The following is a 57,671-nucleotide window of genomic DNA, read 5'->3' as shown; positions in this document are numbered from 1 at the left end:
ATCAAATCGCTGATGCCCTACAAATGGTAAAACAAACAGGTTATGGTGTGGCTGCACCATCAATAGCTGATATGGTGTTAGACGAGCCAGAGATTATCCGCCAAGGTGCGAGGTTTGGCGTTAGATTAAAAGCAGTAGCGCCATCCATTCATATGATTAAAGTAGAAGTAGAGTCAGAATTCGCACCAATTATTGGAACAGAAAAACAAAGTGAAGAGTTAGTGCGATACTTAATGCAAGACTTCGAGGACGATCCATTATCAATTTGGCAATCTGATATATTTGGTCGATCATTAAGTTCTATTGTACGAGAAGGAATTCAAGCGAAATTATCACTTATGCCTGAAAACGCTAGATATAAACTAAAAGACACATTAGAACGTATTATTAACGAAGGTTCTGGTGGTTTAATAGCAATTATCCTCTAACGGCTTGAATTCCAAGTCGTTTTTTGGTTTATAAATAGGTGTCCACACCTAATATGTAAGCTTTAAGCACGGTTTTTAAAATATCTTTATTTAAGATCACATTTATGTAATAAGTACGGTAATTACTAGGTATAAAGAACAAAAAAATATAAATCTTGCTGTTTTTTGTTGAATTTAAGCAGAAAGTCGTTTATTATAAGCTTTGTCATCATTTAATTGATGATTGGAAGTATAAGTTGGATGATATTAGTGAACAAATGGAATATTGCCATTTTAGTTCGATGCTTCAACGTAAATGATTTTGGAAGGAGGTGAATATCATGAACAAAACAGATCTTATCAATTCAGTCGCTGAAAAAAGCGAACTATCCAAGAAAGATGCAACGAAAGCTGTAGATGCAGTTTTTGAATCTATCATGGATTCACTTAAAGATGGTGAGAAAGTACAATTGATCGGTTTCGGTAACTTTGAAGTGCGCGAACGTGCTGCTCGTAAAGGACGTAACCCTCAAACAGGTGCTGAGATTGAAATTGCTGCAAGTAAAGTTCCAGCTTTTAAAGCAGGTAAAGCCCTTAAAGATATTGTAAAATAATTTTTTACATATGGGCAGAAGTGAAGGGTGCATATTGCACCCTTTTTCTTTTACAATTTTCTACTTACATCTAATTGACTGTTTTAGGAGGTACCTTCATGCAAGATTTAAATAAAGGGGAATATTTTATTGTTAAGGCACTTGAAAATGGCGTTCAAGTAATTGGATTGACTAGAGGTACCGATACACGATTTCATCATGCTGAAAAATTAGATAAAGATGAAATTTTAGTTGTTCAATTTACCGAGCACACTTCAGCAATAAAAATAAAAGGTAAAGCAATTATTCAATCGAATGTTGGGGAAGTTAGAAATGATAAATAATTACTTCTACATACATAAAAAAAGCGGAATTATATATCTTATGTTATAATTATGTTTAGAATTTAAGGGTTTTTTTAAAGAAGGGTTTGGGTGAAAAGTATGTCGGGTTTGTCCATCAAACATATACAAGAGGAACTTGAGGATATCTTACAAGATTCATATTTGCAAAAGTATCTACAAAAACCCGAGATAGATACTGATAAACTCATGATATTGTATACGTTAATACAAAATACAAATTACACTGATATAAAGAAAAAAAATTATGTTATCACAACTATGTTAGTACAAATCGCACTAGATACACATGATTTGGTAACCGAAAATAGCATGGAAGAATCCGATACATATAAGAGAAACAGGCAACTAACGGTATTAGCTGGGGATTATTATAGCGGATTATATTATTATATGCTCTCAAAACTAGATGACATACCGATGATTCATACATTAGCTTCAGCAATTAAAGAGATTAATGAGTTAAAGATGATTATCTATTATGAAGTACATCAATCAATCTCAGATCTCATGGAGAATATAAAAAGTCTAGAATCAATTTTAATTATTCGTGTAGCAGAACATTTTAACAAGTCAGCAATAAATGATTTTGTTAAAAGTTGGTTATTCACAAGAAAGTTAATGCGAGAGAAGAATCTTTTTTTAACTGACCAAAGAACACCATTAGGTGATTTGTTAATACAGGGTCAAGATTTTGAACTCCCATATAATCAGGTGGGCCAAACAATTGAAGCACTTATCCATAAACATTTACTCGTCTCAAAAGAATTGGTACATTTTCTGCCAACACATTTTCAAATACTGAAAAATGATATTCATAATTTATATGCAGAGAATTACACGCCAAACAAAATAGCGATGGAAGAAGGGTAATACGTGGCAGAGCAATCAAAAGAAGAACGTGTACATCACGTTTTTGAAAAAATATATAAACGATACGATTTTATGAATTCTGTTATATCTTTTAACAGACATAAGTCATGGCGAAAAAATGTTATGAAGACCATGCAAGTAGAAACAGGAAACCAAGCATTAGATGTGTGCTGTGGTACTGGTGACTGGTCATTTGCTTTAGCTGACGCAACAGGGAAAAGCGGGAAAGTTATTGGATTAGATTTTAGTAAGAATATGTTATCTGTTGCAGAAGATAAATCTAATGAAAAAACGTATCCACAACTACAGTTTGTTGAGGGTAATGCAATGGCGCTTCCATTTGAATCAAACACTTTTGATTACGTGACAATTGGTTTTGGATTGCGGAATGTACCAGATTACAAAAAAACACTAGAGGAAATGACTCGAGTGGTAAAACCTGGTGGAAAGGTTGTTTGCCTAGAAACTTCACAACCGACAGCTCCAGTATTTCGGCAGTTTTACTACTTTTACTTTCGATTCATTATGCCATTAGTAGGTAAACTTCTAGCTAAAAGTCAAGATGAATATGCATGGTTGCACGAATCTGCTAAAGCATTTCCAGGTAAAAAAGAATTAAAAGCGTTATTTGAAGAAGTTGGACTAAAGTCTGTGAAAGTTAAAGGATATACTGGTGGTGTTGCAGCTATGCATCTAGGTGAAAAACCACCTGTAAATTAAATCATAAAGGTGAACAGAATGAAATTAGCAATGACCTATTCGTACTTAAAACCAGATCTTCAATTAATTGAAAAGGCATTGGAAGAAACGGTTAAAGCGGATCATCCCGTTTTAGGAGAAGCTTCTACGCAACTATTACATGCTGGTGGAAAACGGCTTAGACCAGTATTTGTTTTATTAGCCGGTCAGTTCGGAGTATATGATTTAGAAAAAATAAAAGCAGTTGCGGTATCAGTTGAAATGATTCATATGGCTTCTTTGGTCCATGACGATGTGATTGATGAGTCTGAACTTAGAAGAGGAAAACCAACTGTTAAGGCAAAATGGGACAACCGTATTGCAATGTACACGGGCGATTATATCTTTGCTCGTTCTTTAGAATACCTAACTATAATAAATAATGCTAAAGCACATCAAATATTATCTAAAACTATGGTGGAATTAACCCTTGGTGAAATGGAACAAATAAAAGGTAAATATAATTTGAATCAGAATGTACGCCAATATTTGAGAAGAGTGAAGCGAAAAACGGCATCATTAATTGCTGCAAGTTGTCAATTAGGTGCAATTGCTGGTGGGGTCCCAAAAGAGCATGAAGTTCTATTATATCGATATGGCTATTATATTGGCATGTCTTATCAAATTATAGATGATATTTTAGATTTTACAGCTTCGGCACAACAGTTAGGTAAACCTGCAGGTAGTGATCTCATGCAGGGTAATATAACGTTACCGGTTCTATATGCGATGAGAGATGAAGCATTTCATCAACAATTAAACGACGTATTTTCTGATCCGGTTACTATAAATGCGAAAATGCCAGCGCTTATCCAACAAATTAAAGATTCAAATGCCATTGAATCTTCATTTAGATTAAGTAACCTTTATTTAGAAAAAGCTTATCATGCATTAGATGCCTTACCCAATATAAAAGCAAAAGAAACGTTAAAAGATATTGCTACGTACATAGGAAATCGAAAAGCATAATTACCTATGAAAAGAGGCGACTTATGGCTAATACGTTTATTATGATAAAACCTGATGGTGTAAAAAGAGCTATAATTGGTGAGCTTATTTCTAGATTTGAGGAAAAAGGCTACCGTTTGATTGCTGCTAAAATGGTGACAATTACGAATGAACTTGCAGACCAACATTATCAAGAACACCGTAATAAAGAATATTATCCTGGTCTCAAAGAATACATAACTTCTGGTCCCGTATTTGCAATGGTTTGGGCTGGGGAAGATATTGTCGAACAATCTAGAATCTTAATAGGTGCAACTGATCCAGCACAAGCAAAAGTAGGAACGATTAGAGCTGATTTCGGCACAGATAAAAGAAGAAACGTGATTCACAGTTCAGATTCTTTGGAAAATGCAAGACGTGAAATCAATTTATTCTTTTCAGCTTTATAAAAGGATTCAAAGTAATTTCTTTACCCTCGTCTGGAACGAGTTTTTGTTATTTTAATTTATTATTATCTATCTAAGGGGATATATTAGATGACTGACTATCAAACGTTTATTGAGTCAATAAAGAAAAAAACGGGGATTGATTTAGCGTTGTATAAAGAGGTTCAAATGAAGAGAAGATTGACTTCATTGCGTGATAAAAAAGGATTTAGTGATTTTAGTTTATATTTTAAAGCTTTAATTTCAGATAAAGAACTAATGGAAGAATTCCTAGATAAAATGACAATTAATGTTTCAGAGTTCTATCGTAATTCAACAAGGTGGAATGTATTAGAAAACAAAATACTACCTGATTTGCTTAAAAAAAATAAGAAGTTAAAAATTTGGAGTGCAGCTTGTTCGACTGGTGATGAACCATATACACTTGCTATGATGTTAAGTCAACACGTTGACTTGGCAAATGTAAGTATTTTAGCAACTGATATTGATGATAAAATTTTAGAACGTGCTAAAAAGGGTATCTATACTGAACGCGCATTAAACGAAGTACCGCCTAAATTGAAGAGTCAATTTTTTAAAGAAGAGGGACCGCTTTATGTGATTGATGATAAAATCAAGAAATCTATTACATTTAAAAAGCATAATCTTTTATCAGATCCGTTTCCATCTAATTTTGATTTAATTGTTTGTCGCAATGTACTTATCTATTTTACAGAAGAGGCAAAAACGGCTATTTATAATAAATTCAATAATTCTTTAGTTGATAAAGGTGTATTCTTTGTTGGAAGCACGGAACAAATTTTTACACCTGAAAAATATGGATTCCAAGTTTTGGATACATTTTTCTATCAAAAGAACTAGTAGTTTATACAAGCTTAAATAATCTTATATCTGTCGTCCAATAAATCACATTCAGGCTAAAATATAATTGATTTGTATTGGACGATTCTAAACTTTTCGAAAAAAATGAATAATCTATTAATTACAACCACACATATAGCGCAAGATATGGTATAGTAATACAAAATTGTAATCACACGGGGGGATTTTGATGCGTTACTTAACAGCAGGCGAGTCACACGGAAAACAACTAACAACGATAGTAGAAGGCATACCAGCATTAATGCCATTGACATCAGAAAATATTAATGATTCTTTACTACGTCGTCAAAAAGGGCATGGACGAGGTAAACGGATGCAAATTGAAAAGGATTTAGTCGACATTGCAGGTGGCGTTCGACATGGCTATACGTTGGGTTCGCCAATCGCAATGGTTATTCGCAATGATGATTTTGCACATTGGGAAGATATCATGGGAGAAGACCCGATTGAAAATAATCAGGACATTAGAAGAAAAGTTACACGCCCACGTCCTGGACATGCTGATTTAAATGGTGCATTAAAATACGGTCATCGTGATATGCGTAATATATTAGAACGTTCTTCTGCTAGGGAAACTGCTGCAAGAGTTGCTGCAGGTGCTGTAGCTAAAACAATGCTCTCTCATTTAGGTATTGAAATAGTTGGATATGTAAAAGAGATTGCTGGAATTAAGGCTAAAGAAATAGAAACATTGTCAATCAAAGAGAAAATGGAAATTTCAGAAGCATCACCCGTTCGTTGTCTTGATGAAAATGCAGGACAAGAAATGATGGATGCTATTGATATAGCTAAAAAAGATGGCGATTCAATTGGTGGAGTTTGTGAAGTATATATTGAAGGTATGCCAGCTGGTATAGGTTCATACGTACATTATGATCGGAAATTAGACGGTAGAATTGCGGGAGCAGTTCAAAGTATTAACGCGTTTAAGGGTGTCGAATTTGGAATTGGATTTGAAGCTGCGAGAAAGAATGGTAGCGAAGTTCATGATGAAATCGCTTGGGATAAAGAACATGGATATTACAGAAAAACCAATCGTTTAGGCGGATTCGAAGGTGGAATGTCAACAGGCATGCCAATCGTAGTAAAAGGTGTTATGAAACCTATTCCAACTTTATACAAACCATTACAAAGTGTGGATATTGAAACGAAAGAAGTCTTTAATGCAAGTATAGAAAGATCAGACTCTTGTGCAGTACCAGCTGCTGCAGTTGTTATGGAACATGTTGTAGCTTTTGAAGTTGCAAAAGGTATACTTGAACAATTTCCACATGATCAGTTTCCTAAGTTACAAGATGCAATGAAAGCATATCGTGAAGAATTAAGGTGCTTTTAATGGAAACTATTACAGTAAAGACGAGTACCAATAAGTATGATGTTACTATAGGCGCCAAACTACGTTTTGAGACAAGTAAATTTATAACGAAGCCGTATAGCAGTATTTTTATTATTACGGATAGTAATGTGGAATCTTTATACTTACAAGACGTTTTAACGTCTTTACAAAAAGATCATGAAGTTAATTATACAATTGTTCCTGCAGGTGAGAGTTCCAAAAGTGTTCGTGTGTATTTTGATGTTATTACACAAGGACTCCAATATGGATTAGACCGACATGGATTAATAATCGCATTAGGAGGGGGCATGGTAGGTGATTTAGCCGGCTTTGTTTCTTCTACATTTATGCGAGGAATAGATTACATCCAAATGCCAACGACTATTTTAGCACATGATAGCAGTGTAGGTGGTAAGGTTGCAATTAACCACCCAGAAGGAAAGAACTTAATCGGTAATTTTCACCCACCACAAGCTGTTATTTACGATGTAGAGACATTACACACCCTTACACAAACTGAAATACGTTCAGGCTATGCAGAAATTGCTAAACATAGTTTGATTAATCCTGAACCTTTTTGGGATAATATCAGTTCTGTTAACTTAAAGGATGCATTGTCTGAGGAAGTGTTAATGGAGCATTTATTAAAAGGGATCGCTGTAAAAGCAGCAATTGTGGAACAAGATGAACGAGAGAGTAATATCCGACAATATTTAAATTTTGGACATACTCTAGGTCACGCTTTAGAGGCTGAATTAGGTTATGGTAAAATAACGCATGGTGAAGCAGTAGGAATTGGTATGTTATTTGCTATGCGAGTTAGTGCATATTATTATGATAATCATAATAAATTACCCTATCAAGAGTTATTGACTTGGCTTAGAGCAAATCATTATCCATTCGATTTACCGCGTTTACAAATAACTAAGTTAGTAGATCGCATGAAAAAGGATAAAAAGGCTAGAAATCATAATGTTCAAATGGTTCTACTTAAAGATTTAGGCAAACCAGCAATTGAACTCATTGATGACCATAATTTAGCGATATTACTAGAGAAATTTTTACGAGAGTTGGTGGGCTATTGATACGTGGTGTTCGAGGTGCGACAACTGTTGTACATAATGAAGCGGAAGAAATCTTAACGCATACAAAGCAATTAGTTAACGAAATGATTGATGCAAATCACATTAAGCCAGATACAGTTTCAAATGTTTTAGTATCTGTAACGTCAGACATTAATGCGACATTCCCAGCCAAGCCTATTAGAGAACTTAAAGGATGGATGTATGTACCGGTTATGTGTATGCAGGAAATAGATGTGCCAGGAAGTCTGGAAAAATGTATTCGAATTATGATGACAGTTAACACGGAACAATCACAAGAAGAAATACAACATATCTATCATCATGACGCGAAAAAACTTAGACCAGATCTATTGAATTAATGTTAGGAGCGAACTAGAATGAATGGAAAAAAAGTATTTGAAGAAATGACACCTTATAAGCCAGGCAAGCAAACAGCAGAAGTAATGAAAGAGTATGGTCTAACGAAAATTGTTAAACTTGCATCAAATGAAAACCCGTTCGGTTATTCTGAAAAGGTCAAAGAAGCAATTCCATCTTTAGCTACTGATTTTGAAATATATCCTGATGGTTATACAACAGAACTAAGAAAAGTGTTAGCGACAAATTTACAAGTGGATAAAGACCAACTTGTATTTGGCTGTGGGTCTGATGAAGTTGTTGATATCATTTGTCGAACTTACCTTGAAGAGGGTTCCAATACAATCATTGCTAATCCTACATTTCCGCAGTATAAACATAACGCATTAATTCAAGGTGCTACCGTCAAAGAAATACCATTGCTTAATGGATATCATGATCTACAAGGTATGTTAGATGCAATTGATAATCAAACAAAAATAGTTTGGTTATGTACACCAAATAACCCGACAGGTTGTTTAATTAACGAGGAATCTTTAACGCTATTTATGGATGAATGTCCCAGTGATGTCCTTGTCGTTGTTGATGAAGCTTATTACGAGTATGTTACTACTGAAAATGCCCCTGATTCTATCAAGGCATTAGATAAATATTCGAATTTAATTGTTTTACGTACCTTCTCTAAGGCATACGGACTTGCGGGTCTTCGTATCGGGTACGGTGTAGCCAATGAAAAAATTACAACACTATTAAATATAACAAGAGGTCCTTTTAATACAACAAGTGTCGCACAAGGAGCTGCAATTGTTGCATTAGAAGATACTGATTTTCTATCCTATTCATTAAAAGAAACAGCGAAGAACAAACAAACATTCATGAATTTCTTAGATGAACTGGAATTAGAATATTATGATTCAGAAACTAATTTTGTTTTTGTTAAATTACCAATTAGTGGTGATGCACTATTTGAACACTTATTGAGTAAAGGGTATATCATTCGTTCGGGAGAAGCATTAGGACATCCTAACGGTGTACGAATAACGATTGGAAAGAAAGAAGACATGGAACAACTACAAGAACTTATTCAAGCATTTTTAATATCAGTGTTAGAAGGTAAGCAATCGTGAAGAAAACCGTTTTAATTGCAGGCTTGGGTCTAATTGGTGGTTCCCTTGCTGTTAATATTAAAGATAATACGGACCATGATGTTATCGGTTATGACATTAATTCAAACACATTAGACTATTCTGTAATGAACGGGATAATTGATAAAGCTTATACTAATTTTTCTGAAGCATTAAAAATAGCTGACTATTGTATTTTAGCAGCGCCAGTTTCTAAGACGGTCGATTTAATTGAACAAATAAATGAAATACAAATTGAAAAACCTTTGCTTATTTCAGATGTTTCTTCTGTCAAATCACCAGTGGTTGCTGCAGCTAAGGGAATCCAATCAAAATATATTACCTTTATTGGTGGTCACCCAATGGCTGGATCACATAAAAAGGGGATTCAAGCTGCAAAGGGACATTTATTTGAAAACGCAATATATATTTTAACACCAGAGCAATCATGTCCAGCAGATCAAGTAAGTGCTTTGAAAACACTACTACAAGGGACAAGAAGTAGCTTTTTAATTTTGGAACCAAACGAACATGATGAAATGACAAGCGTGATCTCTCATTTTCCACATTTAATCGCTTCTTCGCTTGTACATCAAGCAAAAAAATGGCAAAAAAAGCATGTTAATATTCCTACATTAGCAGCTGGGGGCTTTCGTGATATTACACGTATTGCTTCTAGTAATCCTGCAATGTGGCAAGATATTTTTTTTCAAAACAAAAAAGTGATAGCGCATCTTTTAGAAGACTGGATCAAAGAAATGGATCAACTGAAAAACTTATTAGAGACAGATGATAAAGATACGATGTATCAATATTTAGAACAAGCAAGAGAATATCGAGATGGCTTAGAAGCAAAGAAAAAGGGAGCTATTCCTTCTTTTTATGATCTTTATATTGATATTTTTGATCAAACTGGTGCATTATTAAAAGTTGTATCTTTATTAGCAGAAAATAAAATAAGTATTAAAAACATAGAAATTTTAGAAATTAGAGAAGGTATTACTGGTGTACTTCGTTTGAGTTTTATTACACAAGGAGACCAAATTGAAAGTCATCGATTATTAGTGAAAAAAGGCTATGAAACGATGCTTCAAGAATAAGGAGGTCGGAAACAATATGCACAGTAAAAAATTATCTCCAATAACATCCAGATTACATGGTGATATTTATGTACCAGGTGATAAGTCGATTTCACATCGTGCAATTATATTTGGAGCACTTAGTTATGGTACAACGTCTATTACAAATTTTCTAGATGGCGAAGATTGCATGCGTTCCATTCATGCTTTTCAAGCTATGGGAGTAGCGATCAAGAAAGAAGGACAGGAAGTTACAATAGAAGGTGCAGGTGTAGAAGGGTTACATGAGCCACTTACACCAATAAATTTAGGTAATTCAGGTACAACAGCGCGTTTACTTATAGGGGTTCTAGCGGGATTACCTTTTCACGTCACATTATTTGGTGACGACTCTTTGTCGATACGGCCAATGGATCGTGTGACAGTACCGTTAAGAGAGATGGGTGCTCGTATTGATGGAAGAGAAAACGGTAAGTACTTACCATTAGCAATGCGTGGTGGAAATCTACATGCAATTAATTTTGAATCCCCAGTTAAAAGTGCGCAAGTTAAATCAGCTATATTGTTAGCGGGTTTATTAGCAAAAGGCTCTACAAAAGTTATTGAGAAAACAATAACACGAAACCATACGGAGAACATGTTACAGGCGTTTGGTGGGGAAATTACAGTGGAAAAAGAGAAAATGATGGTAACAGGTGAACAGAAATTAACGGGTACGACTATTCAAGTTCCAGGAGATATCTCTTCAGCTGCATTCTTTCTTGTTGCCGCAGTTATTGTTCCAAATAGTGAATTGACGATTCGAGACGTTGGTTTAAATCATACTCGAACTGGTATTATAAATGTACTGCAGCAAATGGGTGTTGCTATTGATGTAGTAGAAGAGCGTCATATTGGTGGGGAGACGATTGGTTCGATAACTGTTCGTTCTTCAGATGTAAATGGAACTGAAATTGGTGGAGATCTTATTCCTAGAATGATTGACGAAATTCCAATTGTAGCACTACTCGCGACACAAGCAAAAGGGACTACGATTATTCGTGACGCAGAAGAATTACGATATAAAGAAACAGATCGAATTGCCTCAGTTGTAGATACATTACAAGCATTAGGAGCTTCAGTTACAGCAACAGATGATGGAATGATAATAGAAGGACCAACGAAATTAACTGGTGGTTCAGTAGATTCATTTGGAGATCACAGAATTGGAATGATGATTGCAATCGCATCATTAATTACTACTGATCAAGTAACGCTAAATAATCCAGACTGTATAAACATATCTTATCCAACATTTTTTGAGCACTTGGATAAAAGCATAAAAAAATAATTAATATTTAACTAATCAGACACCCTCTGCGTATGCAACTATAAATTTTAAAAATGGGGGTGTTTTTTTGTTGGGCTGTGTTAAAGAAATCCATTGTTATTTGATAAAAGTAAATAGAATGCTCTTTATTAAATGACTCAACACTATCACTTAAAAAATAAGTGCTTATCTTTGGCTGTTTTGCGTGTGGATTATATTTGTTCTCTTACTTAACATTCTTTAAAAAGCTCTGCTTTCTAAACGATTGTTGTCAATGACAGAATAAACCTAGACTCTGTCTTAACGTGCTGTTACATCTCGCTCTGAAAACCCACTACGCTTTCCGCGGGCACGTCTTCAGCTAACTTCATAAAGCAAATGTTTTCGGTGGGCCGAGTAATCGCAGGCCAAAAAAACGCTTTACGAAGTGGATCTTCAGACCGTGCTGTTCCCGCTGGAGTCGTAGTGTATTTTAATCGCTAGTTAGAAATATGCATCAAGGGGATTAAACCAACAATAAAAATACAAATTTTGATCCAGCAGATTATTTATTAGAAACAGTCATAAACCGCTTATCAAGTAACTATGTACTTATCTTTTATCAGTCAGACGTTGCATTAACGTCTGATCTGAACAGAAAGCTACACTAAGCTGCAGGAAAACGCGAGACTCCTTGTGGGAAAGGAACAGTCTGAAGACCCCGCAGAGAGCGATTTTTGCTCACGAGGAGGCTGAAGCGTTCCCCACGGAAAGCGAGTGTTTTTCTGCAGCGTAAGACCATCTCTTTTCTTGGGAAGGCAGAAAGGGACCAATCTAAAGTTACGACGGAGTTTCTCTCAAGTGCGTCAGATGATTTCGAAAGAAGTTTGAAGTCAACTTCTAATTTGGTTTGCGAAAGTTGAGTTAACTACTATTACATAAATAACTGTGACTATTATTAATTAATTGCTGTTAAGGCATTATTTAGTTATTATGGAGCTATCCATATATATTTTATGACAGAGAGGATGGATATGAAAATGGAAGAGATACATCGTGCCATTACGTTAATGGAACAATATAAAACAGATGAGGCAATTAAGGTTTTAGAAGAATTCTTACCACAAGCAAATGAAGATGAAAAATATACAATTGCAGAGTTATATAAACAATGGGGCATGCTAGAAGAAGCAAAGATGATTTTGCTAGGTATTGTACAACAATACCCAGACGAAACAGATTTGAAGTTAATGTTAGCTGATATACATATTGACTTACAAGAAGATCAAGAAGCAATTGAATTGCTAACCAAATTTAATCCAAACGACGAAGAGTACTTAGCGGTTTTATTGCAATTAGCTGATCTTTACCAAACCCAAGGTCTATTTGAAGTTGCAGAGCAAAAGTTATTAGAGGCAAAGCAACTTGATCCCGCTGAAAGGTTAATTGATTTTGCTTTAGGGGAGCTTTCCTTTTCAAATGGAGAATACCTAAAAGCGATTCCTTATTATGAAAAAGTCTATGCGATGCAACAAGTAATGGCTGAAGTAGAAATTCCAGTAAGGCTTGCTGAATGTTATGCAGCAACTGGGGAATTTGAGAAAGCATTAGAATATTTCCAACTAGTAGAAACAGACGATGTTGATGTGTTATTCCGTTATGGTTTCATTGGGTATCGTGCAGATCGTTACGATATTGCAAAACAGGCGTGGGAACAAGTAATAGAATTAGATCCTGAGTATCAATCTGTCTATCAATATTTAGCAGAAGTATACGAAGCAGAAGGACTGTTACAAGAGGCTTATGAAACAGCTAAAAAAGGGCTTGATATGGATGAATTAAACAAGGATTTATATCTTATTGCAGGCTCTTTAGCACGTAAAGTGGGAGATCATGCTGCAGGTTATCAGTTAGCAAGAGAAGCAGTTAGTATTGATCCGGGCTTTAAAGAGGCTGTCCTGTTTCTGATTGAAAGTTATAAGCACGATCAAGACAATGAGGCAATAATTGATCTGTTAACGCATATTATGGAACAAGGGGAAGAAGAAGGGTATTATAAATGGGAACTTGCGAAAGCATATAAAGAAGAAGAATCCTTCTCTGAAGCACTAAAATTATATCAAGATGCATATAATATTTTTAAGGATGATGAGGATTTCCTTAAAGAATATGGTTACTTTTTAGTAGAAGAGGGGAGGAGAAACGAAGCCATCACAATATTAGAACGTTACTTAGATATGGAACCAAGTGATACAGAGTTAGAAGAATATATTACAAGGTTAAAAGACCAGGCTGAAGATTATTAATATAGCTGCTTTGCTTTGTGGTAAAAATACATTGACGATTATAATATTTCTTCATACATCTCGTGTTTTACTTTCCTATAGTCGGTTTAGGAGGGATTGGATTTGAATACATCTGTTTCAGTGCAAGATAAAAAAATATTTATTCGTTGGTTTTTGCAAAATTACCAATTAAAAAGAAGAGAAAGCGTCTGGATATTGAATTATTTAACAAACCATGATGCTTTATTAGCTCATGTACATTTTATTAGGGAAGCGCGCTATTGCCCTAGAGGAATTGTTATATCTACGCATTGCTCTAATGATGTGCCTTTTCGTTTCTACAAAAATCATATTGTTACAACCGATGCCGAAAAATCTTTTCATGATATAAGGCTGAATCGAAGTGATCCGATTTATGTGCAATTAAGTTTTGAAAATGCCCATCAAAATGCTAATTACGTAGCAGTCTTAGAGGATAACCCTTATTTATCAGAAGACTTTTTTATTACGAAAAGAGAAAAGGAAATTGCCAAAGAGGTACTAGAACATACCATTTATCAATCACAAAAAAAACAGTTGCAAGATAAAATTGATGAAGCATTGGATAGTCGGGATCAAATTGCTTTTACGATGTATATTGACCAATTAAATGGATTAATAAACCCTAGTAAGTAAGAGGTTTTCCGCTTGATAAGTCGCCATTTACGTGCTATGTTTAATTTTAATCAATAAATGTGTAAATTCAGGGAACTCCTTCCTTATTGGTTGGGGTTTCTTATTTGAGTGGAGAGGAATATATGATGGAATATCTAAGGTTTATACTAAAAGATAGAACGTTCCTGATCCTTTTATGGATGATTAACTTTTTTGGAACGATTTATGGTTATATGTGGTATGAGGGTCAATTATCGAACACGCCTGCTAAATTTTTGATTTTTGTTCCAGACAGTCCTACTGCTAGTTTATTTTTCACTATATTTTTAACGTTTTTTATTTTCGGTAGAAATATACCTTATATTGAAGCATTAGCTATCGTCACTTTATTTAAATATGGTATCTGGGCAGTTGTGATGAACCTTCTTATGTTACTAGTAAATGGTTCGCTCTCTTGGCAAGGGTATATGTTAATGGCTTCCCATGGTGCAATGGCTGTACAAGGACTTTTATATGCTCCACATTATAAAATAAAGATTCGTCACCTAATTGTGGCTGGACTTTGGACAATACATAATGATTTTATTGATTACGTTTATAATATGATGCCTCGATATAGCAGCTTAGATATGTATATGAATGAGATTGGTTATTTCACATTCTGGTTAAGTGTGTGCTCGATAGCACTTGCATATTATCTGACGGTTCGAAATAAAAATCAATTCTATCAATCTTAATCAACTGGTCTAAGCTCGTCCTTCTTCTCATACATTAAGTATTAAGTAAGGAAAGAATGAATGAGAGAAGGGGATCTCGAGTGAAGTACTGGAAATTTCGTAAACATGCTATTATCACCTGCTTGACAGTCCTTTTATGTATTGTTTTATATCAGTTATTCTCCGTAATAGACGCAGATGAAATAGAGGCTTCTTCTATTGCATATCAATATGAACGGTATATAACGGAAGAAAGATATCAAATGGCAAACAATTGGTTAAAAGAACATCAAGAAGTAATTCACCTTGCTGCTAATACCGATCGTGAAAAATCACAAGCCGTTATCGGTGAGTTAATTCATCAAAATCTTGAAATAGTAAATGATACATCAATAGGTCGTGTGGAAAAACTACACACTGCTATGTCACTTGTTATTGCATTAGATGCTCTAGAGAATAACCAACAACCAATTTGGAAAAAAACGAAGGATTCTTTACACTATAAAGTGGAATCGGTTCTTACAGAAGGAATCGTAACTGATAGTAAAAGAGAAGAAATTATAGCACAATGGGAAATAATTCAGCCAACCTTGTCTATCATGCTAGAAGAAGAAGACTATTATGAACTTGTTTCGTCTTATAATCAACTATATGATGTGCGTAACGAAACGAATATGGAACCCTTTCAAGTTGTATTTAGACAAGCTGAATTAATGGACATTGCGATTCCTGCTGAACAAGGCGCATATCTTTCCTTTTATTGGATTATTTTAATTGTGGGTGGCGTAATTATTTTAACATTGACATATGTTGCGTGGAGAAAATATAAAGGTCAGAAAAAGAAGAATCAAAGACAACGTAACAGTTGACTATTTGACCATTATTGACTAAAATTAATTTTAAGTCATTTAAGAAAATTTATGGAGGAATGGAAATGGGCTTGGGTTCTTACCTAATCTATATTGCGTTATTAATGATTATTCCTATATGGGCGCAATCGAAGGTGAAAAGTACGTACAAAAAATACACAAAAATTGCAACGTCATCTTATATGACAGGTGCACAAGTTGCTAGAAAAATATTAGATGATAATGGTTTGTATAATGTAACGATAGAAGAAACAAGAGGAACTTTATCGGATCATTATGATCCACGTAAAAAAGTTGTCCGCTTATCAAGCGATAATTTTCATGGCCATTCTATGGCAGCAGCCGCAATTGCAGCACACGAGGTTGGACATGCTATTCAAGATGCAGAAGCATACGCGTTCTTGCGATTTAGACACACTTTATTTCCAATCGCAAGTTTTGGGGATAAGACGTCGTTTATTCTAATCATCGCTGGCGCAATCTTAGGCTTAAGTAATTTAATCCTAATTGGTGTTATTTTTATGGCTTTCGCTGTACTGTTCCAATTAGTGACGTTACCGGTAGAGTTTAATGCATCTAGCAGAGCGATGACGCAACTTGTTTCAACTGGCGTCATTCGAAATAACGAAGAAAGACAAACGAAAAAAGTATTAAATGCAGCTGCATTAACTTATGTAGCAGCAGCAATGGTTGCTGTAGCTGAATTAATTCGCTTTATTTTAATGTTTGCTCTAGGTGACGATTAATTAATATAAACAAGCTGTCGTCTTAATTTAAGACGACAGCTTGTTTTTTAATCTGGATAGGGTTTTTTATTTTCATCTAGTGTGAAACCTTCTCCTGATACATCGTGTACCGCAGAGATAGCTACAAAAGCATGTGGATCAATCTGATGTATGATTGATTTTAATCGAACAATTTCATTCCTACCAACAACACAGTATAATATTTCTTTGTTCTCACCTGAGAAACGGCCTTTACCTTGCAGGACAGTTACGCCACGATCCATTTCCACTAATATTTTCTCTGATATTTGATGACTATAATTGGAGATAATCGTTGTACCTCTTGCCGAATAGGCACCTTCTTGCATAAAATCAATTACACGTGAAGCAAGATAAACGGCTACTAACGTGTACATTCCTTCAACCAGTTCCAAATAGAGAACAAGAGATGTTGCAATAACAACTGCATCAAAGATAAACATTGTCTTCCCCATACTCCAGCCTACATATTTATGAACAATACGAGCGATAATATCAACGCCGCCCGTAGTACCACCATAACGAAAAATAATACCAAGACCAACACCAATAAATACGCCAGCAAACAAAGCAACTAACGTCATGTCAGATTCTAAGTGTAGTTGATAAGGACTAATCTGAAAGATATATAAGAAAACAGATACTGCTAAAGTACCAATGATGGAATATAGAAACGTATTTCTGCCTAGAAACCGCCAACCTATAATAAATGCGGGTATGTTAAGGATAATATTTAAAATAGCTGGATCCCAATCCCATAAAAAATAAAAAAGTAATGTAATTCCTGTAAATCCACCTTCACCAAGGTTGTTTTGCATATTAAAGTGAACAATACCAAAGGAAAAAATAGCTGAACCAATTAATATAAAGAAAATATTTTTGAATTTTAAACCAAATAACGACAAAGTATTCAACCTCCTGTTAAAATCACCTTATTATTATAGTCAAATAGAAGTATATTCACAACTAATGTAGCAATTTAAAAATATTTTAGCATGTATAGAATAAAAAATTTGTCAAATGGACTTGTTTTCGCTAACATTAGAAGAGAAATTAAATAGGAAATGTTATACTTATTAGAAAAGAAGGAGTTTCCTAGATGTCAATTGAAGATAAACATAGCACATTGGAAATGCAAAAACGTGTTGATACATATATATCACAATTTAAAGAAGGTTATTTTAGTCCGTTAAGTATGTTAGCTCGTTTTACAGAAGAAATTGGTGAGTTAGCAAGAGAAGTGAATCATGTCTATGGGGAAAAAACGAAGAAAGATTCCGAAGATGCGAATACAATTGAAGACGAATTAGGTGATTTGTTGTTTGTTGCACTTTCTTTTGCAAATTCGTTAGATATTGATATGAGTCAAGCTTTTGATAAAGCAATGACAAAAATTGAGACAAGAGATAAAAATAGATGGACAAAAAAAGATGTGGAGAGTGGTCTAAATGAGTAAAGTTAAAATAGTAGTTGCAGGACCTCGTGGGCGAATGGGTAGTGAAGCCCTTCGCATGATTGAAAAACATGATGATTTGGAATTGGTAGCATGTTTGGATATGGAAAATGACGGGAAAAAAGTGAAAGACATTGCTGGGTTACCAAATTTGGATGCGAGAATGTATACGAATATTGATCAATGTTTTAGTGAGGCGCAGGCAGATGTTTTGATTGATCTTACCACACCAGAAGTTGGTTTTTTACATACGAAAACTGCTATTTCATACGGTGTACGTCCTGTTGTTGGAACGACAGGTTTTACAAGTGACCAATTAGAAGAATTGACTGATTTAGCTGAAGAAAAGGGGATTGGCGTAATTATTGCACCAAACTTTGCAATTGGCGCAGTATTAATGATGGAATTCTCAAAATGGGCGGCTAAATATTTTCCAGACGTTGAAATCATTGAAAAACACCATGATCAAAAACTTGATGCGCCTTCAGGAACTGCAGTGAAGACGGCTGAATTAATTAAGCAAGAACGTGAATCAAAACAACAAGGACATCCAAATGAAAAAGAAACAATACCTGGTGCTAGAGGTGCTAACATTGATGGTATGCATATTCATAGTGTACGATTACCTGGACTAGTAGCGCACCAAGAAGTTATTTTTGGTGGACCAGGTGAGAATTTAACGATAAAACACGATTCATTTCACCGGGAATCATTTATGTCTGGTATTAAATTATCGATTGATCATGTAATGAAGCTAGATGTGCTTGTTTATGGTTTAGAAAATTTATTAGAATAACATTCATAAATGAAATGGGAGTGTTTTAAAAATGAAAATTGCATTAGTAGCACATGATAAAAAGAAAGAATCAATAATCCAATTCTCAATGTCTTATCAGCACATATTGGCTAAACACGAACTATATGCGACAGGTACAACAGGTTTGAAAATAAGTGAGGCAACAGGTCTTTCAATCACACGTTTTCTGTCTGGACCTCTCGGTGGGGATCAGCAAATCGGTGCGAAGATAGCAACAGATGAAATGGATTTGATTATTTTTTTCAGAGATCCATTAACTGCACAACCACATGAACCTGATATTAGTGCGCTAATGCGTTTGTGTGATGTACATCAAATTCCTTTGGTTACTAATTTAGCTGGAGCAGAGATTGTTATACGTTCATTAGAAGCTGGTTTTTTTGAATGGAGAAATCTTAATAAAGAGGATAATTAGAGATGAATTTTAAAAAAATTGGAATAACATGTTACCCATCTGTAGGTGGGTCTGGCATTGTAGCAACCGAATTAGGTAAATTTTTAGCAAAAAAGGGACATGAAGTCCATTTCATAACATCTAGCATGCCATTTCGTTTAAACAGCGTTCATAAGAATATTTACTTTCATGAGGTAGAAGTGAATCATTATCCTGTTTTTCAATATCCACCGTATGATCTTGCTCTAGCCAATAAAATGGCAGAAGTAATTGATACAGAAGGATTAGACATATTACATGTTCATTATGCAATGCCCCACGCTATTTGTGCCCTATTGGCTAAGCAAATGGCGACACGTGACGTAAAGATTGTTACGACATTGCATGGCACAGATATTACTGTATTGGGTGTTGATAGAAGCCTAAAACGAATGATTACACACGGTATAGAGAATTCAGATGCTGTTACGGCTGTATCACATAGTCTAGTTAAACAAACACACGATATGTTAGAGGTAGATAAAAAAATTGAGGTTGTCTATAATTTTATCGATGAAAGTGACTATTATTATCAAGATCCGAGTGAGCTTCGTAAACATTATGGTATCAGGCCTGATGAGAAAGTAATACTACATATATCTAATTTTCGTAAAGTGAAAAGAATACAAGATGTTATCTATGCTTTTCGTGATATAAACGAGAAAATTCCATCTAAATTATTACTGATTGGTGATGGTCCAGAGTACGCTGAAATGTTTCATTTAGTAGAATCATTGCAATTACAAGAATACGTTATATTTCTAGGTAAGCAAAATAATATTGCTTCGATATTATCACTAGCAGACCTGAAATTGTTATTATCTGAAAAAGAGAGTTTTGGATTGGTTCTAATAGAAGCGATGGCATGTGGTGTACCTTGTATTGGCACGAATATTGGTGGTATTCCTGAGGTAATTGAAGATGGAAAGAATGGCTATATTGTGGAGTTAGGAGATAAAGAAGCGATCGTTTCTAAAGCACTTCATTTATTAACGAATAAAGATGTATGGAACGCTTTCTCTCAAGCAGCAACTGCACACGTAAAACAAGAATTCTCAGCTGACAAAATAGTCAATGAATATGAACAAATTTATGACCGGCTTTTAGCAGGTGATTATAATGCTTGATCCACTATTTTCACAAGCTGTAATTGTATTAGAAAAATTAGAATCAAAAGGACATCAGGCTTTTTTTGTTGGTGGAGCAGTACGCGATTACTTATTAAAGAAACCAATTAAGGATATTGACATTGCAACATCTGCAACGCCAACAGAGGTGCAAGCTATTTTTCCAAAGGTTATTCCCGTTGGAATTGAACATGGCACTGTCATTGTGCGTCTCAAGAAACAATCATTTGAAGTAACTACATTTCGAACAGAAGGAAATTATTCTGATTTTAGACATCCAGATCAAGTCCAATTTGTAAATCGAATTGGTGAAGATCTTAGTCGTAGAGATTTTACTATTAATGCGATAGCGATGGATAAAAGTGGGGACTTATATGATCCGTTTCACGGTCAATTAGATATAAAGAAACAACTTATTTCAACTGTTGGCAATGCACATGATCGGTTTCATGAAGATCCACTTCGGATGATGCGTGCATTGCGATTTGTCAGTCAATTAAGTTTTAAACTAGAATCAGACACGCTAGATGCGATTAAAGAAAAAATTAGATGGATAGAAGAAGTTGCGATAGAACGTTTAGCAATTGAATTTGAAAAAACGCTTGCAGGTCAAGGGATTTCAGATGCAATAGCACTTTGGTCAACTGTACAAATTTGGGATAAATTGCCTGTTTTTAACCGTGATTCTATGTTGATACGAAGCATGGAAACATTACAAACACCACTCCCAGAGTTATATGAGGTATTTGCATTTTTAAAGATGCAACAGACACATGTATCTGTTAAAGATTTGGTGCGAGGGTGGAAACAATCGAATCAAACTTTTTTGATGGCTGATAAATTGGTGAGCGTATTACAGCTATATAAACAAGAAGGTTTACATAACTGGCTTTTATATCAATTACCTGAAACCTTATATGAGGCGTTTATACGATTAACACGAATACTTTATCAAGTGGAATTTAAAATGACTGATTTGATAGTAGCTGTGAATCGTTTACCTATTAAGTCACGTAAAGACGTTCAAGTATCTGGTAATGCGTTAATTGCATTATACCCGAATCGTGAAAAAGGCGATTGGATTGCGAGATATCTTAATGAAATTGAAAAAGCAATCGTAGTCGGAGATCTGATAAATAAAGAGATAGAAATTAAGGAGTGGGTTATTACATGCCATCCACCCAAGAAAAATTAATTGAGTTATTAGCTTTAAATGGTACAGTCTTTATTTCGGGGCAAGATATTTCCGAAACGCTTAACATATCGCGTACTGCTGTATGGAAACAGATGAAACGTCTAGAAAAAGAAGGGTATCAAATAGAAGCTGTTCCTAATAAAGGTTATCGGATTGTAGCGTTACCTTCAATAATGAGTAAGAATACACTCCAATGGGGATTGAAAACTAAGTGGTTAGGGAAAAATATGGTGCATCAAATAAAAATGCCATCGACTCAAACGAAGGCAAATCAGTTAGCTCAAGAAGGATGCGCTCACGGGACGGTCGTCATAGCAGATCGACAAGAAACTGGTCGGGGAAGAATGAATCGGTCTTGGTTCTCTAATAATGATTTAGGCGTGTGGCTGAGTATCGTCTTACGTCCTAATGTGCCGCCATTGCAGGGGCCGCAATTGACTTTAGTTGTAGCGACCGTATTAGCTGAACTAATTGAACTGGATGTTGGCATTACGCCAGCAATCAAATGGCCAAACGATATTTTAATTAACGGTAAAAAAATAGCGGGGATTTTAACCGAAATGCAAGCAGAACAAGATAAAATCCATCATATCGTAATAGGAATTGGTTTAAATGTAAACCAATTAGCGGATAGCTTTGAAAATGAGATAAGTAAGCGGGCAACTTCTTTGAAAATAGAAACAGGAGAAACATTCGAAAAACAAAAACTGATTCAATCTTTATTAAAGCGTTTTGAAGAAGCCTTTGATCGTTATCAATTAACAGGATTTTCAGAAGTGAAAGATAAATGGGAATCTTTTGGATATAAAATAAATGAAGAAGTATCATATAAAGCAGGAAATGTAGAAAAACAAGGCGTTATTAGAGGCATCAGTACTGATGGAGCATTGATAATGGAAAATAAACAAAATCAAATCGAAACCTTGTACTCTGCAGAAATAAATTGGTAAAGGAGTGTCTTCGTTGAAAAGTAGTAAAACATTTCAAACAATGAAACAAAATAATGAGAAGATAGCTATGGTAACGGCATATGATTATCCCGCAGGAAAACTAGCACAACAGGCAAATGTTGACATGATTTTAGTCGGTGATTCCTTAGGTATGGTTGTACTAGGTTATAATTCAACCATCCAAGTAACAGTTGATGACATGATTCACCATGCAAAAGCGGTAACAAGAGCTGCAAATGATACATATGTTGTAGTCGACATGCCTTTTATGTCGTATCATATTTCATTAGAAGATGGATTAAAAAATGCAAAACGTATTTTTCAAGAAACAAATGCACAAAGTTTAAAAATTGAGGGTGCATCACCTGAGATTCTAACTTTAGTCACACATTTAACAAATGCTGGGATTCCAGTCGTTGCTCATATAGGCTTAACTCCACAGGCAGTCAATGTCCTTGGCGGTTATCGGGTTCAGGGGAAAGACCAGGCTAGTGCTGAAAAAATCATTGCAGATGCCAAGGCATTACAAGCTAGCGGTGCAATTGCTTTAGTATTAGAATGTGTACCAAAAGAAGTCACTAAAATAATAACGAATCAACTAGAAATTCCGACAATTGGTATTGGAGCAGGTAGTTCATGTGATGGTCAAGTGCTTGTCTATCATGATTTGATCCAATATGGTGACAATCATCTTCCGAAATTCGTAAAAACATATGAAAATGTTACGGAACCTATTTTTAAAGCATTATCAACATATGTCGAAGAAGTTAAAACTGCGAGCTTTCCGGAAGAAAAACATAGCTACACGATTAATGCAGATACAATACTACCGGAGGAATAAGCATGCAGATTATAAAAACAGTCAGTTCGATGCAGGATTATACATTAAAAATGAAAAGCAGTGGGAACGACATCGGTTTTGTTCCCACGATGGGTTATTTGCACGAAGGACATGAGTCTTTACTTCAGAAGGCGCGCGAGGAAAATGATATATTAATTGCAAGTATTTTTGTGAATCCGTTACAGTTCGGTCCTAATGAAGATTTCGAAAAGTATCCACGAAATGAACAACACGATATAGAAATTGCTGAGAAGAACGGTATTGATGTATTATTTATGCCTCCAGTAGAAGAGATGTACCCAAGAGAATTAGGTATAACGATTCAAGCGGTTGATCGTATTGACGTCTTATGTGGAAAATCACGTCCGGGTCACTTTGATGGTGTTGTCACCGTATTAACAAAATTATTTCATTTGACTTTGCCAGATAATGTGTATTTTGGAATTAAGGACGCACAACAAGTTGCCGTTGTAGATCGACTTATTAAAGATCACAATTTTCCGATTCAATTACATATGCTTGAGACAATAAGAGAAGAAGATGGTTTGGCTAAAAGTAGTCGTAATGTCTACTTAACAGAACAAGAACGAAATGAAGCACCATCTCTATCTAAAAGTTTGCAATTAGCGCAAGAAAAAATATTTGACGGTGAAAAAAATCCTGCTATTATAGTGAATGAAGTAAAAAATTATATTAATACGCACACAACTGGTAAGATAGATTATATTGAAATATTACGATTCCCATCGTTAAAGCCTATAACTGAAGTCGATCAGCAAGTAATCATTGCAGTTGCTGTACAATTTAGTCAAGCTAGGCTTATTGATAATATAATTTTAATGCCTGATGGCACAAGTTCACCCGTATTAGGCTAGGAGGAAATGTGATGTATCGCACCATGATGAAGGGCAAAATCCATCGCGCTCGTGTTACTGAAGCAAATTTAGATTATGTTGGTAGTATCACGATTGATCAGGACATACTAGAGAAAGTAGATATATTACCGCACGAAAAGGTGCAGATCGTTAATAATAATAATGGAGCAAGATTGGAAACATATGTAATACCAGGTGAAAGAGGAAGTAAAGTTATTTGTCTAAATGGTGCTGCGGCAAGACTTGTTCAAAAAAACGATATTGTAATAATCGTTTCGTATGCACTTGTATCTGATGAAGAGTTTTCAACTTATAAACCTAAAGTTGCCATTATGAACGAAAAGAATGAAGTAGTAGAGATGCTGGATCAAGAGACACCACTCACGTTACTTCAGTCTTAAACTCTTATCAACAGTATGTTTGGTAGGAGTTTTCTTTTTACATCCTACATACTGAAAGAAATATAAATAACTTCTTATAAGTTATCATGTGGGGATGAGGTAATGAATAAATATGTAATTATTGATTTGGAAACTACTGGACATACACCGACTAAAGGTGATCGTATTATTGAAGTGGGAATAATTGTTTGGTCAAATGGCGAAATAATTAAAGAATATTCTACTTTAGTAAATCCAGAAATTAAAATATCAACATTTATTACAAATTTGACAGGTATTACAAATGAAGATGTGTTAGGCCAACCTGTATTTGAGGATATAGCGGAACAGATTAGAATTCTTTTTGATGATGCATATTTCGTAGCGCATAACGTACCGTTTGATTTGGGTTTTTTAAATGATGAGTTTAGACGTATAGGGCTTGATCCGTTAATTCAACCAGTGATCGATACGGTGGAGCTGTCACGCATCTTATTACCACAAGCGCCAGGTTTTAAATTAGGCCAGTTGGCTACATTTTTAGAATTAAGCCATCTAGACCCACATCGGGCATTATCTGATGCACATGTGACATCCTATTTACTTGCACATTTATTAGATAAAATTAAAGCACTACCATATGAAACAATTGTTCAATTGCGGCAAATGGAACATAGAATAAAAAGTGACTTATTTGAACTCTTAAAAGAACGAGAAGATCAATTAGCTTTTCAAACAGATGAACCTGAAGGTATTGAAATCTTTCGTGGATTAGCATTAAAGAAACAAATAACAAAGACAAAGTCCATTACTAAATCAAGCCTTTCTTTTGGTGATATAATGGACCGTTTTTATCAAAAAGATGGTGACTTAGCGCAGGCGATGAGTCAATTTGAAATGAGAAACGGGCAGCGAGAAATGACCGAACTTATTTATGATGCATTTCAGTCAAAGCAACATGCTATTATTGAGGCTGAAACAGGTACGGGTAAATCATTAGCTTACTTAATCGTAGCTTTATTTCAGGCAGTACATGGAAATGAGCGAGTGGTCGTTAGTACGCATCTAACACAATTACAGACACAGCTGATTGAAAAAGAAATACCTTTACTTGAAAAAGTGCTATCTTTTCCATTTCAAACAACCATTTTAAAAGGAAAACAACATTATCTAAGTTTGGCTAAATTTGAACAGACACTTCGTTCAGTTGAGTTTGATAACTATGACATAACGTTAACAAAAGCAATTATTTTAATTTGGCTAACAGAAACAACTACCGGAGATATAGATGAAATTCAATTACCATCAAGCGGTCAACGTTTCTTTCGTAAAGTCTCCACAGAAGCGGAAGGTGGTTTGGATGTTAGCTCACCATGGTTCACGCGATCTTTTTATTATAGAGCTAAAACAAATGCCCAAAAATCAGACGTGATCATAACAAATCACGCATTACTATGTGCTAATATGACAAGCGAAATTCCTTTATTACCATCTTTCCAAAAGATAATTATAGATGAAGCGCATCATTTAGAAGCAACTGCCTCTAAACACTTTGGGTTGAGTTTAGACTACGTTTCTGTGCAACGAACATTACAAGCTATTGGAAGTATAGAGGATGGCGCATGGATTCAAAAATTGATCGAGTATGACAGTGACATTGCTCTTATTTGTGCAGAATATGAATGGAATAAATGGTGGCTAGAGGCGAAAGAAGAAACAGATACCTTATTCCGTTATTTATTTCAATATGTTAAAGAAAAGCAAGCAAATGACATAGCGATTAATGATATAGGACGCTATCAATATCGAATACCAGAAGGTACAGATCAAGGTTGGGATACAATAAATGAAATGGTAAACCGACTGTCATTCCAATTACGTGATTTAATTCATATTTTATCTCGGATATTACATTTAATGCGGGAAAATGACTTGGCTGTCGATTTAATGGAAGAAGTAAAGTGGCATATGGAACGCATCCAATCAATTATAGATGGATTAGAAAATTACTTTATCCAGCGTTTAAAAGAGGAAGAAGTAAAATGGATTGAGATAGATGCATTTGGTGCTCAAAATGCAGTATATTTATATCAAGAACCAATTGATATTGCCGACCTGTTACAAGAGAAACTCTTTCACGAAAAACAAAGTGTTATTATGACAAGTGCAACGCTAACAATGAAAAACTCATTTTCCGTTTTCAAGGAAAGAGTTGGTCTTTTAAAAGAAGATGTTTTAGAAAAGAAAATAGTGTCACCTTATGCTTACGAAGATCAAGTACAGCTATTAATACCAACGGATTTCCCATACGCAAAATACGGGAAAATGGATGATTTTATTGAAGCAACGTGTGAAGCGATTCTATCACTAGCTCATATTACTAAGGGTAGGATGCTCGTTTTGTTTACATCTTATGATATGTTGAAAAAGGCGTATATTTTATTACGTGAGATTCTTGATGAGGAAGAATATATGTTAATTGCTCAAGGTATTTCAAGTGGGAGTAGGTCTAGATTAAAAAAGAATTTTCAAACATTTGATCAAGCAATTTTGTTAGGTACGAACTCGTTTTGGGAGGGGATTGATATACCAGGAAGTGACTTGTCTTGTGTTGTGATCGTGCGATTACCATTTCAACCACCTAATCATCCGGTGTATCAAGCAAAAGCAAATTACTTGAAAAAATCAGGTAAAAATCCATTTGCTACACTAGCCTTACCTAATGCAATTATTCGTTTTAAACAAGGATTCGGCAGATTAATTCGTTCTAGTACTGATCGTGGTATTGTATTTGTTTGTGATGATCGATTGATGACAGCAACTTACGGTCATTATTTCATCAATTCGATACCTGAAATCCCCATTCATCATAAAACAACGAAAGAATTAATGGAAATTGCTCAAGATTGGTTATGATCTGTTAACATCTACGCATATTAAGCCTACAATATTGTAAAGTAGGTGATAAAATGCATCGATCTATCCGTGCTTTAACGCTTTTATTAGCGTTATTGTTGTTTCTATTAATGACTACAATTACTACCAATGCATCGACTTTATCGATTGGGGAAAATGAGTTATATGTTTCGTTTCTGAATATACCAGATGGTGAAGCAACTTTAATTCAAACATCAGAAGGTAAGAACTTTCTGATCAATACTGGTTCAAAAGATAGTAGAATAGAGCTTTGGGAACAATTAAAGGAACTACATGTAAATCAATTAGAGGGCTTAATCTTAACGAACCAAACGGATGAATACTGTGGTAATATGAAACAGATTCTCGAGAATTTTGACGTGAAACAGGTTTATTATGCAAATTCAGAAAAACAGTTATTTACTGCTAACTCCAATAAAACAATGTGGAACAAAGATGATGAAATTAAACTAGGAAATGCTTTTAATATCCATGTATTACAGACGAATACTTTTGGAGAAATGACTTTTACGATTGAGTATGGTGAGAATAGTATTTTGTATATGAGTGTAAATGATACAAATAGCGATGAAGGATTAGAATCTTACGATTTAAAGTCAGAAATAATTAAAATTGTTGATTATGGCCAAAGTAATTCGCCAAGTTCGAAATTGTTACATGAAATGGATCCACATATTAGTATTGTTTTTAATCAAAAGTCTGGTACACCTAACAGAGATCTAATGGAGAGATTGAATGAATCTTGGATCGATGTATACCAACTAAAACAAGTCGGAACAACAATTATCCGATTAAACCTAAGTGATTATGAAATAATTTCATAAAAAAAAACCTGTGTACAGTAAACGCTGTACACAGTAAATATGGTGGGTTGGGATAAATTTAGTTGAAAAATTATAATTGTCTATCAATTTTTGTCATAAAACCTGTTATAATATAAGACATATTACATATTTCTTTTCAACTATCATTAGTATGCAATTGAATTGGCTATCTATGTGTAGCAATTTTTTGTAAATAACACACTTTAATTAGTAGTTCATTTAAAATTCAAACATTTAGGAGATATTTATGAAGGATAAAATAGAAACACTATCAACAGTTAAATTAAAGCATTCAACAGACATATACAAAATAGTGGACAGTTTAAATCGTACACTGAAAGAAGATGATTTAATGTTTGGATTAGCTTTGGATGAGGATGATCATGAAACAGCAATCTTTACTATCTACCGTACCTAATTGGCTAAGTTGGATTCTAGTTGGGATTATACTGCTTATTATTGGAAGCATTGTTTTTAGTGTGATTTTGTATCAAAATGTTGAAGAGAATAAAGTGTCAGATTTTTTGACTTCTGAAGAGCGAGTGCTTGAAGAAACTGAAATAACTGAAATAGTTGCTACTTCTCGCTATCACGGTGAGATATATTATAACGTGATTGAAGGACAGACAGAAACAGATGTAAGCTTGCTTGCCTTTGTTGAAGTTTCAAATGAAGAAGCGGAAATAAAGACTTTTGAGTTGACTAATTTTATTGATGAAAATACGTTAGTATCACAATGGCGAAATTCCTGTAGTGGCTCATGTGAGCTATTACAATCACACTATGGAATTAGAGGTAACACACCATTGTTGGAATTAAGTTATTTTGATGCAGAAGACCGATTAAGTTATGCATACTACCGCTTAGAAGATGGTTCTTATGATAGTGGTGTATCGTTTTCAAATGATTATTAAAAAAGAAGGGTGATCAAATGGAATTAGCACATCGAGTAAAAGCATTGACGCCATCCTCAACATTAGCGATTACTGTTAAAGCAAAAGAGTTAAAAGATGCAGGACATGATGTTATAGGATTAGGTGCAGGTGAACCAGATTTTAATACACCATCATACATTTTAGATGCAGCTACAAACGCAATGAAAAGTGGATTTACGAAATACACACCTGCGGGTGGAATTGTAGAATTAAAAGATGCCATTATTGAGAAAATGAAGAGGGATCAACAGTTACACTATGATCGAGATCAAATAATAGTTACTACTGGTGCTAAACACGCGCTATACACTTTATTTCAGGTATTGTTAAATCCAGAAGATGAAGTGATTGTACCTTCACCGTATTGGGTAAGCTATCCGGAACAAATTAAATTAGCGCAAGGTAAGCCTATTTTTGTTGAAGCGGATGAGAATAGTCAATTTAAATTAACGCCTGAACAATTAAAGAATGTTATAACGGCAAAAACGAAAGCAGTAATTATCAATTCACCTAGTAATCCGACAGGTTCTATGTATACCAAAGCGGAGTTAACAGCGCTTGGAGAAATTTGCTTAGAAAATAATATTTTAATTGTATCAGATGAAATTTATGAAAAGCTAATTTATACGGATGAAGCACATGTATCAATAGCTGAGATTTCAGACGCATTAAAAGAACAAACGGTCATTATTAATGGTGTATCAAAATCCCACTCTATGACTGGTTGGCGAATTGGTTACGCAATTGGTAGCAAACAAATTATTAACGCAATGACTGGATTAGTATCACATTCTACATCAAATCCAACATCAATTGCACAATATGCCGCTCTTGCTGCATATTCTAAGGGTGATGAAGAAATAGAACAAATGCGTGTGGCATTCCAAGATAGATTAGAGAAAACCTATCAATGGCTTACTGCAATTCCTGGTATTACATGTGTTAAACCAAAGGGAGCATTTTATTTATTTCCAAATGTGAAAGAGGCAGTTAAAATGACTGGTTTTAAAACAGTTGACGAGTGGGTAGAAGCAATATTAGTAGAAGAAAAAGTGGCACTGGTTCCTGGAACTGGTTTTGGTGCACCTGATAACGTTAGACTTTCCTATGTGATTCCGTTAGAACAACTAGAAGAAGCAACGAAAAGAATAAAACGATTTATACTAAATCATCAAATGTAAGTATTGGGATTTTTGGAGGAATTAAGAATGAAAACAACAATAGATCAAGTAGCGAAACATGTAGGCGAAGAAGTGAAGATTGGCACTTGGTTAGCAAATAAACGATCAAGTGGTAAAATTGCATTTCTTCAACTTAGAGATGGAACAGGCTTTATGCAAGGTGTAGTAGTAAAAGCAGAGGTAGCTGAAGAAACATTTCAATTAGCAAAAAATATGACGCAAGAAACATCCATGTATGTTACTGGAATAATTGTGGAAGATACGCGTTCTGCGTTTGGTTATGAGCTACAAGTCAAAGAAATTGAGGTTATTCATGCTGCTGTTGATTTTCCAATAACACCAAAGGAACACGGTACTGAATTTCTAATGGATCATCGTCATTTATGGTTACGTTCTAAAAAGCAACATGCGATTATGAAAATTCGTAACGAGATTATTCGTTCAACATATCAATTTTTCAATGAAAATGGTTATATAAAAATTGATCCACCAATCTTAACTGGATCTGCTGCAGAAGGCACAACTGAATTATTTCATACACAATATTTTGATGAAGAGGCATATCTTTCACAAAGTGGACAATTGTATATGGAAGCTGCGGCAATGGCATTTGGTAAAGTATTTTCATTTGGACCAACATTCCGAGCGGAGAAATCTAAAACTAGAAGACATTTAATTGAGTTCTGGATGATTGAACCAGAAATGGCATTTATGAATCATAAAGAAAGTTTAGAAGTGCAAGAAAATTACGTTAGCTACTTGGCACAAGCAGTCTTGAATAACTGTCAGTTAGAATTAACTACATTAGAACGTGATGTATCTAAATTAGAAAAAATTAAAGCACCTTTTCCACGGATTACATATGATAAAGCAGTGGAGTTACTAAAAGAAAAAGGTTTTACGGATATAGAGTGGGGAGAAGATTTTGGTTCCCCGCATGAAACTGCAATTGCAGAAAGCTTTGATTTACCTGTGTTTATAACAGACTATCCAGCTGGTATTAAAGCCTTCTATATGAAGCCAGATCCAGATCGCCCTGAAGTTGTCCTCTGTGCTGATTTAATTGCGCCAGAAGGCTATGGTGAGATTATAGGTGGATCACAAAGAATTGACGACTTGGAATTAATGAAACAGCGCTATGATGAACATAACTTATCAGGTGATGCTTACAAATGGTATTTAGAATTACGTCAATATGGAAGTGTGCCACATGCTGGATTCGGTTTAGGTTTAGAAAGAACTGTAGCATGGTTCTCAGGCGTTGAACACGTAAGAGAGACAATACCTTTTCCACGTTTATTAAATCGATTATATCCATAATGCGTTATTTTAATATAGAACCCTTGACATATTTGATGTTGTCAGGGGTTTTATTATCAATTAACAAAAATGTTTAAACTATTTTGAGGTGACCTACATGAAAAATAAACATTCTTATCAAAATTTTTTAATGGATCAATTAACAATTCCAACTAAACTATTAGGCGAGTACCATACACTTGGATTAACGGAAAAAGATGTGATTGTTCTATTACAAATTCATCGTTTTAGTTTATCAGGTGTTTATTTTCCTACACCGGATGAAATAGCAGACTGTGTTACATTTGATCAACAAGAGTGTTCGATGATATTACGGAAATTACTACAAAAAAACATGGTAGCTATTGAACAAAATGAGGCGGACAAAGTTTTGATGGGTGAACAATATTCGCTTGAACCATTATGGGAGAAGTTATATCAAGAAGCCCCACCAAAAAAAGATGATATGGATAATGAGCTCGCAATGAATATCTTTCTTTTATTTGAACAAGAATTTGGACGAGCATTATCTCCGTTTGAAATCGAAACGATTAATATTTGGATTGATGAAGATGAACAAAAACCCGCACTTATTAAAGCCGCATTACGTGAAGCTGTATTAATGAGTAAACTTAATTTTAAATATATAGATCGCATCTTACGAGAATGGAAGAAGAAAGGTATTAGATCTGTCGAACAAGCAAGAGAACAAAGTAAATCCTTTCATAGTAATCAATCAAATCCAAATGTAGAAAGAGAAGAGCCAAAGCGAGATGTCTCCTTGTATTACAATTGGTTAGAAGATGAATAAGGAGAATGTATGATGCTTAATAAAAAGGATATTGCATACGTATTAGATTGCTTAAAGGATATGTATCCAAATGCAGAATGTGAACTTGTACATAAAAATCCATTTGAATTAGTAATAGCTGTTCTTTTATCAGCACAGTGTACGGATAACTTGGTGAATAAGGTAACAAAAAACTTGTTCCAAAAGTACCAAACTCCTGAAGATTTCTTAGCTGTAACCGTTGAAGAATTACAACACGATATTCGATCGATCGGTTTATATCGTAATAAAGCAAAAAACATTCAAAAACTTTGCCAATCTTTATTGGATAATTTTAATGGTGAAGTTCCAGAGAGTAAGGTAGATTTAGAAACGCTAGCTGGTGTTGGTCGTAAAACAGCAAATGTTGTCGCTTCGGTAGCATTTCATGAGCCTGCGATTGCCGTTGATACACATGTTGAACGCGTATCTAAACGCCTAGCATTATGTCGTTGGAAGGACTCTGTCTTGGAAGTAGAGAAAGCATTAATGCGAAAAGTACCAAAAGAGGAATGGAGTGATACACATCACCGAATGATCTTTTTTGGTCGTTACCATTGTAAAGCAAGAAACCCTAATTGTCCTGAATGTCCATTGTTGTCTATCTGTCGAGAAGGTAAGAAAAGAATGAAACAAAAGGAACGTGAGGAATATGCAAAATGAAGGAATAGCACTGATTGAAGAATGGAAAAATCAGTCGAACTATATTTCTAAGCTCTTTCATGAAAGAAAATATCAAGAAGCATCATTACCGATGCAACTGTTCACAAAAAACTTTATTCAATTGTTATTTATATTGAATAAAGAGGAGTGGGCTGTCGAAACAGAGGGCGTTTATAAACTAAAAGGTTTCACGTATAAACCTTTAAATATAGAAGAACGAATACAGTTTGTACAAACCCATTCACATCAATATCACAGTTATATTCATTTAAATGAATTGTATAAAGAAGCAGAGAAACTTTACGCTAAGGCGGAAATATTAGAGAAGTAAAAAAAACAGCATTTTATTTGCTGTTTTTTTTATTTTGTTATTCTTCAGTTTCATCTTCTTCTGGCGGAGTAGGTACAGGGTTATCTGGGTCTTTTGGTGTTTCTGGTGTTTCTTCTTCGTCTTTCGGCTTATCACTATCTGGATTTTCTTGATCATCATCATTTTCTTTAGGTTTTTCTGGTTCTGCGGGTTCCTCGGATTCTTCCGTTTCTTCAGGATCGGGTTCCACAGGCTCTTCTTCAACTTCTTCTTCAGGTTCTTCTTCTTCAATTTCTTCCGCAGGAACAGCAACTTCAACTGTTCTAGCTTCACTAACGTTACTTTCATCATCTTTACTGATTGCAATTACTTCAATGGTATAAGAAGTACCTCTTTCTATGTTACTTATTTCAAGTTCATTATTATCAGTAGTTGTACTGTTTGAACCAGTACTTACTTGGAATGTAACATCTTCATCCCCATTATAATCCCAGGATACGTCAATAAGATTCGCATCTTCATCATAACTTGCACTCAAACTTGAAACGGGATCAAGTTGTTCGAACTTTTCAGATGTAGCTTCTGGTTCATGTCCCTTTTTAAAAAGTTCAGTTACTATTTGTGATGAAGGGGTGTATGCACTTGCTAATTTTGCAGGGTTCGACCCTTTCTCAACCTTCACTTCAACAACAGAACTAGGTTTTTCAAAGTCTGGTGTTGAAACACCTGCTGATATCGTTGACATGACATGATTAAATAATTTCTGTGAAATTTTTGTATCCTGTACTGGTCTTGTATTACCTTCTGGATAACCAGACCATACAGATACAGTATAATTTGTGCTATAACCTGCAAACCAAATATCTGCATCGTTATCAGTTGTTCCTGTTTTACCAGCCATTGGAATGCTAGATACATTTGCAACTGTACCTGTACCACTTTGAACTACTGATTTCAACATATCTGTTATCATATAAGCAGTAGAGTCAGACATAGCAGCCACTGGTTCTGATTTTAGATCTTCTGAACTTCCATCATCATAAACAACTTTAGTAACAGCGTACGGTTCATTGTAAATACCTTCATTACCAAATGCGCTATAAGCTCCAGCCATTACTAGCGGAGTGACATCTGATTCAGCTCCTCCAATCGCTTCTGTAATACCTAAATTAGTTTCATCATAATTAAAACCTAAACCATTTGCGAAATCTGCTGCTTGTGATGTACCAACTTCATCTAACGTTTTAACAGCAGGAATATTTAATGACCATTGTAATGCGTAGCGAATGCTCATCCATCCTTGAAATTTGTTATTCCAGTTATTAATTGTGTCTCCAGCTTCATTTCCAATTTCATAAGGAGCATCATCATTTATTTGTTGATAAGTGGACCAATTTAAATTTTCAATTGCTGGGCCATAATCAAGTATAGGTTTAATTGCCGAACCAGCTTGTCTACCATCACCTTGATAAGCGTAATTCCAACCGTTGTTATTCTCTCGATTTCTTCCACCACCAATGGCTCGAATAGCACCAGTATTGGTAGCTGTTACTACGATACCAGATTGCAACTCTTCTTCAATAAAATCAATTGGATTCTCATCTGAATTAGATAAGACCAACTCAACTTCTTCTTGTGCAACAGGATCAAGTGTAGTGTAAACTTCTAAACCGTCTGTATAAATATCTGAACCTGTTTTTTCTTCTACCTCATCAGCCACTTTTTGTATGAAAGCTTGATACGGTGTTTCTTGTTCTACAGAAACATTTAAGACATCTTCCACATTAACAGCTTTTGCTTCTTCCGCTTCTTCTTCCGTAATCTTCCCATGTCTTACCATTAAATTTAATACCGTTTCCATCCGTTCTTGCGTTAAATCAGGATTAACTGTCGGATCATATGCAGAAGGGCGCTGTGGTAAACCAGCTAGTATAGCAGATTCTGCTAGTGTTAATTCAGATAAGTCCGTTTTGCTGAAATAGGTTTTTGCCGCCGTTGCAACACCATATGCGCCGGAACCATAATAAATTTTATTTAGATACATTTCTAGTATTTCTTCTTTAGAATATTCACGATCTAGTTGAATTGCTATCCATTGCTCTTGTACTTTTCTTTTTATCGTTTTATCAGTAGAAAGGAACGAATCCTTTACGACTTGTTGTGTAATTGTACTAGCGCCTTCTGAACCAAAACCATCTGTTACATTGGCTAAAACTGCCGCACCGATACGTCTTAAATCAATACCGGAATGCTCGAAGAAACGAACATCCTCTGTCGCTAATACCGCGTCAATTAATGTTTCAGGTAAATCTGTATAACTCGTTTTTGTTCGTTTCTCTGTACCTAGATCTGCATATAATTCTTCATCCATATCATAAATTTTTGAAGAGGCTGGGTCTGAAAGTAAGGCACCATCTAAGTCAGGTGCAGTAGCAATATAGAAAGTAAATAATCCACCAATTCCTATAACAGATGCTAAAAATACGATACCTATGATTAATATTACTTTTTTAAAGACTGATTTATTTTTCTTTTTTGATTTACTTTGTTGTTTTCTTCTTGCTGCTCGAGATTGGCTATCATTTGCCATAACTCATCTTCCTCCGTTCTAAAAGTAAAGCTGGTCAATAATTTTTAAATAATCTATTCTTGCTGGGAAACCAATCGGGATCTCAGTGCCAGCTTCTTTAATTTCTTGATAGGGAATAGACTTTTTTCCTCCATTAAATTGACGATTCCAATAATTAAAAAGTTTCACTGCTGGTAGAAAAAAAGTTTGATCATATACAGCGAATCTAATTAATAGAAAACAGATACCACCATGTTCAACAATTGTTTTCATATGATCGATTTGATGATCATGAATATTGCTAAGAGGAAACGATGTTTTACTTTTTGTTTCTTTTGCCTCAAAGTCAATGTAGTGTGATCGATAAATGCCATTATAATCTGTGGTGGAAGCCTGTTTAAAATAGCCTTCCTTGATTACTGCTGCACTTCTTTTTGGGTAATCCACTTTCACAATCTGAACAGGTGTCGGTTTCTTATGGATAACCGCTTGATTCGTGATACGATAGTAGTCATTCGTATCATTAATGTCATCTTCTAACGTCATTCCACGATTACTAAAGCTTGTCTTTTTTTTATTACTAGTGAGTTTAGACTGGGAGGAAGATTTCTTCCCATTCGGGTAATTCATGCTATTTATTCCTCCTGCTAAAAGTATCATACCAAATTAAATGTTCAAATACCCATTTTAAATAGTATAGATTATAAGCTTCTCCCTATTATAATTGTTTTTCTCCATTTTTACAAAAACAAGCTTAGCTTTTCATCCAATACGCTAAATGAAAAAATAAGCTGTTTTACACTAAAAATGTATGTTTTCTTCTAGTTTTGTCAGGTGTGCAGGACTATTGGAATTTATAGAGAATCTGTCAAACACCAATAACGATAGAGGAGTGGACGATTTGGAACAAGAAAAAGTGAATCAAATAAACGGTGTATCTAAACAAGTATATAATCAATCCTATACAAAACTAATGGAAACTATTCGCTTAATGGATCAACGTATTAGTTCAAAGGCAGATGATGTTGTGTTAACGATAACGTCAGCTCATCGGAAAGAAATTGAGAGTTTGCAGCAAGAAGTGACGCAGATCAATAAGATACTAGAAGATTTGCAAGAAACTAACGTACAAAGAGTTCATACTATACCCTTTAAGAGACAAAAAAGAAATAAAAATTGGTTTAAACTACTCCCATTTGTGCAAAAATCATGATAAAGTAAAGAGGATAGGTGATTGGAGCGATACAGATGAACTTAAAAGAAACAACAATTCAATTAAAAAGAGAGTTGGAATTGTTGAAGTCAAATTATCTAGAACAAGAGAAACCAGCACATAAACGTGATAAAGACTTTTTCCATTATGTAAAAGAAAAGACAAACCCTGTATTCCAACTGAATGAATCCTGGGAAACACTTGCAGCAGAACATGTAAAGGATAGAGACGTTCGTGTTCATCCACAGCAAGTTGCATCGACTAGAGAGAACATGGATCTTTTATTAATGCATAGTTATTATATTGACGTAAAAAGAAAAAGATATATGGAATTATATCAATCCGTACAATATGTATGTGATTTAATATTAGAGGATTTTTGATAAGTAATATTCTGTTCAATTTTCATAATAATCAGTGAGAGTAGGATTCGTATATGGACAAACTAGAATTAATTGAGCATGCAAAGGAAGCAAGGAAAAAAGCATATATCCCATATTCTAAATTTGCAGTTGGTGCAGCATTAGAAACAAAGTCAGGGAAAGTGTACTTAGGTTGTAATATTGAAAATGCTGCTTACCCTGTAAGTTTATGTGCAGAAAGAGTAGCGATATTTAAAGCCATATCAGAGGGTGAAACAGAATTTAAACAATTAGCAGTTGTTGCAGATACGGATCGACCAGTATCACCATGTGGCTCATGCCGACAAGTGATGAGTGAATTCTTTAACGAAGATGTGTCTGTACATATTACGAATTTGAAAAATGATGTAAAATCGGTAACAATTGATCAATTATTGCCTTACTCGTTTCAAGCAACTGACATGAAATAGGGAAATTTTCAAAAACTAGGACATTGACTCAGACGAATATCACAATCTTCACATAGGTTAATAGGGAATCAATCATTACTTTTTATTTTGAGAATGATTGTTAACTGTTAAACGATTGGAGAGGAGATAATTTTATGAGACATCACACACCTTATAATGGGAACCAAGCTTGTGGGCCAACTCAAACAATTGTTTGCCCTACTAAGTGCAATGAGGTAAATACTGCTAGTCAGAGCAATGTACAGTATATTCATCCATCACATACTGTAGTAAAGAATCATCACTTAGTGAAAAATACGCATGTTTATCCACATTCAACATCATGGCAGAATACTGTTAACAGTGTTAATGTGTATGGTGGTTCACCGCAAGTGCCTGCTCCACCTGTTCCGTCAGCACCAGTGAATCAACCGCCTAGACCAGGTTTTTGGAGATAATAGTAATAACTATGTACCATAAAAAAAGCTGGAGCTTCCAGCTTTTTTTATGAAAAAGGAAAGATGATGTATGATAAAAAGACTAACAATTACAGGTTATAAATCATTTGAAATAAATATATTTAAAATTGACGATCAAAAAGTCGTATTTATAAAAAAGGCTATCGAAAAACGGCTTATTTCTCTTATTGAGGAAGGATTAGAATGGGTGATTGTTTCTGGACAAATGGGTGTAGAACTATGGGCAGCTGAAGTTGTTATGGATTTACAGGATACATATGATGTAAAATTAGCTATTATCCCACCGTTTGATAACCAAGAATCACGTTGGCCAGAGCCATATAAAGAGGCTTATCAGCAAGCTATTATGCAAGCTGACTTTTTTGAGTTGCTTTACCAAAGTGATTATAAAGGACCACATCAGTTTAAAGCAAAAAACAAATGGCTTCTAGAAAAAAGTCAAGCAAGTCTTATATTAGTTGATGAAGAAAATCCAGGCAGTGTAAAATTCTTTTTAGAAGAAGCGAAAAAGAGAAATAACCAGACAGACTATGCAATATACTACATTACACCGTTTGATTTAGATGATATCGTGCAAGAATGGCTTGAAAATAATCCTGACTTACCAAACAGTGATTGACATTTGACGAAAAATTTGAAAAAATAAGAATAGAGCTTTGGAAAATACGAGGTGAATATAATGACAGAAGAAGTGAATCAATTGAAAACAAAAGACATTTTAGATAAAGATTTTAAAACGTCAATGCGTGGATATAATCAAGAAGAAGTTGATGAGTTTTTGGATGTGATCATTCAAGACTATGAGCGTTTTGCAAATGAGATCACTAAACTAAGACAAGAAAATGATCGTATTAAAAAACAAGCACCTGACCAAACTAGAACAAGACCATCAACTTCCAACCATCAAGTCAATTATGATATTTTAAAACGATTATCTAATTTAGAGAAATCTGTATTTGGTAAGAAATACGCTGATTCGTAATAATTGTGTAATTACCACTAATTACTACAACATTGGATCAAAAGATATGTTATACTTATTTAGTTGTCGTAATGAAACAGTGTGCGTACAATATTAAATTTTTAAATTTAGAATAACCATAAAAATGAATGTTTTGGTAATCGCTGCACATATTATATGTGTAGAGGAAAGTCCATGCTCACACAGACTGAGATGTTTGTAGTGTTCGTGCTTGATGAAGACATAAATCAAGGTAACCTATATGGTTAACGGCAGGATAAGCACCTACGTCTATTAATAGATATGGTGTGATGTCCTTTAAAGTGCCACAGTGACGTAATCAGTCTGGAAACAGTCTGGGTGGAACGGGTAAACCCCATGAGTGAGCAACCCAAATTTTGGTAGGGGCATCTTGGATTAGGGAATTCAACCGAAACAAGGACAAGCTTGATTAGCTTGTAGATAGATGATTACTACTTGTGTACGAGGCTGACCACCGTTTGTAGTGCAAATAGTACAGAACATGGCTTATAAAACATTCATTGGTCTATCAAATAAGATGTATTGCCCTTCCTAACCTAATTGTTAATTGGTGTTTGGAAGGGTTTTTATTTTGTATAGGAAGGGATTAAAGATAATGACAGAAACAGTTAAATTAATAGCAACAGCTGCAATGGGACTTGAGTCAGTCGTAGCAAATGAAGTAAAAGCATTAGGATATACAGAGGTTCAAGTTGAAAATGGTAAAGTGATATTTGAAGCAGATATAAATGCGATCCCACGTTGTAACTTATGGTTACGTACAGCAGATCGATTAAAGGTTGTTATCGGACAGTTCTATGCTACAACATTCGATGATCTCTTTGAAGCAACAAAAGCATTAGATTGGGATCATTACATACCCGAAAACGGTAAATTTCCTGTAATCGGAAAGTCGCATAAGTCAACGTTGTTTAGTGTTTCTGATTGCCAAGCAATTGTAAAAAAAGCAATCGTTGAAAAGTTGAAGAAGAAATATGGCATAGCTGACCGTATTCCAGAAACAGATGCATTATACCGTGTTGAAGTTGCGATTTTAAAAGACCTCGTTACCTTAACAATTGATGCTACTGGTGTTGGTTTACACAAACGTGGTTACCGTACAGGCCAAGGCGAAGCACCTTTAAAAGAAACGTTAGCAGCGGCACTTGTACAATTAACAAATTGGAAACCAGATTATCCATTAGTTGATTTATTTTGTGGTTCCGGTACGATCCTAATTGAAGCCGCTCTAATAGGACAAAATATTGCACCTGGTTTTAATCGTTCATTTGCCTCAGAAGAATGGCCACTTATTCAACGAAAACTATGGGATAAAGCTTTTGAAGAAGCAGAAGATTTAGCTAATTATGACCAAGTGTTAGATATTACGGGAACTGATATTGACCACAAAATGATCCAAATTGCACAAGATAATGCAACTGAAGCAGGACTAGCAGATTTAATTGATTGGAAACAGATGCAAGCAAAAGATTTTAATCCTAAACGACCGAATGGCTACTTGATATCAAATCCACCATACGGTGAGCGTATTGGTGATCAAGAAGAGGTTAGAGAGTCCTATCAACAAGTTGGAGAAGTGATGCGCTCAAATCCTTCTTGGAGTTCCTATGTTTTAACGTCTGATGAAAAGTTTGAAGCTATGTATGGTAAAAAGGCAACAAAAAAACGCAAATTATTTAATGGCTTTATTAAAGTGGATTACTATCAATACTTTGGTAAAAGAATCTAATAAGGAGTGGTCAGATGCAAACAGTAGATACTTTAGAAAAGGAATTTAAAGAACTGTTAAAAGATCAAGATGCGTACCGAGAGGCACTAGCCTTAGTGCAGTGGGATTTGAGGACTAAGATTCCTGAAAAGGGAGCAGAACAACGATCAGAAGTGATTGGTTTCTTGTCACAGAAAATGCATCAACTAGCAACATCTGATAAAATGAAGCATTTAATCGATCAATTAAAGGATAAAACAACCAATAACGTGTTACAAAAGTCATTAGAAGAATGTGAACTCGAATATAAACGTAGTATAAAAATCCCTGATGCTGAATATAAAGCATTTGTCACACTTCGTTCTAAATCAGAATCTGTTTGGCAAAAGGCGAGAGAAGATAATAACTTCAGTTTACTTCAACCATATTTAGAGGAACTTGTATCTTACAATAAAAGGTTTGCCACGTATTGGGGCTACCAAGATAACAAATATGATGGCTTATTACATTTATACGAACCAGGAATGACAACAGAGATTCTTGATACCGTATTTGAGCAGGTTAGAACTGGTTTAACTAAGCTTGTTAAGCAAATTAGTGAGACAAAAATACAACCAGATGAGAATTTGTTAACACACCACTTTCCAAAAAAAGATCAAGAAAATTTCAGCTTAGATATATTAAAAAAAATGGGATATGACTTTGACGCTGGAAGATTAGATGAAACAATTCATCCATTTGCAATTGGCATAAACCCAAATGATGTCCGTGTAACAACACGTTATGATGAAAACGACTTTCGGATGGCTGTTTTTGGAACCATACACGAGGGTGGTCACGCCTTATATGAACAGAACATCTCTAAGGGCCTTGCGCAAACACCGATGGCAAGTGGTACTTCTATGGGCATACATGAGTCACAGTCGCTATTTTGGGAAAACTTCATTGGAAGAAGTGAGGCGTTTTGGAAAGAACATTTTGACTTATTTCATAGTTATGCACCAGCAGCATTTCATACACTTGATTTTTCTGATTTTTATACAGCAATTAACGCGGTAAAACCTTCTTATATCCGAATCGAGGCAGATGAATTAACATACTGTTTACATATTATGATTCGCTATGAATTAGAGAAATCCCTAATTAATGGTGATTTGGCTGTAAAAGACTTACCTGAAGCTTGGAATCAGAAAATGGAAGATTATTTAGGGATTAGACCCACATCTGACAGAGAAGGTGTTTTACAAGATATCCATTGGGCTGCTGGTGATTTTGGCTATTTCCCATCTTACGCATTAGGTTATATGTACGCGGCACAATTTAACAATCAATTATCGAAGGAAATGAATATAGAACAAATAATAAGTTCAGGAGACTTCTCTCCGATAAAAAATTGGCTTACGCGTCATATACATCAACATGGTAAAATGAAAAAACCTCTAGAAATTATCAAAGAAGTCACCAACGAACCGTTAAACGCTACCTATTTATTAGACTATTTAACGGAGAAATATACAAAAATATATGATTTATAAAGAAAACCATCACTATTTAGCCATAGTGATGGTCTTCTTTTGGATTAAAATGTTTAATTAGCATTAGATATTATGAAAATTAGCTTAATGCTGAAGCCATATCAGGAGCAATTAAATCATTTGCTTCATAAAGAGATGTGATTTTTACTTGAAATTCATCCCAAGCAGCTTGTGCAGTTGTTAAATCTACTTCATCAGCATCTAAACTAGTTTGAGCTTCTTGGTAATACGTTTGTAAAGTTGAAATCGCTTCTTCATATTCTGCTTTTTGTTCTTCTGGTAATTCTGTGTCCAACGTATAACCTTCAAGTGTGCTAGCAGCCTCTTCTGCAGCAGTTTTAGCTTCATCTAATGCAGCTTGAACTGTTGCTTCATCTGCTTCCTCATCAACGATAGCTGCTTGGTAAGCGTTAATCTTTTGTTGATAGGGTGCTACATCACTTGTTAATTCTGATTGAGCATCTAATAACCCAATCTGGACAGATTGATCATCTGTTGTTTGTTCTTCTGGTGTTTCTGTTTCAGCTGTTGCATCTTCGTTTTCATCTGCTGAACAACCAGTAACGACTAATACGGTTACTAAACTAAATACGAATAAAAGTTTCTTCACGAATTACCCTCCTAATATATGTATGTAATTAAAGCTAAGTAATCATTTTAGTACGAGTGTTATTAAATGTAAATAGATATTAGATAAGTCTTACTATTAAGAAAATTCTGGCAAATAATTGATTGTATGATTTTTGCGTTAAACTATAAAAGAAATTAATCTAGTATTCAACAAAAATCTATATTATAATTGCTATAGTTATAGTAACTATTTAGCAGTAAGATTATGATTCCATTTAAATGTTATAGGTAGTTTTTTGAAAGAGGGGATCGAATGAGGAATAACGTAACGTTAGGAGATTATATTGAAATACTATGGGAAAAAGGTTTTAAATTAACAGATGAAGAAGTCCAATTTATATACTTTGGCAAACAGTATACAAATGCAAATGATTGGTTAATCATTATGGCAATAAAAACGACACTTCAAATTCAGCGTCAATTTGACGGAAGTTTCTATATTAGTTTGTTGGAGTTGTTGCAAGAGAAAAAGGTGACTACCGAAAAACAGGCGAAAAAGGAATTTCAGAAGAAAGGGATTATGTAGTTGAGTTTTTCCACTGTAGAATCGCTTCTCGTGCGAGACGATCTGCATTTTTATTTTGTATGCTTGGTATCCATTTAATAAAACAGTGGGGAAATGTCTTGATCTGGGATAGTATTTCCTGTAATAGGGGTTGATAGTTTTTGTTTTTAGTATGTTCTCTTTCAATCATATCCACTACTAATTTTGAGTCAGACCGTATAGACAAAATTTGATCAGGGAAATTTTCTTTGCATAGCTGTAGTGCTTTGATCACAGCATGTATTTCGGCTTCGTGATTGGATAGTATCCCTACATAAAAATGATGGGATAGATATTGCTGTTTATTTTTAATTACTATTCCAACACCACTTGGTCCTGGATTCCCACTAGAAGCTCCGTCTACATATACTTCTAACATACTACACACCCCCTATCTAAAAATACGATGGCCTCCAGAACACCGCCAAATAGTTACAATTATTTTTTGAAAAACAGCTACCGCTTGTATGCCTCGTTTTCACTTGTTGTCTTATAAATTTGCAACATACCCCAACGAATGTTTAAAAGTCCTAATTATAAGTAATAGAAAAAGAGCTCTTAGAAAGTCGAATCCTTTTTATATTCACTTTTAAAGAAGCTACCTTACATAGATGAATCTAACGCTCTTCTATTCGTGATTTCAATATAGCGTATTCGATTTAAGCAGTCAAGGAATTGGAAGCGAAATAGGATGATAAGTGGTAAAATAAATACAGTTCGTTTCACTATAAAATGGAGGAGTGTCTATTGACATTACTAATTGGTCTAACAGGCTGGGGAGATCATGATACCTTGTATACGGATCCAGACAAAAAGAAGAATAAATTAGCTACGTATAGTTCACATTTTCCTGTTGTGGAGATTGATAGTTCTTTTTATGCTATTCAGTCACAAGAAAATTATTATAAATGGATTTCTGAGACACCAGATAATTTTCATTTTGTTATCAAGGCACATCAATCAATGACTGGGCATGATCGAATAAAGCGCAGTATTCAGGAAGCAAAGCAATTATTTCAGTCATTTCTAGAGTCGATTCAACCAGTTATTGAGGCAAATAAACTACATACTATTTTGTTTCAATTTCCACCTTGGTTTGATGTACGTGCAACCAATATTCAAAAGTTGCGAAAAATAAAACAACTACTTCCAAGTATGCCAATAGCAATAGAATTCCGGAATCAAACATGGTTTGAATCTGAGCACCGACAGGCTACTCTGAATTTGATTAAAAAGAATGGATGGACACATACAATCTGTGATGAACCACAAGCGGGTGAAGGATCTGTTCCGACCGTATTAGAAATAACAAATCCCTCTACTGTACTTGTTCGCATGCATGGTAGAAACATACATGGTTGGAATCGTAATGGTCGTGACGGAGAAGATTGGCGAAACGTACGTTACTTATATCAATATAATAAAAAAGAATTAACAGAATGGGCGGAATATGTAAGACAACTAGAGGAAAAAGCAGAAACCGTCACAATATTATTTAATAATAATTCAGGTGGAGATGCTAGTGATAACGCAAAAGAGTTCATACAATTATTAGATATTTCATATAAAAATTTAAATCCGAGGCAATTAGATTTATTTGAAGATGACTAAGGGGAGATAATGATGGATAAGAATGTTGTTTTAGCGGAAATAGAGACTTATATATATAATCTGTTTCATTTGGATGCCACCGGACATGATTATTATCATATGAAACGTGTGGCCAAGATGGCGAAGTATTTAGCTGAACAAGAAAATGGAGATCCATTTCTTTGCGAAGTGTCTGGCTGGGTTCACGATGTTGGAGATGATAAACTAACGGATGATCCTGAACAAGCAATAGTAGAATTGAAACATTTTTTGACGTCTATTTCTCTATCAGATATCCTGGTTGATTCGATTATGGAAACAATAACTACCGTGTCATTTCGAAAAGGACAGGACCCAAAAACGTTAGCAGGAAAAATTGTCCAAGATGCAGATCGGTTAGATGCAATTGGAGCAATCGGGATTGCACGAACATTTGCCTATGGCGGGAATAAAAATCGTTCCATACATTCGGAAGAAGCCCACCAAAAACAGCATGCAACCATACAACATTTTGACGATAAACTTTTATTAATAAAGGATAAAATAAAAACGGATGCAGCAAAAGAAATAGCAGTGAAACGACATGCTTATATGGAACAATTTCTTTCTACCTTTTATAACGAGTGGAACAGCAATTTATGATAATAATAAAGAGGCAAGCGGGGATCAATTAGCTTTCCGCTTGCTTCACCATTATTACTGATTAGTTTTCGACTACCATTCGTTTTGTTCCGATATACCTTTCTTGCCAGTAACTTATTCCTAAATCGCTAACTTCGACACCATTTGATTCACCAGCATGTATAAATTGATTATTGCCAACGTATATTCCCATGTGTGAAGGACCTGATTTATAGGTTTCAAAAAAGACAAAATCACCAATTGAACGTTTGTCTACTTGCACTGACATATTCCATATTTCAGATACAGTTCGTGGAATAGAAATACCTAATTGTTGAAAAACATATTGGATATAGCCACTACAATCAAATCCGCTTGGTGAGGTGCCACCCCATAAATAAGTTGTTCCTGTGTACTGTTTCGCAGTTGTGATTAACTGGTTGGTATCAAGTGACTGGTTTGTTTTAGGAACGACCACACTTTCGTTTGGGGTAGAATCTGCTTCTTTTACGTTGTTGTCATGTTCAGCAGGGTTAACTTCAACTGTAAGTTCAATTTCAGCTGCTTTTGCTACTGTTTCTTCTTGTTGTAGCGTCTTTATTGTTTCTTGATTTATCTCTTGTCTTACTTCTAATCCATTGTCTTGTTGGAAATACCTAAGTGCTTGATTCGTCTTTGGTCCGAATATGCCATCTAAGGAATCTTTATAATAGCCAAAATAGTATAATGCCTGTTGCATGCTCTTTATTGCTTCACCTGTTTCACCTAAATAATATGTTTGATCAATATCTTTTAAAGGTGCTAAGTATTTTTCGCGTTCCCTACTCAAAATTATATTAATTGTTTGTTGATCGGCTTTACCTGTTATACTTAGGTCATGTTCAATCTGCATTTTTTTAAGTGCATATTCGGTAAATATACCAAATTCACCATCAATTTCCTTGTTATAATACGATAAGTAATTTAACTTTTTTTGCAGAACACGAACCGCTTGATTGTGTTCACCATAAGCAACTTCTTCGTCATCATTTTGAAAGATTTCATTTTGAATCATTGGGTATGCGTCTACGTAAAAGGCGAAAGGTTGACTTATCATATAGCCATAAGCCATGGAGTGTTTTGCGACTTGTTGGATGTTACTAGTCGAAAGCATGTAAAACGCCTCCTTTCAAATTATCTGTACGTAGTAAATTATGATGCAATAGCCCAATACATGTACTATAGTTCAAAACGAAATGTTTTTGTAATATGTTACAATAAGATTTTAATGACCATGTAAAATAAAGGAGTGTATATAATGGCAACAGGAGAGCAAGCTTATCTCGATTTATGTCATATGATTTTAGAAAATGGAACCAAAAAAAATGATCGAACACAAACAGGAACCTTATCCGTATTTGGACATCAGATGCGTTTCCCATTACAAGAGGGTTTTCCTTTATTAACAACGAAGCGCGTCCCGTTTCGTTTAATAGCTAGTGAATTAATTTGGTTTATAAAAGGAGACACGAACATCCAATATTTATTAAAACAAAACAATAATATCTGGAATGAGTGGGCATTTAAAAAGTGGATAGAAAGTGATGCATACCAAGGACCTGATATGACTGATTTTGGAAATAGGAGTCAACGCGATCCTGAATTCGCCCAATTATATAATGAAGAAATGGATAAGTTTAAAGACAAGATCGTACATGATGATACATTTGCTGAACAATATGGCGACTTAGGTTCCGTTTATGGTAGTCAATGGCGTGCATGGAAAACGTCACAAGGAGAAACGATTGATCAATTACGTCAAGTAGTTAAGGCAATTAAAGAAAATCCTGATTCGCGAAGACATATTGTTACGGCGTGGAATCCAGAAGATGTACCAAGTAATATGGCACTCCCACCTTGTCATATCATGTTTCAATTTTATGTAGCTGACGGTAAGCTTTCTTGTCAATTATACCAGAGAAGTGGCGATGTCTTTCTAGGTGTCCCGTTTAATATAGCAAGTTATGCCTTGCTTACACACTTAATTGCACATGAGTGTAATTTAGAAGTTGGTGAATTTATTCATACATTAGGGGATACGCATCTTTATAGCAATCATCTTGAACAAGTTAAAACACAACTTGATCGCACAGCTTATCCCTTGCCTAAACTAAAGATTAATCCAGCGTTATCCTCAATTTTTGATATCGAAATGGATGATCTAGAAATTGTCGATTATAAATCACATCCAGCAATTAAAGCACCAGTAGCTGTATAAGGAAAGGAGTGCGTACCAATGATTTCATTCGTTTTTGCAATGGATAAAAATCAAGTGATTGGACACGAGCAATGGATGCCATGGGATTTACCTCGGGATTTACAATTTTTTAAAGAAGTAACACTAAATCATACGATTATAATGGGAAGAAAGACATTTGAATCATTTAAGAAACCTTTACCAAAAAGAAGGAACGTTATTATAACAAGTGACCAATCCTATCAACAAGACGGGTGCGAAGTAATCCATTCGATTGATACGATTCTTGAATGGAATAAAGCCAACCCTGAAACGGAATATTTCGTCATTGGTGGCGGAACTATTTTCGAACAAGTCTTGCCTTATGCTGACAGAATGTATATGACCTATATTGACAACACGTTTGCAGGAGATACCTATTTCCCTTCGTACAAGGAAGAAGATTGGAGCATCACTAGTAAAACCAAAGGAATAAAAGATGAAAAGAATCAACACGATTATTATTTTATACAATATGACCGAAAAAAATAAGTAAGTCACGTAAGGAGAGTAAAAATGCGCTCATTTTATCAATATATGATGCGGTATCGAGGAGCGAAAAAAGTAACAAACGAAAGCCGATTAGCAGAATGGATGTTTCGTGATCACGATTTCCCAAAACATAGTGAATCATATGACGAGGTTAGTCGCTATTTAGAGTGGAACATCCCATTTAAAGAAGCAGTTCAAGTATTTGACCATTTATGGGATGACTATCAAGAAGTGAAGTAGGCTCTAGTGTATACTAGGGCCTCTCCATTTTATTTTTTTTAGTAAGGGGGAGTTACATACAATGAAAATTTTACATACTGCAGATTGGCATCTTGGAAAAATCGTTAACAGTGTTCATATGACAGAAGATCAAGCACATGTCCTAGCGCAATTTATAGATATTGTTAGAGAAGAAAAACCAGATTTGATTATTATTGCTGGAGATATTTATGATCGTTCGATCCCTCCAAAGGAAGCGGTTGAACTATTAGATAGTGTCTTGACGCAATTAATTACTGACTTTGATAGTCCTGTCTTAATTATATCTGGAAACCACGATAGTCCAGATCGTTTGCAATTTGGTAGTCGTCTATTTAGAGAAAATGATCTATTTATCGAAACGAAATTAACAACTGAATTGAGATCGCTCACTTTTGATGACGCGTTTGGACCTGTACATTTTCATCTTATTCCATACATCGAACCTGCTGATGCTCGGTCTGTATTTGAGGACGAGACGATTCAATCCCATCAACAAGCAATGGAAGCGATTGTTTCTCGTATAAAAGAGCGTGAAAATATGGAAGAAAGACATGTTTTAATTGGACATGCCTTCCTCGCCGGTGGTATGGAAACAGATTCAGAAGAACGTTTATCAATGATTGGTGGTAGTCCATATGTTGATAGCTATTTATTTAAAGATTTTAGTTATGTAGCTTTAGGTCATTTACATCAACCACAAAAAGTGACATATGACTGGATCCAATATAGTGGTTCCATTTTAAAATATTCTTTTTCAGAAGCCAGTAATACCAAATCAGTTACGATGATTAACTTAGCGGCAGACAAAACAATTGACTTGTCACGTATTCCACTTAAACCCAAACGTGATTTGCGTATTATTGAAGGTTACTTTGATGACTTTATTAACGGGAATAAAGCGGAACCAACTGACGATTATTTACACATTCGTTTATTGGATGATGGTCAAATATTAGATCCAATAGGTAAGTTACGTCAAAAATATCCAAATATTTTGCGTCTAGAGCGGAAAGTATTGCAATCAAATCGCCAACTAAACGAGTTAAATCAAATAAAAGAAAAACAGAAAATGACACATGCGCAACTATTTCATACCTTTTATGAAGAGATGAAGGGCGAACCTATTACAAAAGAGCGTGAAGAACATATCGATCAAGTCATTCAAACTTTAATTGAACAAGAGAGGGGGAAATAAGATGCGGGCTGTATCTATTATGCTATCTGCTTTTGGTCCATATAAAGCGGAACAAGAGATAGATTTCAGAGAGTTAGGCAATGAATCTATTTTTTTGATAACAGGTCCAACTGGTGCTGGTAAAACGACGATATTTGATGCGATTTGTTTTGCATTGTATGGAAAAGCAAGTGGTAGTGAACGCGATCATGATACATTTCGTAGTCATTTTGCTACGCCTGATGACAAAACCGCAGTTTCTTTTACCTTTCAATTGAAAGAGAGAACCTATTTTGTATATCGCCAACCTAAACAGCAAAAGCCAAAAGAAAGAGGCGAAGGATTTCGAGAGGAGCCCGCACTTGCTGAACTTTATCAGATTGAAGACGGTGAAAAACAGTTACTTCATTCAAAAATTAAAGACGTTAATGAAACAATTGAAGAGATGCTAGGTCTTGATTATGATCAATTTCGTAAAATGATTATGATTCCTCAAGGAGAGTTTCGTAAGTTAATAGCTGAAAACAGTAACGAGCGGGAAGAAATTTTACAGAAAATATTTAGGACGTATTTCTATCAAGATGTAACAGAAGCTTTAAAAGCACAAGCGAAAGATGTAAAAGAAAAATTAGAACAAACCGAGTGGAAAGTAACACAGGAAATGAACAAAATAGAATGGGATGATCCTGCTCTAGTAGATCTATCAACAATTAATAACGCGATAGAAGCACTACATGGCAAAATAAAAGTAGATAAAGAGAAATCTATAGAATTAAAAAAAATGATTACAGAAGAAAAGAAAGAACGTGAACGGAGTCAAGAAGCTTTCTTCAACGGGAAACAGATCGCAGATAAATTTTTAGAGAAAGCACAATTGAGTGAAGAAAAGAAAAATGTAGTGCAGCAAAAGCCAGATATAGAAGAGAAAAAGCAAGCTCTATCGTTAGGAGAACGAGCGAATACAGTACTCCCATATGAGAAACAAGCAGCTGATCGACGACAAGAATGGAAAGAGCAACAGGATAAAGTTGTTACCCAAAATAAGCAGTTGGTAAATCTCGAAAAAGCTTTTGAAGAAATGACAGAGAAATATAATGTACAGAAGCAACAGGAAAAAGAAAAACAAGAAGAGTTTGTCCAACTAGGTGAAAAGAAAAAGCAAGTTGAAAAGTTACGCCAGTACACACAACGGAAAATCGCATTAGAAGCGGCTCATAAAAAATATACGCAAATAAATGATAAAGTGCAATCCACAACAAAAGTAATAGAAGATAAGCAAAAAGCTCTTCTTCAACTAGAAGAATTCTTACGTACGCAATCCCAACAAACAAAAGTTTATTATCAAGTAGAGAAAGAATTAGCTCAAGCACAAGAGTCAGATAAAAAAAGTCAAACGTTGTTAGAATCTTTCCTTGCTTTAGAGGAATTGCGTATGGACTATAAACAAGTAAAAAACAGCTATATGACTATAAATCAACAAATAAAAGACCAACGGAAACGGCTGCAAGAAATGGAAGTAAAACAGCAAACAAATCATGCGTATGTTTTAGCAAGTCATTTACACGATGGAGAAGCGTGCCAAGTTTGTGGCTCAACAGACCACCCAGCTAAAGCAAATATAGAAGCGGCTGTAATTTCAGAAGAAGCTTTTAAAAAGGAACAAAATGTTTTGATTCAATTAGAGGAAGAATTACCAAAATGGCAAGATGCTTATGTTCACGCAAAGTCGAAAGGTGAAACGAAACGAGATATGGTTGAGAATCTAGCTTCTGAATTTAATCTTGTATTGGATAAGCTAAATAAAGAAACATTAAAAGAATTAACTGAGCAAACAATTGATAAAGTAGAAAAGAAAAAACAAGCATTAAAAGAAGAAGAAATAAAAGTCACCCGTTTAGAAAAAGCGGAATTAGAGAAACAAGATATTACAAAGGAAATAGAAAAGTTAAATAATGCGCTGGATACGGAAAAGAAACAATTAGAAGAAGCGAAGAATGAGCAAGTAATAATTGAAACGCAAGTAACGCAATTAAAAGCGGATATTCCAGATCAATCAATGACGATAGATGAATGGCAAGAACATATTCAAAAGACAGAACAAGCATTGGATAGATGGTTTAAACAATGGGAACAACAACAAAAGGCATGGGAAGATAGTAAACAACAACGTGAGGAAGCGCGGTTAAACCTTATCTCTATTGAAAAATTTACTGCAGAGTTAGCACAAAGAAAAGATGCACAGCAAGCGATTTTCACCCAAAAAGTTGAAGAAGCTGGTTTCACGAGTACGCTTCGTTATCAGGAAGCAAAAAAATCAACCGAACAGTTGAACAAGTTAAAAGATGAAATCGAACACTATACGCAATTGAAACAAAAGATCACAGAACGGTTAGATGTATTAACGGAACAATTAAACAATCAAACAGAACCAGATCTTGAGAAGCTAAAAGAAACAGTTGATCAACATACAAAGAAACTAGAAGAGACAAACCAATCTTTTCATGCAATTGAATTAAAGATACAACAACATGAAAAGCTCCATACTACAGTTCAAAAATTAGTGAAAGAGCAACAAATATATGAAAAGAAATATTTTGACATTGCTGAATTAGCCGACCTTGCCCGTGGTACCAATCATTTAAAATTATCATTTGAACGGTATGTGTTATCTTCCTTCTTAGATGAAATACTATTACAGGCTAATATCCGGATGGACCAGTTAACGGAAAATCGTTATCAACTGATTCGAAGTAATGAAGTCGCCAAACGTGGTGCTAAGAGTGGATTAGACTTAGAGGTAATGGATCAACATACGGGGCAACAGCGTTCTGTTAAAACACTCTCAGGTGGCGAAGGATTTAAAGCAGCACTTAGCTTAGCTTTAGGAATGGCGGATGTTGTACAGGCACATTCTGGTGGCGTACAGTTAGAAACACTATTCATTGATGAAGGATTTGGTACGTTGGATGAACTCTCTTTAGAGCAAGCAATAGAGTGTCTAAAAGGGCTGCAACAATCTAATCGTGTGTTAGGAATCATTTCACATGTACCGCAATTAAAAGAGGAAATATACGCAAAATTACAAATCACCCCTTCTGCACAAGGATCACATGCAGTTTTTACTTTTTAAAAGATACCATTTTACTGTATAATGAAAGAAAATAGAACGGAGGGATTTATATGACGATGCCGCTTACAATAGAAACTAAACTGGTAACAGATGCAAAAGAAAGACGCGTGGAAGGTCTTGAGAATCACTTTTCTATTACACTAGCAGGTTATTGGTTATTTCCCATGCAAGAACGGATGGAAATTAGACGCCATCAGGAATCAGATCAAATAGGTTTTGGTAAAGTTATCGAATTAACTTGGAAAGACGGACAAACAATTTGCACCTATCAACTTCTTTCTCTTTATAGCGTCAATTAATGACATGTTGCTTTTACTTTTATGTAAGATAAGCAGGCATTTTGCGCTTACCCAGGAAATAATTCAGCTAATATTCAAAAAGGATGGATTCCTTCCAATGCCAATGGATTCCGGTGGTTATCACAAACAGAGAAATTGTAAGTTATAGCACCTATCAAATTGAAGTTTAATTTGATAGGTGCTTTTTTGTTGGTATAAAACAATTAGTACATTATTCATCATAGAAATTACACACCATAATGTTTGTTGAATTGTAATGGTACTCGGGAAAGCAAAAATCACCAATTTCATTTATTAAAGTATTGATTGGATTTTTAATTGAACTAGGATATTTATGTTAAAATATATTGTTAAAATTGTTAAAATTGTTAAAATAACTTTAATGCTTCGCTTCCGTATGAAAAAAAGTTAGAATGGATAATCATTACAAAAAAGAGGTGGGAACATGGTAATAAATTCTGCTATATCTTTTAATGCAGCATTAATTCATGATTTAATGATTAAGGCATTTATGGAATATAAAAATGAAACCCCGCCATCGAGTGCTTTAGAAGAAACTGTACAGTCGGTTTCAACCGCTTTAGGAAAAGGGGAAAAGGCATTGATAGCTTTTGAAGAAAATAATCCAGTTGGTATGGTGCGATTTCAATTTAAAGACGAGGGTTTATATTTTTATCGTTTGTCAGTTATTCCTGAAAAACAAGGAAAAGGTATTGCAAAAAAGATATTAACGTCTTTAGAGGACTATGCAAAGAAAGTCGATGTAACTACTATATTATGTAAAGTCCGTATGACAGTTTCTAAGAATATACAGCTATATAATTCCATAGGTTATGATGTTTATAGTGAAGAAGTTGTACATAAACCAAACGCTATAAATATTAAAGTAGTCTCAATGAAGAAAGAATTTTAGTTCTGTACTTAAAGTGTGTGTTTGTTCAGGAAGTGGAAGAAAAGACACAACAAGAACAGTTTAGGTAAGAATTTGTATCACCAAATGAATCTAACATTATCATCTTTGATAAACAGTCTGGTAATTATTGGATAAAAATAATCGAAACAAATGAAGACCTAAGTAATTGGGAGAAACAAGATACACCTGTTCCTTATATCTCAGAATAGTGGAACTTATATTAAAGCTAACGGGTGCAGTAGTTAAGCAAGGCGTAGTCGATTCTATTATTTGTGCTGGAATAATTAATATACATTATATGAATAATGAAGAAAAATAATTATAATTTGGAATTTTATGAGGTTTTTTACTGGGATTCTCATAATATTAATATTATTGGCTGGATGTTCGAGCAATCTATCTTTAGAAATCGTTGGCTCGACAGCTGACATTATGGCTGACAGGTTCGGAGAAATAGGTATCACTTCGGGAGAGAAGCAAAGTGAATTTATAAAACCTATCTCACTAAGTTATGACTTTATTTTAGAGAATACTGGTAAGATTAGTTATTGAACCAAATAACTAATCAACATCTTTCTCTGTATAGCGTGCATGAACTAGTATAAAACAAACGAGGTGATGGCTTTTGATAACTATTAGAAGTTTTGAACAAAGTGAAAACGATTTAGAGTTTTTAATGGATATGATGTATGAATCTATTCATATTCCCCAAAATAAGCCTTCTAAAAAAGAACTGTTATACTCCTTGAATATGAAAAAATATAGCGAGAGTTGGATAAGACAAGGTGATAGAGCATTAATTGCTTATAACGAGAATAATATTCCTGTTGGTGCAGCATGGTATCGCCTTTTCACAGAAAATCAAAAAGGTTATGGTTATATTGATGATGAAACTCCTGAACTAGGTATTGCAGTAACTAATGAAGTAAGAGGTAAAGGAATTGGTCTTTTACTTATGAAAAGGTTAATTGAGACAGCTTCTAGGGATGGTTATACATCACTTTCTTTAAGTGTTGACCCTAATAATACTCAAGCAGTGCAACTTTATAAGAAACTTGGATTTGGGAAATGTGGTACATCAGGAACATCTTCGACAATGAAATATAACATTTTTTCAAACTAGATGATCTACAACTAACGGGTAACCCAATTCATATTGAACTGGATTATTTTTGCGATATATAACGGAATCAATCCGTTAATCTAATCAACGACTTTTTCATGTACATCTGACCTACACAGATTTTATTCCAGAGCGTACAATATCATAGCAAAATCAGTAGAAAAGAGGGATTGTTATGGTTTCAGGGTTCCAAGGTAGACCTCCAACACAACAATTAATGCCACCAACTAGCAGACAACCATTTGATTATTGGGGGGCTCCATTTCAACAAGGAGGTATACCTACCCAAGTTGCTCCAGTAGAGAAATCGGGTCTAATGGGTATGCTACAAAAATATTTACCTACTAACCTATTGCAAAATACAGGTGGTGGATCCGGTGTAACAGGAACATTAAACAATATTCAACAAGTCCTAAAGATGACGCAATCTGTTACACCATTGATTCAACAGTACGGGCCAATGGTTAAAAACATACCATCGATGTTAGCCTTATTAAAAGCATTTCAAGAGTCGGATGATGAGGGTGACGAAGCGGATACAAATCTTGATATGGATGAAGTTGACAATGAGACAGTGATAAATACAAGTGAAGAAGTTGAATCGATTGAAAAAAGAGCAAAAGTTGCAATTAATGAATCATCGGATGACCTTTATCATATTGAAACAGAAATGAACGCCAAATCAAAACAGCAAACAAAGGCACAAAGTTCAAAGCCCAAACTATATATTTGAAAACAACAGTAAAAAGAATTAAACTATACCTGTGTACAAACACTATTAATTATTGGAGGAATGATCTGTGGATCAATTAAATAAAGCAGTAGCAACATTTGCGGGTGGGTGCTTTTGGTGCATGGTCGAACCTTTTGACGAACAACCAGGTATAGAAAAGGTTGTGTCAGGCTATACAGGTGGACATACAGAAAATCCCACATACGAAGAAGTGTGTTCTGATACAACAGGTCACGTCGAAGCGGTTCAAATTACTTATGATCCGAGTCTTTTTTCCTATCAGCGGTTACTTGAACTGTTCTGGCGTCAAATAGACCCTACCGATCCAGGTGGACAGTTTAATGACAGAGGCGATTCATATAAGACAGCTATCTTTTACCATACGGATGAACAAAAAGAACTTGCAGAAGAGTCAAAGCAGGAACTTGAAGCATCAGGTAAATTTAAAAAGCCAATTGCAACGAAAATATTGGAAGCTTCTACTTTTTATCGGGCGGAAGAGCACCATCAGGATTATTATAAAAAACAGGGCTTTCATTATCGATTATATAAAAAAGGTTCTGGTAGAGCAGATTTCATTAAGAACAATTGGAAGCCTAAATACGATAAGAAAGATTTAAAAAAGAAATTAACAGCGGTTCAATATCAGGTAACACAAGAAAAGGGAACCGAAGCACCGTATCAAAATGAATATTATGATTTAGAACAAGATG

The 57,671-nt window shown here is 34.8% G+C and carries 64 protein-coding genes and 1 other RNA gene (2 of these 65 cut by a window edge); 59 read left to right on the top strand and 6 right to left on the bottom strand.

Annotation, left to right across the window (positions count from 1 at the left end; all coding sequences use genetic code 11):
* The 19 genes from spoIVA to D2K60_RS16405 all read left to right on the top strand — a co-directional run.
* A protein-coding gene (gene spoIVA, locus D2K60_RS16495; protein ID WP_117169352.1) for a stage IV sporulation protein A crosses the window boundary here: on the top strand, positions 1-428 show its final stretch. The gene continues 1,051 nt to the left of window position 1, outside the view; 428 of the gene's 1,479 nt are visible here — the last part of the coding sequence; the start codon falls outside the window, past its left edge; it ends in the stop codon at positions 426-428.
* 320 nt (positions 429-748) lie between these two features.
* Positions 749-1,021: an HU family DNA-binding protein gene (locus tag D2K60_RS16490; RefSeq protein ID WP_112181185.1), complete on the top strand. Its 273-nt coding sequence runs from the start codon at positions 749-751 to the stop codon at positions 1,019-1,021.
* A 98-nt stretch (positions 1,022-1,119) separates the two neighbouring features.
* Positions 1,120-1,344: a trp RNA-binding attenuation protein MtrB gene (gene mtrB / locus D2K60_RS16485; protein ID WP_117169353.1), complete on the top strand. Its 225-nt coding sequence runs from the start codon at positions 1,120-1,122 to the stop codon at positions 1,342-1,344.
* Positions 1,345-1,443: 99 nt separating this feature from the next.
* Complete coding sequence (locus tag D2K60_RS16480; RefSeq protein ID WP_240335324.1) at positions 1,444-2,235, top strand: heptaprenyl diphosphate synthase component 1; 792 nt, start codon at positions 1,444-1,446, stop codon at positions 2,233-2,235.
* 3 nt (positions 2,236-2,238) lie between these two features.
* Positions 2,239-2,955, top strand: a complete 717-nt coding sequence (locus D2K60_RS16475) for a demethylmenaquinone methyltransferase (protein WP_117169355.1) — start codon at positions 2,239-2,241, stop codon at positions 2,953-2,955.
* Between the two features lie 18 nt (positions 2,956-2,973).
* Positions 2,974-3,942 carry a heptaprenyl diphosphate synthase component II gene (hepT, locus tag D2K60_RS16470; protein WP_117169356.1) on the top strand — a complete coding sequence of 323 codons (969 nt, stop codon included), beginning with the start codon at positions 2,974-2,976 and terminating at the stop codon, positions 3,940-3,942.
* Between the two features lie 23 nt (positions 3,943-3,965).
* Positions 3,966-4,370 carry a nucleoside-diphosphate kinase gene (gene ndk, locus D2K60_RS16465; protein ID WP_117169357.1) on the top strand — a complete coding sequence of 135 codons (405 nt, stop codon included), beginning with the start codon at positions 3,966-3,968 and terminating at the stop codon, positions 4,368-4,370.
* 87 nt (positions 4,371-4,457) lie between these two features.
* Entirely contained in the window at positions 4,458-5,228 is a 771-nt protein-coding gene (locus D2K60_RS16460) for a CheR family methyltransferase (RefSeq protein WP_117169358.1), read from the top strand.
* Between the two features lie 190 nt (positions 5,229-5,418).
* Complete coding sequence (gene aroC / locus D2K60_RS16455; protein WP_117169359.1) at positions 5,419-6,585, top strand: chorismate synthase; 1,167 nt, start codon at positions 5,419-5,421, stop codon at positions 6,583-6,585.
* Positions 6,585-7,670, top strand: coding sequence for a 3-dehydroquinate synthase (gene aroB / locus D2K60_RS16450; protein ID WP_117169360.1), 1,086 nt, complete (start codon positions 6,585-6,587; stop codon positions 7,668-7,670). Before aroC ends, aroB begins: the two co-directional genes overlap by 1 nt.
* Positions 7,667-8,029 carry a chorismate mutase gene (aroH, locus tag D2K60_RS16445; RefSeq protein WP_117169361.1) on the top strand — a complete coding sequence of 121 codons (363 nt, stop codon included), beginning with the start codon at positions 7,667-7,669 and terminating at the stop codon, positions 8,027-8,029. The genes aroB and aroH overlap by 4 nt, the downstream gene beginning before the upstream one ends.
* Before the next feature lie 18 nt (positions 8,030-8,047).
* Complete coding sequence (hisC, locus tag D2K60_RS16440) at positions 8,048-9,154, top strand: histidinol-phosphate transaminase (RefSeq protein WP_117169362.1); 1,107 nt, start codon at positions 8,048-8,050, stop codon at positions 9,152-9,154.
* A complete protein-coding gene (locus D2K60_RS16435) occupies positions 9,151-10,251 on the top strand; it encodes a prephenate dehydrogenase (RefSeq protein ID WP_205418588.1) in 1,101 nt (366 codons plus the stop codon). The genes hisC and D2K60_RS16435 overlap by 4 nt, the downstream gene beginning before the upstream one ends.
* 16 nt (positions 10,252-10,267) lie before the next feature.
* Entirely contained in the window at positions 10,268-11,560 is a 1,293-nt protein-coding gene (gene aroA / locus D2K60_RS16430) for a 3-phosphoshikimate 1-carboxyvinyltransferase (protein ID WP_117169364.1), read from the top strand.
* A 998-nt stretch (positions 11,561-12,558) separates the two neighbouring features.
* Positions 12,559-13,824 carry a tetratricopeptide repeat protein gene (locus D2K60_RS16425; RefSeq protein ID WP_117169365.1) on the top strand — a complete coding sequence of 422 codons (1,266 nt, stop codon included), beginning with the start codon at positions 12,559-12,561 and terminating at the stop codon, positions 13,822-13,824.
* Between the two features lie 102 nt (positions 13,825-13,926).
* Positions 13,927-14,478, top strand: coding sequence for a ReoY family proteolytic degradation factor (locus D2K60_RS16420; protein ID WP_117169366.1), 552 nt, complete (start codon positions 13,927-13,929; stop codon positions 14,476-14,478).
* A 125-nt stretch (positions 14,479-14,603) separates the two neighbouring features.
* The gene (gene lhaT / locus D2K60_RS16415; RefSeq protein ID WP_117170354.1) at positions 14,604-15,194 is read left to right on the top strand and encodes a lipoprotein heptaprenylglyceryl N-acetyltransferase LhaT; all 591 of its coding nucleotides are present in this window, start codon (positions 14,604-14,606) and stop codon (positions 15,192-15,194) included.
* An 80-nt stretch (positions 15,195-15,274) separates the two neighbouring features.
* Positions 15,275-16,042 carry a sporulation protein YpjB gene (locus D2K60_RS16410; protein WP_162880731.1) on the top strand — a complete coding sequence of 256 codons (768 nt, stop codon included), beginning with the start codon at positions 15,275-15,277 and terminating at the stop codon, positions 16,040-16,042.
* A gap of 65 nt (positions 16,043-16,107) precedes the next feature.
* Positions 16,108-16,788, top strand: a complete 681-nt coding sequence (locus tag D2K60_RS16405; RefSeq protein ID WP_117169368.1) for a zinc metallopeptidase — start codon at positions 16,108-16,110, stop codon at positions 16,786-16,788.
* Positions 16,789-16,835: 47 nt separating this feature from the next.
* On the opposite strand, the gene D2K60_RS16400 is transcribed toward D2K60_RS16405, so the two are convergent.
* On the bottom strand, positions 16,836-17,711 hold the full coding sequence (locus D2K60_RS16400) for a YitT family protein (protein ID WP_117169369.1): 876 nt from the start codon (positions 17,709-17,711) through the stop codon (positions 16,836-16,838).
* Between the two features lie 194 nt (positions 17,712-17,905).
* Between D2K60_RS16400 and D2K60_RS16395 the strand changes: the two genes are divergently transcribed.
* From D2K60_RS16395 to D2K60_RS16310, 18 genes are all read left to right on the top strand, one after another.
* Entirely contained in the window at positions 17,906-18,262 is a 357-nt protein-coding gene (locus D2K60_RS16395) for a nucleotide pyrophosphohydrolase (RefSeq protein ID WP_117169370.1), read from the top strand.
* Positions 18,255-19,055, top strand: coding sequence for a 4-hydroxy-tetrahydrodipicolinate reductase (gene dapB / locus D2K60_RS16390; protein WP_117169371.1), 801 nt, complete (start codon positions 18,255-18,257; stop codon positions 19,053-19,055). The genes D2K60_RS16395 and dapB overlap by 8 nt, the downstream gene beginning before the upstream one ends.
* A gap of 31 nt (positions 19,056-19,086) precedes the next feature.
* A complete protein-coding gene (gene mgsA, locus D2K60_RS16385; RefSeq protein ID WP_117169372.1) occupies positions 19,087-19,491 on the top strand; it encodes a methylglyoxal synthase in 405 nt (134 codons plus the stop codon).
* 2 nt (positions 19,492-19,493) lie between these two features.
* Positions 19,494-20,636 (top strand): N-acetyl-alpha-D-glucosaminyl L-malate synthase BshA, encoded by a 1,143-nt coding sequence (gene bshA / locus D2K60_RS16380; RefSeq protein ID WP_117169373.1) that lies wholly within the window; start codon positions 19,494-19,496, stop codon positions 20,634-20,636.
* A complete protein-coding gene (locus D2K60_RS16375; protein ID WP_117169374.1) occupies positions 20,629-21,831 on the top strand; it encodes a CCA tRNA nucleotidyltransferase in 1,203 nt (400 codons plus the stop codon). The genes bshA and D2K60_RS16375 overlap by 8 nt, the downstream gene beginning before the upstream one ends.
* Positions 21,807-22,781, top strand: a complete 975-nt coding sequence (locus D2K60_RS16370; RefSeq protein WP_117169375.1) for a biotin--[acetyl-CoA-carboxylase] ligase — start codon at positions 21,807-21,809, stop codon at positions 22,779-22,781. The genes D2K60_RS16375 and D2K60_RS16370 overlap by 25 nt, the downstream gene beginning before the upstream one ends.
* A 13-nt stretch (positions 22,782-22,794) precedes the next feature.
* Positions 22,795-23,622, top strand: a complete 828-nt coding sequence (gene panB, locus D2K60_RS16365) for a 3-methyl-2-oxobutanoate hydroxymethyltransferase (RefSeq protein WP_117169376.1) — start codon at positions 22,795-22,797, stop codon at positions 23,620-23,622.
* A gap of 2 nt (positions 23,623-23,624) precedes the next feature.
* Positions 23,625-24,497, top strand: a complete 873-nt coding sequence (panC, locus tag D2K60_RS16360) for a pantoate--beta-alanine ligase (protein ID WP_117169377.1) — start codon at positions 23,625-23,627, stop codon at positions 24,495-24,497.
* 11 nt (positions 24,498-24,508) lie between these two features.
* A complete protein-coding gene (panD, locus tag D2K60_RS16355) occupies positions 24,509-24,898 on the top strand; it encodes an aspartate 1-decarboxylase (protein ID WP_117169378.1) in 390 nt (129 codons plus the stop codon).
* Between the two features lie 102 nt (positions 24,899-25,000).
* Positions 25,001-27,793 (top strand): ATP-dependent DNA helicase DinG, encoded by a 2,793-nt coding sequence (gene dinG / locus D2K60_RS16350; protein WP_117169379.1) that lies wholly within the window; start codon positions 25,001-25,003, stop codon positions 27,791-27,793.
* A 53-nt stretch (positions 27,794-27,846) separates the two neighbouring features.
* Positions 27,847-28,638 carry a ComEC/Rec2 family competence protein gene (locus D2K60_RS16345; protein WP_117169380.1) on the top strand — a complete coding sequence of 264 codons (792 nt, stop codon included), beginning with the start codon at positions 27,847-27,849 and terminating at the stop codon, positions 28,636-28,638.
* 247 nt (positions 28,639-28,885) lie between these two features.
* Positions 28,886-29,056 (top strand): YpmA family protein, encoded by a 171-nt coding sequence (locus tag D2K60_RS16340; RefSeq protein ID WP_117169381.1) that lies wholly within the window; start codon positions 28,886-28,888, stop codon positions 29,054-29,056.
* Positions 29,022-29,552 (top strand): hypothetical protein, encoded by a 531-nt coding sequence (locus D2K60_RS16335; protein ID WP_117169382.1) that lies wholly within the window; start codon positions 29,022-29,024, stop codon positions 29,550-29,552. The genes D2K60_RS16340 and D2K60_RS16335 overlap by 35 nt, the downstream gene beginning before the upstream one ends.
* Positions 29,553-29,569: 17 nt before the next feature.
* Positions 29,570-30,754, top strand: a complete 1,185-nt coding sequence (locus D2K60_RS16330; RefSeq protein WP_117169383.1) for a pyridoxal phosphate-dependent aminotransferase — start codon at positions 29,570-29,572, stop codon at positions 30,752-30,754.
* A gap of 27 nt (positions 30,755-30,781) precedes the next feature.
* On the top strand, positions 30,782-32,074 hold the full coding sequence (gene asnS, locus D2K60_RS16325) for an asparagine--tRNA ligase (protein WP_117169384.1): 1,293 nt from the start codon (positions 30,782-30,784) through the stop codon (positions 32,072-32,074).
* A 97-nt stretch (positions 32,075-32,171) separates the two neighbouring features.
* Positions 32,172-32,864, top strand: coding sequence for a DnaD domain-containing protein (locus tag D2K60_RS16320; RefSeq protein ID WP_117169385.1), 693 nt, complete (start codon positions 32,172-32,174; stop codon positions 32,862-32,864).
* Positions 32,865-32,876: 12 nt separating this feature from the next.
* Positions 32,877-33,545, top strand: coding sequence for an endonuclease III (gene nth / locus D2K60_RS16315; RefSeq protein ID WP_117169386.1), 669 nt, complete (start codon positions 32,877-32,879; stop codon positions 33,543-33,545).
* Positions 33,535-33,876, top strand: coding sequence for a YpoC family protein (locus tag D2K60_RS16310; RefSeq protein ID WP_117169387.1), 342 nt, complete (start codon positions 33,535-33,537; stop codon positions 33,874-33,876). The genes nth and D2K60_RS16310 overlap by 11 nt, the downstream gene beginning before the upstream one ends.
* 37 nt (positions 33,877-33,913) lie before the next feature.
* On the opposite strand, the gene D2K60_RS16305 is transcribed toward D2K60_RS16310, so the two are convergent.
* Positions 33,914-36,445, bottom strand: a complete 2,532-nt coding sequence (locus tag D2K60_RS16305) for a transglycosylase domain-containing protein (protein ID WP_117169388.1) — start codon at positions 36,443-36,445, stop codon at positions 33,914-33,916.
* Between the two features lie 18 nt (positions 36,446-36,463).
* Positions 36,464-37,054 (bottom strand): Holliday junction resolvase RecU, encoded by a 591-nt coding sequence (recU, locus tag D2K60_RS16300; protein ID WP_117169389.1) that lies wholly within the window; start codon positions 37,052-37,054, stop codon positions 36,464-36,466.
* A gap of 271 nt (positions 37,055-37,325) precedes the next feature.
* Here recU and D2K60_RS16295 point away from each other — a divergent pair, with 271 nt between their 5' ends.
* From D2K60_RS16295 to D2K60_RS16255, 9 genes are all read left to right on the top strand, one after another.
* Positions 37,326-37,637, top strand: coding sequence for a hypothetical protein (locus D2K60_RS16295; RefSeq protein WP_117169390.1), 312 nt, complete (start codon positions 37,326-37,328; stop codon positions 37,635-37,637).
* Between the two features lie 35 nt (positions 37,638-37,672).
* On the top strand, positions 37,673-38,020 hold the full coding sequence (locus D2K60_RS16290; protein ID WP_117170355.1) for a DUF1798 family protein: 348 nt from the start codon (positions 37,673-37,675) through the stop codon (positions 38,018-38,020).
* Between the two features lie 53 nt (positions 38,021-38,073).
* The gene (locus D2K60_RS16285) at positions 38,074-38,469 is read left to right on the top strand and encodes a cytidine deaminase (protein ID WP_117169391.1); all 396 of its coding nucleotides are present in this window, start codon (positions 38,074-38,076) and stop codon (positions 38,467-38,469) included.
* 134 nt (positions 38,470-38,603) lie between these two features.
* On the top strand, positions 38,604-38,906 hold the full coding sequence (locus D2K60_RS16280; RefSeq protein ID WP_117169392.1) for a CotD family spore coat protein: 303 nt from the start codon (positions 38,604-38,606) through the stop codon (positions 38,904-38,906).
* A 70-nt stretch (positions 38,907-38,976) separates the two neighbouring features.
* Positions 38,977-39,546, top strand: coding sequence for an SLOG family protein (locus tag D2K60_RS16275; protein WP_338048359.1), 570 nt, complete (start codon positions 38,977-38,979; stop codon positions 39,544-39,546).
* Between the two features lie 60 nt (positions 39,547-39,606).
* Entirely contained in the window at positions 39,607-39,909 is a 303-nt protein-coding gene (gene gpsB / locus D2K60_RS16270; protein WP_117169393.1) for a cell division regulator GpsB, read from the top strand.
* A gap of 128 nt (positions 39,910-40,037) precedes the next feature.
* Positions 40,038-40,424, top strand: an RNA gene (rnpB, locus tag D2K60_RS16265) — RNase P RNA component class B.
* Positions 40,425-40,525: 101 nt separating this feature from the next.
* Positions 40,526-41,659: a THUMP domain-containing class I SAM-dependent RNA methyltransferase gene (locus D2K60_RS16260; protein ID WP_117169394.1), complete on the top strand. Its 1,134-nt coding sequence runs from the start codon at positions 40,526-40,528 to the stop codon at positions 41,657-41,659.
* Between the two features lie 14 nt (positions 41,660-41,673).
* Entirely contained in the window at positions 41,674-43,173 is a 1,500-nt protein-coding gene (locus D2K60_RS16255; RefSeq protein ID WP_117169395.1) for a carboxypeptidase M32, read from the top strand.
* 79 nt (positions 43,174-43,252) lie between these two features.
* Here D2K60_RS16255 and D2K60_RS16250 read toward each other — a convergent pair whose 3' ends face one another.
* Positions 43,253-43,783: a hypothetical protein gene (locus D2K60_RS16250; protein ID WP_117169396.1), complete on the bottom strand. Its 531-nt coding sequence runs from the start codon at positions 43,781-43,783 to the stop codon at positions 43,253-43,255.
* Between the two features lie 273 nt (positions 43,784-44,056).
* Here D2K60_RS16250 and D2K60_RS16245 point away from each other — a divergent pair, with 273 nt between their 5' ends.
* Positions 44,057-44,329: a DUF6123 family protein gene (locus D2K60_RS16245; RefSeq protein WP_117169397.1), complete on the top strand. Its 273-nt coding sequence runs from the start codon at positions 44,057-44,059 to the stop codon at positions 44,327-44,329.
* Here D2K60_RS16245 and D2K60_RS16240 read toward each other — a convergent pair.
* On the bottom strand, positions 44,322-44,726 hold the full coding sequence (locus D2K60_RS16240; RefSeq protein WP_117169398.1) for an RNase H family protein: 405 nt from the start codon (positions 44,724-44,726) through the stop codon (positions 44,322-44,324). The genes D2K60_RS16245 and D2K60_RS16240 overlap by 8 nt on opposite strands.
* A 368-nt stretch (positions 44,727-45,094) precedes the next feature.
* Here D2K60_RS16240 and D2K60_RS16235 point away from each other — a divergent pair, with 368 nt between their 5' ends.
* Both D2K60_RS16235 and D2K60_RS16230 read left to right on the top strand, forming a co-directional pair.
* Positions 45,095-45,958 (top strand): DUF72 domain-containing protein, encoded by an 864-nt coding sequence (locus D2K60_RS16235; protein ID WP_240335274.1) that lies wholly within the window; start codon positions 45,095-45,097, stop codon positions 45,956-45,958.
* A 12-nt stretch (positions 45,959-45,970) separates the two neighbouring features.
* Positions 45,971-46,579 carry an HD domain-containing protein gene (locus D2K60_RS16230; protein ID WP_117169400.1) on the top strand — a complete coding sequence of 203 codons (609 nt, stop codon included), beginning with the start codon at positions 45,971-45,973 and terminating at the stop codon, positions 46,577-46,579.
* A 61-nt stretch (positions 46,580-46,640) separates the two neighbouring features.
* Here the strand turns inward: D2K60_RS16230 and D2K60_RS16225 are convergent, their stop codons facing one another.
* Entirely contained in the window at positions 46,641-47,711 is a 1,071-nt protein-coding gene (locus D2K60_RS16225) for a C40 family peptidase (protein ID WP_117169401.1), read from the bottom strand.
* A gap of 144 nt (positions 47,712-47,855) precedes the next feature.
* Between D2K60_RS16225 and D2K60_RS16220 the strand changes: the two genes are divergently transcribed.
* The 10 genes from D2K60_RS16220 to msrA form a co-directional block, all read left to right on the top strand.
* A complete protein-coding gene (locus D2K60_RS16220) occupies positions 47,856-48,815 on the top strand; it encodes a thymidylate synthase (RefSeq protein WP_117169402.1) in 960 nt (319 codons plus the stop codon).
* Positions 48,816-48,833: 18 nt separating this feature from the next.
* Positions 48,834-49,325 carry a dihydrofolate reductase gene (locus D2K60_RS16215; protein ID WP_117169403.1) on the top strand — a complete coding sequence of 164 codons (492 nt, stop codon included), beginning with the start codon at positions 48,834-48,836 and terminating at the stop codon, positions 49,323-49,325.
* Positions 49,326-49,349: 24 nt separating this feature from the next.
* On the top strand, positions 49,350-49,565 hold the full coding sequence (locus D2K60_RS16210; RefSeq protein WP_117169404.1) for a YozE family protein: 216 nt from the start codon (positions 49,350-49,352) through the stop codon (positions 49,563-49,565).
* A 61-nt stretch (positions 49,566-49,626) separates the two neighbouring features.
* Positions 49,627-50,781: an exonuclease SbcCD subunit D gene (locus D2K60_RS16205; protein ID WP_117169405.1), complete on the top strand. Its 1,155-nt coding sequence runs from the start codon at positions 49,627-49,629 to the stop codon at positions 50,779-50,781.
* A gap of 1 nt (position 50,782) precedes the next feature.
* Positions 50,783-53,890, top strand: a complete 3,108-nt coding sequence (locus D2K60_RS16200; RefSeq protein WP_117169406.1) for an AAA family ATPase — start codon at positions 50,783-50,785, stop codon at positions 53,888-53,890.
* Positions 53,891-53,940: 50 nt separating this feature from the next.
* Entirely contained in the window at positions 53,941-54,189 is a 249-nt protein-coding gene (locus D2K60_RS16195) for a DUF2584 family protein (RefSeq protein ID WP_117169407.1), read from the top strand.
* A gap of 445 nt (positions 54,190-54,634) precedes the next feature.
* On the top strand, positions 54,635-55,102 hold the full coding sequence (locus D2K60_RS16190; protein WP_117169408.1) for a GNAT family N-acetyltransferase: 468 nt from the start codon (positions 54,635-54,637) through the stop codon (positions 55,100-55,102).
* A gap of 625 nt (positions 55,103-55,727) precedes the next feature.
* Positions 55,728-56,225 carry a GNAT family N-acetyltransferase gene (locus tag D2K60_RS16185; protein WP_117169409.1) on the top strand — a complete coding sequence of 166 codons (498 nt, stop codon included), beginning with the start codon at positions 55,728-55,730 and terminating at the stop codon, positions 56,223-56,225.
* Between the two features lie 175 nt (positions 56,226-56,400).
* Positions 56,401-56,958 carry a VrrA/YqfQ family protein gene (vrrA, locus tag D2K60_RS16180; protein ID WP_117169410.1) on the top strand — a complete coding sequence of 186 codons (558 nt, stop codon included), beginning with the start codon at positions 56,401-56,403 and terminating at the stop codon, positions 56,956-56,958.
* Positions 56,959-57,025: 67 nt separating this feature from the next.
* Positions 57,026-57,671, top strand: partial view of a peptide-methionine (S)-S-oxide reductase MsrA gene (msrA, locus tag D2K60_RS16175; RefSeq protein WP_117169411.1) — the 5' portion only. Its footprint extends 317 nt past the window's final position; the window shows 646 of its 963 coding nt (coding positions 1-646); its start codon is at positions 57,026-57,028; its stop codon lies off the right edge, out of view.

This window comes from Paraliobacillus sediminis, from assembly GCF_003426055.1.
This window is presented reverse-complemented; position numbering and strand designations above follow the sequence as displayed.

Excerpts from the sequence above, each read along its gene's own strand:
- D2K60_RS16490 (WP_112181185.1), top strand. The coding sequence starts at position 749 with ATGAACAAAACAGATCTTATCAATTCAGTCGCTGAAAAAAGCGAACTA.
- mtrB (WP_117169353.1), top strand. The coding sequence starts at position 1,120 with ATGCAAGATTTAAATAAAGGGGAATATTTTATTGTTAAGGCACTTGAA.
- D2K60_RS16480 (WP_240335324.1), top strand. The coding sequence starts at position 1,444 with ATGTCGGGTTTGTCCATCAAACATATACAAGAGGAACTTGAGGATATC.
- hepT (WP_117169356.1), top strand. The coding sequence starts at position 2,974 with ATGAAATTAGCAATGACCTATTCGTACTTAAAACCAGATCTTCAATTA.
- ndk (WP_117169357.1), top strand. The coding sequence starts at position 3,966 with ATGGCTAATACGTTTATTATGATAAAACCTGATGGTGTAAAAAGAGCT.
- D2K60_RS16460 (WP_117169358.1), top strand. The coding sequence starts at position 4,458 with ATGACTGACTATCAAACGTTTATTGAGTCAATAAAGAAAAAAACGGGG.
- aroC (WP_117169359.1), top strand. The coding sequence starts at position 5,419 with ATGCGTTACTTAACAGCAGGCGAGTCACACGGAAAACAACTAACAACG.
- aroB (WP_117169360.1), top strand. The coding sequence starts at position 6,585 with ATGGAAACTATTACAGTAAAGACGAGTACCAATAAGTATGATGTTACT.
- hisC (WP_117169362.1), top strand. The coding sequence starts at position 8,048 with ATGAATGGAAAAAAAGTATTTGAAGAAATGACACCTTATAAGCCAGGC.
- aroA (WP_117169364.1), top strand. The coding sequence starts at position 10,268 with ATGCACAGTAAAAAATTATCTCCAATAACATCCAGATTACATGGTGAT.
- D2K60_RS16425 (WP_117169365.1), top strand. The coding sequence starts at position 12,559 with ATGGAAGAGATACATCGTGCCATTACGTTAATGGAACAATATAAAACA.
- lhaT (WP_117170354.1), top strand. The coding sequence starts at position 14,604 with ATGGAATATCTAAGGTTTATACTAAAAGATAGAACGTTCCTGATCCTT.
- D2K60_RS16405 (WP_117169368.1), top strand. The coding sequence starts at position 16,108 with ATGGGCTTGGGTTCTTACCTAATCTATATTGCGTTATTAATGATTATT.
- D2K60_RS16395 (WP_117169370.1), top strand. The coding sequence starts at position 17,906 with ATGTCAATTGAAGATAAACATAGCACATTGGAAATGCAAAAACGTGTT.
- dapB (WP_117169371.1), top strand. The coding sequence starts at position 18,255 with ATGAGTAAAGTTAAAATAGTAGTTGCAGGACCTCGTGGGCGAATGGGT.
- mgsA (WP_117169372.1), top strand. The coding sequence starts at position 19,087 with ATGAAAATTGCATTAGTAGCACATGATAAAAAGAAAGAATCAATAATC.
- bshA (WP_117169373.1), top strand. The coding sequence starts at position 19,494 with ATGAATTTTAAAAAAATTGGAATAACATGTTACCCATCTGTAGGTGGG.
- D2K60_RS16375 (WP_117169374.1), top strand. The coding sequence starts at position 20,629 with ATGCTTGATCCACTATTTTCACAAGCTGTAATTGTATTAGAAAAATTA.
- D2K60_RS16370 (WP_117169375.1), top strand. The coding sequence starts at position 21,807 with ATGCCATCCACCCAAGAAAAATTAATTGAGTTATTAGCTTTAAATGGT.
- panC (WP_117169377.1), top strand. The coding sequence starts at position 23,625 with ATGCAGATTATAAAAACAGTCAGTTCGATGCAGGATTATACATTAAAA.
- panD (WP_117169378.1), top strand. The coding sequence starts at position 24,509 with ATGTATCGCACCATGATGAAGGGCAAAATCCATCGCGCTCGTGTTACT.
- dinG (WP_117169379.1), top strand. The coding sequence starts at position 25,001 with ATGAATAAATATGTAATTATTGATTTGGAAACTACTGGACATACACCG.
- D2K60_RS16345 (WP_117169380.1), top strand. The coding sequence starts at position 27,847 with ATGCATCGATCTATCCGTGCTTTAACGCTTTTATTAGCGTTATTGTTG.
- D2K60_RS16340 (WP_117169381.1), top strand. The coding sequence starts at position 28,886 with ATGAAGGATAAAATAGAAACACTATCAACAGTTAAATTAAAGCATTCA.
- D2K60_RS16335 (WP_117169382.1), top strand. The coding sequence starts at position 29,022 with ATGAAACAGCAATCTTTACTATCTACCGTACCTAATTGGCTAAGTTGG.
- D2K60_RS16330 (WP_117169383.1), top strand. The coding sequence starts at position 29,570 with ATGGAATTAGCACATCGAGTAAAAGCATTGACGCCATCCTCAACATTA.
- asnS (WP_117169384.1), top strand. The coding sequence starts at position 30,782 with ATGAAAACAACAATAGATCAAGTAGCGAAACATGTAGGCGAAGAAGTG.
- D2K60_RS16320 (WP_117169385.1), top strand. The coding sequence starts at position 32,172 with ATGAAAAATAAACATTCTTATCAAAATTTTTTAATGGATCAATTAACA.
- nth (WP_117169386.1), top strand. The coding sequence starts at position 32,877 with ATGCTTAATAAAAAGGATATTGCATACGTATTAGATTGCTTAAAGGAT.
- D2K60_RS16310 (WP_117169387.1), top strand. The coding sequence starts at position 33,535 with ATGCAAAATGAAGGAATAGCACTGATTGAAGAATGGAAAAATCAGTCG.
- D2K60_RS16305 (WP_117169388.1), bottom strand. The coding sequence starts at position 36,445 with ATGGCAAATGATAGCCAATCTCGAGCAGCAAGAAGAAAACAACAAAGT.
- recU (WP_117169389.1), bottom strand. The coding sequence starts at position 37,054 with ATGAATTACCCGAATGGGAAGAAATCTTCCTCCCAGTCTAAACTCACT.
- D2K60_RS16290 (WP_117170355.1), top strand. The coding sequence starts at position 37,673 with ATGAACTTAAAAGAAACAACAATTCAATTAAAAAGAGAGTTGGAATTG.
- D2K60_RS16285 (WP_117169391.1), top strand. The coding sequence starts at position 38,074 with ATGGACAAACTAGAATTAATTGAGCATGCAAAGGAAGCAAGGAAAAAA.
- D2K60_RS16280 (WP_117169392.1), top strand. The coding sequence starts at position 38,604 with ATGAGACATCACACACCTTATAATGGGAACCAAGCTTGTGGGCCAACT.
- D2K60_RS16275 (WP_338048359.1), top strand. The coding sequence starts at position 38,977 with ATGATAAAAAGACTAACAATTACAGGTTATAAATCATTTGAAATAAAT.
- gpsB (WP_117169393.1), top strand. The coding sequence starts at position 39,607 with ATGACAGAAGAAGTGAATCAATTGAAAACAAAAGACATTTTAGATAAA.
- D2K60_RS16260 (WP_117169394.1), top strand. The coding sequence starts at position 40,526 with ATGACAGAAACAGTTAAATTAATAGCAACAGCTGCAATGGGACTTGAG.
- D2K60_RS16255 (WP_117169395.1), top strand. The coding sequence starts at position 41,674 with ATGCAAACAGTAGATACTTTAGAAAAGGAATTTAAAGAACTGTTAAAA.
- D2K60_RS16245 (WP_117169397.1), top strand. The coding sequence starts at position 44,057 with ATGAGGAATAACGTAACGTTAGGAGATTATATTGAAATACTATGGGAA.
- D2K60_RS16240 (WP_117169398.1), bottom strand. The coding sequence starts at position 44,726 with ATGTTAGAAGTATATGTAGACGGAGCTTCTAGTGGGAATCCAGGACCA.
- D2K60_RS16230 (WP_117169400.1), top strand. The coding sequence starts at position 45,971 with ATGGATAAGAATGTTGTTTTAGCGGAAATAGAGACTTATATATATAAT.
- D2K60_RS16225 (WP_117169401.1), bottom strand. The coding sequence starts at position 47,711 with ATGCTTTCGACTAGTAACATCCAACAAGTCGCAAAACACTCCATGGCT.
- D2K60_RS16220 (WP_117169402.1), top strand. The coding sequence starts at position 47,856 with ATGGCAACAGGAGAGCAAGCTTATCTCGATTTATGTCATATGATTTTA.
- D2K60_RS16215 (WP_117169403.1), top strand. The coding sequence starts at position 48,834 with ATGATTTCATTCGTTTTTGCAATGGATAAAAATCAAGTGATTGGACAC.
- D2K60_RS16210 (WP_117169404.1), top strand. The coding sequence starts at position 49,350 with ATGCGCTCATTTTATCAATATATGATGCGGTATCGAGGAGCGAAAAAA.
- D2K60_RS16205 (WP_117169405.1), top strand. The coding sequence starts at position 49,627 with ATGAAAATTTTACATACTGCAGATTGGCATCTTGGAAAAATCGTTAAC.
- D2K60_RS16200 (WP_117169406.1), top strand. The coding sequence starts at position 50,783 with ATGCGGGCTGTATCTATTATGCTATCTGCTTTTGGTCCATATAAAGCG.
- D2K60_RS16195 (WP_117169407.1), top strand. The coding sequence starts at position 53,941 with ATGACGATGCCGCTTACAATAGAAACTAAACTGGTAACAGATGCAAAA.
- D2K60_RS16190 (WP_117169408.1), top strand. The coding sequence starts at position 54,635 with ATGGTAATAAATTCTGCTATATCTTTTAATGCAGCATTAATTCATGAT.
- vrrA (WP_117169410.1), top strand. The coding sequence starts at position 56,401 with ATGGTTTCAGGGTTCCAAGGTAGACCTCCAACACAACAATTAATGCCA.